39 protein-coding genes and 1 riboswitch (1 of these 40 cut by a window edge) are annotated in these 48,512 nt (G+C 68.8%); of the genes, 18 read left to right on the top strand and 21 right to left on the bottom strand.

The genetic code is table 11. From position 1 onward, the window contains the following. On the bottom strand, positions 1-618 hold a 618-nt coding region (locus CURTO8I2_RS01690), incomplete at its 3' end, for a hypothetical protein (RefSeq protein WP_159678142.1). A 77-nt stretch (positions 619-695) separates the two neighbouring features. Here CURTO8I2_RS01690 and CURTO8I2_RS01685 point away from each other — a divergent pair. Continuing rightward, complete coding sequence (locus CURTO8I2_RS01685; protein ID WP_159678140.1) at positions 696-950, top strand: WGR domain-containing protein; 255 nt, start codon at positions 696-698, stop codon at positions 948-950. 40 nt (positions 951-990) lie between these two features. Then, a complete protein-coding gene (gene hemE, locus CURTO8I2_RS01680) occupies positions 991-2,064 on the top strand; it encodes a uroporphyrinogen decarboxylase (RefSeq protein ID WP_159678139.1) in 1,074 nt (357 codons plus the stop codon). Positions 2,065-2,157: 93 nt separating this feature from the next. Here hemE and CURTO8I2_RS01675 read toward each other — a convergent pair whose 3' ends face one another. From CURTO8I2_RS01675 to CURTO8I2_RS01645, 7 genes are all read right to left on the bottom strand, one after another. After that, the gene (locus CURTO8I2_RS01675) at positions 2,158-2,763 is read right to left on the bottom strand and encodes a 3'-5' exonuclease (protein WP_159678137.1); all 606 of its coding nucleotides are present in this window, start codon (positions 2,761-2,763) and stop codon (positions 2,158-2,160) included. 4 nt (positions 2,764-2,767) lie between these two features. After that, positions 2,768-4,591, bottom strand: a complete 1,824-nt coding sequence (locus tag CURTO8I2_RS01670) for a DUF294 nucleotidyltransferase-like domain-containing protein (RefSeq protein ID WP_159678136.1) — start codon at positions 4,589-4,591, stop codon at positions 2,768-2,770. Positions 4,592-4,639: 48 nt separating this feature from the next. Further along, a complete protein-coding gene (gene pdeM / locus CURTO8I2_RS01665) occupies positions 4,640-5,320 on the bottom strand; it encodes a ligase-associated DNA damage response endonuclease PdeM (RefSeq protein ID WP_236550967.1) in 681 nt (226 codons plus the stop codon). Continuing rightward, positions 5,313-7,766, bottom strand: a complete 2,454-nt coding sequence (locus tag CURTO8I2_RS01660; protein WP_159681499.1) for a ligase-associated DNA damage response DEXH box helicase — start codon at positions 7,764-7,766, stop codon at positions 5,313-5,315. The genes pdeM and CURTO8I2_RS01660 overlap by 8 nt, the downstream gene beginning before the upstream one ends. 101 nt (positions 7,767-7,867) lie before the next feature. Continuing rightward, positions 7,868-9,574, bottom strand: coding sequence for a cisplatin damage response ATP-dependent DNA ligase (locus CURTO8I2_RS01655; RefSeq protein WP_159678134.1), 1,707 nt, complete (start codon positions 9,572-9,574; stop codon positions 7,868-7,870). Positions 9,575-9,614: 40 nt separating this feature from the next. After that, positions 9,615-10,616, bottom strand: coding sequence for a ligase-associated DNA damage response exonuclease (locus tag CURTO8I2_RS01650; RefSeq protein WP_159678133.1), 1,002 nt, complete (start codon positions 10,614-10,616; stop codon positions 9,615-9,617). A 131-nt stretch (positions 10,617-10,747) separates the two neighbouring features. Continuing rightward, the gene (locus CURTO8I2_RS01645; protein ID WP_236550966.1) at positions 10,748-14,326 is read right to left on the bottom strand and encodes a hybrid sensor histidine kinase/response regulator; all 3,579 of its coding nucleotides are present in this window, start codon (positions 14,324-14,326) and stop codon (positions 10,748-10,750) included. 149 nt (positions 14,327-14,475) lie between these two features. Between CURTO8I2_RS01645 and CURTO8I2_RS01640 the strand changes: the two genes are divergently transcribed. From CURTO8I2_RS01640 to CURTO8I2_RS01630, 3 genes are read left to right on the top strand one after another with little or no spacing between them, the layout of a single operon-like run. Next, positions 14,476-15,180 carry a YceI family protein gene (locus CURTO8I2_RS01640; protein WP_159678131.1) on the top strand — a complete coding sequence of 235 codons (705 nt, stop codon included), beginning with the start codon at positions 14,476-14,478 and terminating at the stop codon, positions 15,178-15,180. Beyond that, the gene (locus CURTO8I2_RS01635) at positions 15,177-15,761 is read left to right on the top strand and encodes a cytochrome b (protein WP_159678130.1); all 585 of its coding nucleotides are present in this window, start codon (positions 15,177-15,179) and stop codon (positions 15,759-15,761) included. Before CURTO8I2_RS01640 ends, CURTO8I2_RS01635 begins: the two co-directional genes overlap by 4 nt. A 4-nt stretch (positions 15,762-15,765) precedes the next feature. After that, a complete protein-coding gene (locus CURTO8I2_RS01630; protein WP_159678129.1) occupies positions 15,766-16,323 on the top strand; it encodes a YceI family protein in 558 nt (185 codons plus the stop codon). A gap of 15 nt (positions 16,324-16,338) precedes the next feature. Here CURTO8I2_RS01630 and CURTO8I2_RS01625 read toward each other — a convergent pair whose 3' ends face one another. Further along, complete coding sequence (locus CURTO8I2_RS01625) at positions 16,339-16,575, bottom strand: glutaredoxin family protein (protein WP_159678127.1); 237 nt, start codon at positions 16,573-16,575, stop codon at positions 16,339-16,341. A 49-nt stretch (positions 16,576-16,624) separates the two neighbouring features. Here CURTO8I2_RS01625 and CURTO8I2_RS01620 point away from each other — a divergent pair, with 49 nt between their 5' ends. After that, positions 16,625-18,007: an L-serine ammonia-lyase gene (locus tag CURTO8I2_RS01620; RefSeq protein ID WP_159678125.1), complete on the top strand. Its 1,383-nt coding sequence runs from the start codon at positions 16,625-16,627 to the stop codon at positions 18,005-18,007. 122 nt (positions 18,008-18,129) lie between these two features. Here the strand turns inward: CURTO8I2_RS01620 and CURTO8I2_RS01615 are convergent, their stop codons facing one another. The 4 genes from CURTO8I2_RS01615 to CURTO8I2_RS01600 form a co-directional block, all read right to left on the bottom strand. Further along, entirely contained in the window at positions 18,130-18,885 is a 756-nt protein-coding gene (locus tag CURTO8I2_RS01615) for a DUF1521 domain-containing protein (RefSeq protein WP_159678123.1), read from the bottom strand. Between the two features lie 122 nt (positions 18,886-19,007). After that, positions 19,008-20,096 (bottom strand): homoserine dehydrogenase, encoded by a 1,089-nt coding sequence (locus CURTO8I2_RS01610; protein WP_159678121.1) that lies wholly within the window; start codon positions 20,094-20,096, stop codon positions 19,008-19,010. Then, positions 20,093-21,334 carry an O-succinylhomoserine (thiol)-lyase gene (locus CURTO8I2_RS01605; protein ID WP_159678119.1) on the bottom strand — a complete coding sequence of 414 codons (1,242 nt, stop codon included), beginning with the start codon at positions 21,332-21,334 and terminating at the stop codon, positions 20,093-20,095. Before CURTO8I2_RS01605 ends, CURTO8I2_RS01610 begins: the two co-directional genes overlap by 4 nt. Next, the gene (locus CURTO8I2_RS01600; protein WP_159678117.1) at positions 21,331-22,383 is read right to left on the bottom strand and encodes a homoserine O-succinyltransferase; all 1,053 of its coding nucleotides are present in this window, start codon (positions 22,381-22,383) and stop codon (positions 21,331-21,333) included. The genes CURTO8I2_RS01605 and CURTO8I2_RS01600 overlap by 4 nt, the downstream gene beginning before the upstream one ends. A 100-nt stretch (positions 22,384-22,483) precedes the next feature. Further along, positions 22,484-22,612: riboswitch (SAM riboswitch) on the bottom strand. A 190-nt stretch (positions 22,613-22,802) separates the two neighbouring features. On the opposite strand from CURTO8I2_RS01600, the gene CURTO8I2_RS01595 reads away from it, so the two are divergent. The 6 genes from CURTO8I2_RS01595 (at position 22,803) to CURTO8I2_RS01570 (ending at position 29,653) form a co-directional block, all read left to right on the top strand. Beyond that, entirely contained in the window at positions 22,803-23,828 is a 1,026-nt protein-coding gene (locus CURTO8I2_RS01595; RefSeq protein WP_236550965.1) for a phytase, read from the top strand. An 8-nt stretch (positions 23,829-23,836) separates the two neighbouring features. Beyond that, the gene (locus CURTO8I2_RS01590) at positions 23,837-24,751 is read left to right on the top strand and encodes a M23 family metallopeptidase (protein ID WP_159681497.1); all 915 of its coding nucleotides are present in this window, start codon (positions 23,837-23,839) and stop codon (positions 24,749-24,751) included. 72 nt (positions 24,752-24,823) lie between these two features. After that, entirely contained in the window at positions 24,824-26,428 is a 1,605-nt protein-coding gene (locus CURTO8I2_RS01585) for a peptide chain release factor 3 (protein ID WP_159678113.1), read from the top strand. A gap of 74 nt (positions 26,429-26,502) precedes the next feature. After that, a complete protein-coding gene (locus tag CURTO8I2_RS01580) occupies positions 26,503-27,159 on the top strand; it encodes a hemolysin III family protein (protein WP_159678111.1) in 657 nt (218 codons plus the stop codon). A 56-nt stretch (positions 27,160-27,215) separates the two neighbouring features. Further along, entirely contained in the window at positions 27,216-27,608 is a 393-nt protein-coding gene (locus tag CURTO8I2_RS01575; RefSeq protein WP_159678109.1) for a hypothetical protein, read from the top strand. Positions 27,609-27,682: 74 nt separating this feature from the next. After that, positions 27,683-29,653 carry an AsmA family protein gene (locus CURTO8I2_RS01570; RefSeq protein ID WP_159678107.1) on the top strand — a complete coding sequence of 657 codons (1,971 nt, stop codon included), beginning with the start codon at positions 27,683-27,685 and terminating at the stop codon, positions 29,651-29,653. 4 nt (positions 29,654-29,657) lie between these two features. Here the strand turns inward: CURTO8I2_RS01570 and CURTO8I2_RS01565 are convergent, their stop codons facing one another. Together CURTO8I2_RS01565 and mtgA are read right to left on the bottom strand one after the other, a co-directional pair. Next, a complete protein-coding gene (locus tag CURTO8I2_RS01565; RefSeq protein ID WP_236550964.1) occupies positions 29,658-30,638 on the bottom strand; it encodes a glycosyltransferase family 2 protein in 981 nt (326 codons plus the stop codon). Beyond that, positions 30,635-31,393 (bottom strand): monofunctional biosynthetic peptidoglycan transglycosylase, encoded by a 759-nt coding sequence (mtgA, locus tag CURTO8I2_RS01560; RefSeq protein ID WP_159678103.1) that lies wholly within the window; start codon positions 31,391-31,393, stop codon positions 30,635-30,637. Before mtgA ends, CURTO8I2_RS01565 begins: the two co-directional genes overlap by 4 nt. Positions 31,394-31,452: 59 nt before the next feature. Here mtgA and CURTO8I2_RS01555 point away from each other — a divergent pair, with 59 nt between their 5' ends. From CURTO8I2_RS01555 to CURTO8I2_RS01545, 3 genes are all read left to right on the top strand, one after another. Then, positions 31,453-32,355 carry an Hsp33 family molecular chaperone HslO gene (locus tag CURTO8I2_RS01555; RefSeq protein WP_159678101.1) on the top strand — a complete coding sequence of 301 codons (903 nt, stop codon included), beginning with the start codon at positions 31,453-31,455 and terminating at the stop codon, positions 32,353-32,355. 103 nt (positions 32,356-32,458) lie between these two features. Beyond that, the gene (locus tag CURTO8I2_RS01550) at positions 32,459-33,307 is read left to right on the top strand and encodes a hypothetical protein (protein WP_159678099.1); all 849 of its coding nucleotides are present in this window, start codon (positions 32,459-32,461) and stop codon (positions 33,305-33,307) included. Between the two features lie 441 nt (positions 33,308-33,748). Continuing rightward, positions 33,749-36,616 (top strand): TonB-dependent receptor, encoded by a 2,868-nt coding sequence (locus CURTO8I2_RS01545; RefSeq protein WP_159678097.1) that lies wholly within the window; start codon positions 33,749-33,751, stop codon positions 36,614-36,616. A gap of 403 nt (positions 36,617-37,019) precedes the next feature. Here CURTO8I2_RS01545 and CURTO8I2_RS01540 read toward each other — a convergent pair whose 3' ends face one another. Next, on the bottom strand, positions 37,020-37,640 hold the full coding sequence (locus CURTO8I2_RS01540; RefSeq protein WP_159678095.1) for a TetR/AcrR family transcriptional regulator: 621 nt from the start codon (positions 37,638-37,640) through the stop codon (positions 37,020-37,022). Between the two features lie 187 nt (positions 37,641-37,827). Between CURTO8I2_RS01540 and CURTO8I2_RS01535 the strand changes: the two genes are divergently transcribed. Then, positions 37,828-40,305 (top strand): acyl-CoA dehydrogenase, encoded by a 2,478-nt coding sequence (locus CURTO8I2_RS01535; RefSeq protein ID WP_159678093.1) that lies wholly within the window; start codon positions 37,828-37,830, stop codon positions 40,303-40,305. A 93-nt stretch (positions 40,306-40,398) separates the two neighbouring features. Further along, entirely contained in the window at positions 40,399-40,878 is a 480-nt protein-coding gene (locus CURTO8I2_RS01530; RefSeq protein ID WP_159678091.1) for a hotdog fold domain-containing protein, read from the top strand. A 190-nt stretch (positions 40,879-41,068) separates the two neighbouring features. On the opposite strand, the gene CURTO8I2_RS01525 is transcribed toward CURTO8I2_RS01530, so the two are convergent. Beyond that, positions 41,069-42,205: an NAD-dependent epimerase/dehydratase family protein gene (locus CURTO8I2_RS01525; protein ID WP_159678089.1), complete on the bottom strand. Its 1,137-nt coding sequence runs from the start codon at positions 42,203-42,205 to the stop codon at positions 41,069-41,071. Continuing rightward, entirely contained in the window at positions 42,189-43,556 is a 1,368-nt protein-coding gene (locus tag CURTO8I2_RS01520; RefSeq protein ID WP_159678087.1) for an MFS transporter, read from the bottom strand. The genes CURTO8I2_RS01525 and CURTO8I2_RS01520 overlap by 17 nt, the downstream gene beginning before the upstream one ends. Positions 43,557-43,673: 117 nt before the next feature. Here CURTO8I2_RS01520 and CURTO8I2_RS01515 point away from each other — a divergent pair, with 117 nt between their 5' ends. Next, positions 43,674-45,278 carry a choline dehydrogenase gene (locus CURTO8I2_RS01515; protein ID WP_159678085.1) on the top strand — a complete coding sequence of 535 codons (1,605 nt, stop codon included), beginning with the start codon at positions 43,674-43,676 and terminating at the stop codon, positions 45,276-45,278. Here the strand turns inward: CURTO8I2_RS01515 and CURTO8I2_RS01510 are convergent. The 3 genes from CURTO8I2_RS01510 to CURTO8I2_RS01500 all read right to left on the bottom strand — a co-directional run. Next, a complete protein-coding gene (locus CURTO8I2_RS01510) occupies positions 45,275-46,162 on the bottom strand; it encodes a DMT family transporter (RefSeq protein ID WP_159678083.1) in 888 nt (295 codons plus the stop codon). The genes CURTO8I2_RS01515 and CURTO8I2_RS01510 overlap by 4 nt on opposite strands. A gap of 77 nt (positions 46,163-46,239) precedes the next feature. Next, positions 46,240-48,132 carry a M48 family metallopeptidase gene (locus CURTO8I2_RS01505; RefSeq protein ID WP_159678081.1) on the bottom strand — a complete coding sequence of 631 codons (1,893 nt, stop codon included), beginning with the start codon at positions 48,130-48,132 and terminating at the stop codon, positions 46,240-46,242. Between the two features lie 34 nt (positions 48,133-48,166). After that, positions 48,167-48,512, bottom strand: partial view of a LemA family protein gene (locus CURTO8I2_RS01500; RefSeq protein WP_159678079.1) — the 3' portion only. It continues 260 nt past the right edge of the window; only the last 346 of its 606 coding nucleotides appear in the window; its start codon lies beyond the right edge, outside the window; it ends in the stop codon at positions 48,167-48,169.

The following is a 48,512-nucleotide window of genomic DNA, read 5'->3' as shown; positions in this document are numbered from 1 at the left end:
CCCCACGCCGCCGCCTCCGCCGCCACGTCCGCCCTGCGCGCCGGCTTTCTTCGCGCCCGCATCGCCGCGTACTGGCCCCTGTTCGGGCACGGCGAGATCGGGCGGCACCGGATCGAGGTCCAGCGCCTGGCGGATGAAGCTGCGCAGCGACACCACCAGCGCCGATACGCGGACCGGGCGGCCGGCGACCATGTCACCGGCCGCCTGCGCTGCCAGCCGTACCTGCGCCTCGGTCCCGAGCAGGATCACGTCCGACAACGCCGCCTCGACCGCATCGCGTACGCGCCGTCGCCGGATCGCGACATCGGACTCGAACTCCGTGTCCAGCCCTGCGCTGTACGGCGCGTCCGTCGCGCGCGATACCGCCGCCAGGCGACGCAACTCGCGCAGATGCCGGGGGTCCACATCGAGCTCGCCGGTGAACGATCCGCCCAGCGTCTTGTAGGCGGCGATCAGGGTCTTGAGCCGCTCGTTGATCTGCCGGTTCTCGCGCTCGCGCCTGCGCTGCAGGGTCTGCATGAAGACCAGGCGGATCCCCACCGCGACGAGGGTGAACAGCACCAGGCCCAGCAGCGTCGACGCGGTGGCGTTCCACGAACTGAAGTCGAGCATGCGCATCGTGCAGCCGATTGCCGGAGGTCGATCGCGATCATACGTGCGCCACCATGACGGGGCCGGTCGTACAATCGCGCGTCATGCGCCTCTTCCTGCAGCAACACCCCGATGGACATGAAGCGCCGCGCTTCGTGCAGCTGACCCTGCAGCCCGATCTGCTCGGTGGCTGGGTGCTGCTGCGCGAGACCGGCCAGGTCGGTGGCCGCAGTACGCTGCGGCGCGACCAGTTCCTCGACCAGCCCAGCGCGCTCAAGGCGCTCGAAGCCGCGCGCGATGCGCAGCTCAAGCGCGGCTTCCAGCTCATGTTCGCCCGCGGCAGCGACGCGCCGGCCTGACCGCGCGCGCTTCCGCCTTCACCAGGAACCCCAAGTCCCGATGTCCGCCGCCCTGAAGAACGACCGCTTCCTCCGCGCCCTCCGCCGCGAACCCGTCGACCGCACACCCGTCTGGCTGATGCGCCAGGCAGGGCGCTATCTCCCGGAGTACCGCGCATCGCGCAAGGCCGCCGGCAGCTTCCTGGCGATGGCGAAGAATCCCGAACTCGCCTGCGAAGTCACGCTGCAGCCGCTGGCGCGCTTCGACCTGGATGCCGCGATCCTGTTCTCCGACATCCTGACCATTCCCGATGCGATGGGCCTGGACCTGTACTTCGTCGAAGGCGAAGGTCCGAAGTTCCGCCATCCGGTGCGCGACGCGGCCAGCATCGCCAGGCTCGGCGTGCCGGACATGGAAACCGAGCTGCGCTACGTCATGGACGCGGTGCGCGTGATCCGGCGCGAGCTCGACGGCCGCGTGCCGCTGATCGGCTTCTCCGGCAGCCCGTGGACGCTGGCCTGCTACATGGTCGAAGGCGGCGGCAGCAAGGACTTCGCCCGCATCAAGGCGATGGCGCTCAACGATCCCAAGGCGCTGCATGCGCTGCTGTCGGTCAACACCGAGGCGGTGATCGCCTATCTCGCCGCGCAGCGCGCGGCCGGCGCGCAGGCGCTGCAGGTGTTCGACACCTGGGGCGGCGTATTGAGCCCGGCGATGTACCGCGAATTTTCGCTGCCGTACCTGACCCGCATCGCGCAGGAACTGCAGCGCGGCGACGGCGCGGACCGCACGCCCCTGATCCTGTTCGGCAAGGGCAATGCCGCGTACCTCGACGACCTCTCGCGCTCCGGCGCCGAAGGTGTCGGCGTCGACTGGCTGATCGAACTCGGCGACGCCGCGCGCCGTACCGAAGGCCGTGTCGCCCTGCAGGGCAATCTCGACCCGACCACGCTCTACGGATCACCCGACGCGATCCGCGCACAGGTCCGCCACGCGCTCGACAGCTACCGCGACGGCAACGGCGGTTCGCGCGACGGCCACATCTTCAACCTCGGCCACGGCATGTCGCCGGACATGAATCCCGACCACGTCGGCGTGCTGGTCGAGGAAGTGCACAGCTACAGCGCGCGCTGACCTGCGCTCGCTGATCGGCCTTCGCGATCGCGATCGAGGTCTGAAGCGGCAGCCCGTCAGCGCTGCGCCTCACGTCACCGGTGGCGCGTCGGCTCAGCCGCCTTCGCCGCGCAACGCGAGCCAGCACAGCGCCACCGTGGTGGCGTCGCCGAGTGCGCTGTGGCGGCCGAGCACGGGCACGCCGAGAGCCTGGGCGATACGGGCGAAATCGAGATCGGGCGGCACGTCCGGGCGTGCGCGGCGGGCGCGCGTGGCGTAGGCGTCGGCCAGGTCGACGCGGGGATTGGGCAGCGCGAAACCGGTCAGTCCATGGACGTGCGGCGCGAGCATCGCGAGATCGAAACGCAGGTTGTAGCCCAGCAGCGCGCGGCTGCCGAGCCACTGCAGGAAGGCCGCCACGACCGGAGTGATCGATGCGCCATCGGCGGCTTCCTCCGGCGTGATGCGATGGTGGCGGATGGAAGCGATGTCGAATGCGCGGTCGGGGCGCACGCGCCGCTCGAAGCGCTCCGACAGCAGCACGCGGCCCTTGCGCACCGGCACCGCAGCGAGGCTCAGGATGTGGTCGCGCCGCGGATCGAGTCCGGTCGTTTCCAGATCGAGGCTGACCCACTCGTCGGGGGGCGGGCGCTGCAGCAGGCCGCGCCAGGCACCCGCGCCATGCCGGCGTCGCAACCACCAGCGCTGCATGGCCGTCATGCGCTCAACCCGGCACGTGGAAGACGCGCTGCACGTGTTCGCGGAACGCCTTGACCACATGCAGGGCATCGCGCAGCAGTTCGCGGTCGAGACGACGCAGCCCCGCGGTGTCGACGTGGTTGTCCGCCGCGCGCCCCTCGGCCAGCGCCGCGAGCTGCGCGTCCAGGCGCATGCGCTGGAACACGTTCAGGGCCTGCGGCAGGTCACGCTCCAGGTCGCCCGGCAGTGCATCAAGCGCCGCCAGCGCTTCGCAGCGCTCGAGGCTGCCGGTCGCGGTGATGCCATGGCGCAGCGCGAGACACCGCAAGCCGTGCACGACCGGAAAGATCCCGCCCTTCTTCAGATCGACGCCCTGCGCATCACTGCGCATCCGCCCGAAGAACGTCAGCGGCGCGCCGAACCCCAGCGCACCCGCCGCCAGGTGATGCATCAGGATCTCGTCCTGTCCCAGCGTCATCAGCGCCGCCTTGACCGGCGCGAACAACGCGGCGTTGCCGGCGATCGGCCGCGCGTCGAGCGCGATCGACAGGTCCAGCGCCGCGTCGCCGCCGTAGTGGCCACGCCAGTGCGTGACGCGCGCCTGCCACTGCTGCGTGGTCATGCGCCAGTGCGGGTTGTCGACCATCACCCGGCCCGGACATGGCGGATACCCGATCGTCGCGAGCGCGGCGCTGAAGCGGTCCATCGCGGCGTCGAGTCCGGGCCAGTCGAGATCGTCGGCGAGCACCAGCGCATTGTCCTGGTCGGTCCTGAGCAGTTGCTCGCGGCGGCCTTCGCTGCCCATGACCAGCAGGCAGATGCGGTCGCGGTGTTCCACCGGCACGACCTGCTCGAACACCTGCGCCATGACCCGTTCGTTGAGCGCGCTGACCAGGCCCATCAGATACGGCATGCGCGCGCCATGCGCCGCGAGGCTGCGCACCAGGCCGGTCATGCCGCTGGCGGCGGCGGTGATCTCGTCCAGGTTGCGCGCCCGCGCCAGCCGCAGGCTGACCAGATGCGAGTGGCTGGCGAAGTGCGACAGCACCTCGGCCATGCCCAACGTGCCGGCAATGCCGCCGTCGCGCGTGCGCACCACGACGCGCTCGATGCGACGCTCGGTCATGCCGATCAACGCCTGGAACAGCACGTCGCGCGCGTCCACGCAGACCAGCGGCCGGTTCGCGAGCGGTCCCACCGGAGCGTCCAGCGGCAACCGCTGCAAGGCGATGGCGTCGAGCAGATCGGTGCGGGTCACGATGCCGGGCGCGGACACGTCCGGTGTGTCGACGAGCAGGCAGTCCACGCCCGCCTCGCGCAGGCGCGCGGTGGCGTCGGCGATCGAGTGCGCGCCGGAGATGTGGATCGCCGGCGCCAGCTGCGCTTCCTCGACGCGGGTGATCATCAGTTCCGCGGACTCGCGCCGCGCGTCGCCCGACACCGAGAGCTGGCCCTTGGTGGCCAGCCCCTCGTTGAAGTAAGCGGCGAACCGCGGATTGCCGGCGACCAGCGCGCGGAACACCTCGGCCGGAATCAGGAAGCACAGGCACTCGCCCGCGGTGCGGTAGCGCAACCGCGCACGGCCGGCCATGACCGCCCAGGCGCCGAAGACGTCACCGGGACCGTAGTCGGCGAAGCGCTGCTCGACGCCTTCGACATCGCGCGCGTAGGCGTGCACGACACCTTTGAGAATCACGTAGACATGCGGCGACGCGCGGCCCGCTTCGATGAGCGTGGTGTCGGCCGGATGGAAGCCGATGTCCACGCTGGCCTGCAGCCGCGCGCGACCGGGCGCGTCGAGCAGGTCGAAGGGCGGCTGGTCGAGATCGAGGCCGGGCACGGGATCCATGGCGGGCATTGTGGCGTGATTTTCCGCCCGCCCGCCCGCGCGGCCGGATCAGCCTGAGGAAAGATCCACCACCACATCCGGCGCACACGCGAACAGCCGGGTGCCCGGCATGGGATCGACGCGCCAGCCGCCGGCGAACGCGGTGAATGCCGGCAGCACACCCGAGGTCGCATCGAAGCGGAATGCAGGCAGCCGCGGCACGCCCGGCAGTCGCACCACCGGATGCAGATGGCCACCGAGCCGGTAGCCCGCGTCCGCATCGCCGACATCGGCCGGGTCGTGCACGAACACGAAGGGATCGAACGCGAGCGCCGCACCGTGGACATGGATGCCCAACCCGTCCGCCAGCCCTGGGCGCGCGCGCAAGGCCCGGTCGTGGTTGCCGCTGACGAGTTCGACCGACAGCGCGGCGCGTCCGCTGCGCCAGTGCGTCCACGCGTCGCGCCAGGGCGCATCGTGGACCGCCGCATGCAGCAGATCGCCCAGCACCAGCAGGCGCGCGGCGCGGGTCGATGCCAGCAGGCCGTCGAGCTGCTGCAGATCGTGTGCGGTGCCGCCGCTGGGCAGCGCGATGCCGGCGCGGCGGAAATGATCACCCTTGCCCAGGTGCAGGTCCGCGATCGCCAGCAGTGATCTGCGCGGCCACCACAGCGCGCGCCCCGGCAGCAGCACCAGCGCTTCGCCGGCCACCTCGATCACGAGACTGCCGGGTACCGACGCCTCAACCACGATTGCGTTTCTCGAGTTGCGCGGCCGCACGCTGCACGCGCGTGCGCCAGTCCTCGGTACTGAGCTGGCCGCGCAGCGACTCCGCCCACAGCGGGAAGGACATCGGCGTAAAGGTCTTCAGCGCGTGCAATGCGAGTGTGCGACCGCTGCAGTCCTCCAGCGTCTCGCGCAGGCGCACGACTTCGAGCTGGGCAGCGAATACCTCGCGCTCGGCCAGCGCCAGCAGCATGTGGTCGGGGTCGTGGCGGCGCAGCACGTCGAACAGCAGCCCGCTGGACGCCTGCAACTGCCGCATCGAACGTGGCGCACGTCCGGGCAGCGACGGTGGCAGCAGCCCGGCGACGCGGGCGATGTCGCGGAACTGCCGACGCGCGAGTTCGGCGAGGTTGAGGCTTTCGCGCAGATCCTCGAGCAGGGCGTCCGGCGTCAGCAACGCGGCGATGTCGTCCCCGTCGAGCTCGACTTCCTGCGCCGGCGACAGCACCAGGCCGTAGTCGTTGGCCGCGAACGTGAAACTGTTCGGATGGCGGCGCCCCCAGCGCAGCGACCACAGCGCGGCAAGGCCTTCGTGGACCTGTCGACCTGCGAAGGGATACAGGAACAGATGCCGGCCGCCGCGCACATGGATCCACTCCACCAGCAGGCGGCCCGGCGCGGGCAAAGCGGAGAGCCGCTGCTGCAGATCGAGCAGGCGCCCGATCGACCGCAGTTCCGGCACGTCGCGCGGCGCTTCGAACAGGCGCTCCACTTCGTGCGCCAGCGTGCCCGACAACGCCATGCGGCCGCCCGACCACTTGGGCACGGTACCGCTGCCGGATTTCGCCACGCGCACGTAGGCGGTCATGTCTTCCAGCCGCACCAGTTCCAGCGTGCGCCCGGCGAACTGGAACCTGTCGCGCGGCCGCAACCGGCCGATGAAACTCTCTTCCACCGAGCCCAGGCCGCCGCCGCGCATCAGCTTCACCCGCACCGAGCCGTCGCTGGCGATGGTGCCGATCGACAGGCGGTGTCGCAGCGCGATGCGCCGGTCCTCCACGCGATAGACGCCGTCCTCGCCACGCACCACACGGCGGAAATCCGGGTAGTGCGCCAGCGCGGTACCGCCCTGCACCACGAAGTCGATCACCGCACGCCAGGCGGCAGCGTCGAGCGTGCGGAAGGCATGGGTGTCGCGGACTTCGTCCAGCAGTGCCTCGGCCTCGAACCCGCCGCCCAGTGCCAGCGTCACGCAGTGCTGGGCCAGCACGTCGAGGCTGAGCACCGGTGGCGGCCGCGATTCGATGGTGCCGGCCGCGACTGCCGCGCGCGCAGCGGCGTATTCCACGAGTTCCAGCGCATGCGTCGGCACGCAGACCACATGCCCGGCCTCGCCGGGACGATGCCGCGCGCGGCCGGCACGCTGCAGCAGACGCGACACGCCCTTGGGGCTGCCGATCTGCAGCACCTGGTCGACGGCGGGGAAATCCACGCCCAGATCGAGACTGGACGTCGCGACCACGCAGCGGATGCTGCCGTCGCGCAAACCGTCCTCGGCCGCGGCGCGCAGTTTCGGATCCAGCGAGCCGTGGTGCAGCGCCAGGGTCTCCGGCGCTTCCGGCCAGACCGCGCTGAGCGCGCGATGCCACAACTCGGCCTGCGAGCGGGTGTTGGCGAACAGCAGGCTTGTGCGCTCGGCCATCAGCCGTTCGAGGACACGCGGCAATTGCGCCAGGCCGAGATGGCCGCCCCACGGAAAGCGCTCGTCCTCGCCCGGCAGCAGGGTGTCGAGCGTGAAGCGCTTGGGCGCGACGCCTGCGACCAGGGGTGCGTCGGGCAGGTGCGGCAGCAGCGCATCGCGCGCCTCATCCAGATTGCCGAGCGTCGCCGAGACGCCCCAGATCCGCAGCGCGGGATTGAGACGACGCAGCCGCGCGAGCGCGAGCTGCAGCAGCACGCCCCGCTTGTTGCCGAGCAGTTCGTGCCATTCGTCGACGACGACGCATTGCAGCTGCGCCAGTTGCGGCGCCGTGTCGGCATACGAGAGCAGCAGCGACAGCGATTCGGGCGTGGTGACCAGCACGTCGGCCTGCCCGCTGCGCGCCAAGCGCCGGTCGCGGGCGCTGGCATCGCCGGTGCGCATCGCGACCACCCAGTCCAGACCGAGCGCTTCGATCGGCGCACGCAAGGCGCGGGTCGTGTCGACGGCCAACGCGCGCAGCGGCGTGATCCACAGCACCTTGAGACTGCCGGGCGGACGCGGCGCCGGCCGCTTGCGCGGCGTCGCGGGCACTGCGGCGCGCGGCGTGGAGGCCAGCGCTTCGAGCAGCGGACCGCCGATCGCGGCCAGCGTCTTGCCGCTGCCGGTCGGCGTCTGCAGCAGACCGGACTCGCCCGCCAGATAGCGTTTCCACACCTCGCGCTGGAACGGCGCCGCGGTCCAGCCCTGCGCCTCGAACCAGGCGCGCATCGGCGCGTCCGGGCCGCGCAGGCGCTTGCCCGTCGGCGTCGCGACGTGCTGCTGCGACGCCGCTGCGGGTCCGGAGGCACGCGTGCGCGTGGCGCGTGGCGTCATCGCGCCAGCGCCTTCAACGTGTCCAGACGGTCGGCCTCCGCCATCGGCTTGTCCTGGCGCCAGCGCAGGATGCGCGGGAACCGCACCGCGATACCGGACTTGTGCCGCTTCGACACGTTCACTGCCTCGAAGCCCAGTTCGAACACGTGGTGCGCCTTCACCGAGCGCACCGGGCCGAAACGTTCCAGCGTGTGGCTGCGGATCCACTTGTCGAGCGCGAGGATCTCGCTGTCGTCGAGACCCGAGTAGGCCTTGGCGACGGGCACCAGGCTGTCGCCGTCCCAGAGCCCGAACGTGTAGTCGGTGTAGAGCGTGCTGCGACGGCCGTGGCCAGCCTGCGCGTAGAGCAGCACCGCATCGATGGTCAACGGATCGATCTTCCACTTCCACCAGTCACCCCGGCGGCGACCGGCCTGGTACGCCGCATCGGCGCGCTTGAGCATCAGACCTTCGACGCCGCGGTCGCGTGCCTGCCCGCGCAACTGCGCCGCCGCCGCCCAGTCCGCGACGTCGACACGGGGCGACACCACGATGCGCGGATCGCCGTGCGCCGCGACCAGCGTCTCCAGCGCGGCGCGGCGCTCGTGCTGCGGCCGCGTGCGCCAGTCTTCGCCGTCGCGTTCGAGCAGGTCGTAGACCTGCAGCCGCACCGGCGTGTCGGCCAGCGTCTTCGGACCCGGCTTGAGACGCTGGATGCGCGTCTGCAGTGCGGTGAAGGGCAGCGGCGCCGCCTCGTCCTCGCGCCACGCGAGCAGTTCGCCGTCGAGCACGACGCCGTCGGGCAGCGACAGTGCGGCCGCTTCGATTTCGGGGAAACGTCCATCCAGCCGTTCCTCGCCGCGCGACCACAGCGCGACCTCGCCATCGCGACGCAACAGCTGCAGGCGGATCCCGTCCCACTTCCATTCCAGCAGCCAGTCGTCGATCGGCCCGAGCGCACGCGCCACCGCATCGGGGTCGTTGGCGAGCGCGACGATGTCGGGTGCGATCTGCGCTTCGCCGTCTTCGGCGGGCGCGGCTTCGGGCAGGCCCGCCTCGGCGCGCAGGGCCGACTCCAGCGGCGAGGCGAGAAAAAACGGATACGGCTGCTGACGATCACCGGGCAGCTCTTCGACGGTCAGCAGATCGCGCAGGAACTCGGGCGTCGGCGCCCAGTTGCCGAGCATGCGCTGGGCGAGCCGCGCGATATCGATGCCGGTCAGTTCGGCCAGCGCCTGCTGCACCAGCCGCTGCGACACGCCCACGCGCAGCGCGCCGGTCAGCAGCTTGTTGAACAGCAGCCGCTCGTCGAAGCGCAAGGTCCGCCAGGCCTCGACGATGACTGCGCGCCGCCGTTCGACGTCCTGGTTGGCGATCGGCAACAGCCGGGTTTCGATCCAGTCAGCCAGCGCCATGTCGGGCGCGGCCTCGGCGGGATCGTCGAGCAGCAACGCCAGTGTCTCGCCCAGATCGCCAACCTGGTCGTAACTGTCGTCGACCAGCCAGTCCGGCGTGCCGGACTCGACCGCGATCCATTCGCGCAACTCGCGTGTGTTGGCGATTTTCTTGCGCGCACTGGCGACCTTGCCGCCCGACAGCAGATACAGCGCCCACGCCGCATCGCGCGGCGGCGCCTCGCGGAAATAGCGGATCAGCGCGGCGCGCTTGTCGAGGGTGGCGGTGCTCTGGTCGAGTTCGCGGTAGAGCTGGGCGAAGCGCTTCATGCCGATCGTGCCGACGCGGCGGGGGCCCTGCGAAGCGGTTTCACTCCTCACCCCCGAAATCCGTCCGGAACGCTTCGGCCGCGATGCCATCCTCGTTGAGTGCGCGGATGATCGCGTCGGTGTTGCCGTGCGTGGCGATCACCCGCGACGCGCCGGTCTCGCGCACGGTGCGCATCAGGTCCGGCCAGTCGGCGTGGTCGGACACCACGAAGCCGCGGTCGTAGTTGCGCCGGCGCCGGTTGCCGCGGATCTGCATCCAGCCCGACGCGAAGCCCTGCTGCGCCCGGCGGAAGCGGCGGATCCAGGAACTGCCCGCGGCCGACGGCGGTGCCAGCACCAGCTTGCCGGCGAACTCGGCAGCCTTGTCGGACTCCGACACCGGCACGGTGTCGATCATCGGCACGCCGGCGCGGCGGTACACCTCCACGCCATTGGCCACCGCGCCATGCAGCAGGACCGGTTCATCGGTATGCACCGCGAGCTCCGCCAGCACCCGCTGCGCCTTGCCGAGCGCATAGCAGTAGAGAATCGCCGCTTCGCCGCGTTCGGCGCAGCGGTCACGCCAGGCGACGATGTCGCGCGCGACTTCGGACGTGTCCGGCCAGCGGTAGACGGGCAGGCCGAACGTCGCCTCGGTGATGAAGGTGTCGCAGCGCACGACCTCGAAGGGATCGCAGGTGGGATCGTGCTGGCGCTTGTAATCGCCCGATGCCACCCAGACCTCGCCGTCGACCTCCACCCGCACCTGCGCCGAACCCAACACGTGTCCGGCCGGATGCAGCGACACGGTGGCACGGCCCATCTGGAACGGCGCGCCGTATTCGTGCGCGGCGTAGATCTGCTCGCCGAGCCGCCATTCGAGGATCGGCAGCCCGATCCGGGTCGTGTGATACGCGCCCATGCCGGTCCGGGCGTGGTCGCCGTGGCCGTGGGTGATCACTGCGCGCGGCACCGGTCGCCACGGGTCGATATGGAAATCGCCGGCCGGGCAATACAGCCCTTCCGGGCGCAGCTGGATCAGATCTTCGGATGCGGCGGCCATGGGGCGCAGTCTGGTGGCGGGCTTGTGCACGAGGCGCCAAGCCTGCTGCCAGGCCGTCGCGATGGCTGAGACGCCCGTGCGGCACCGCGCGCGCCGTTCAGCGCCGGGTGCACGTGCGCAGGCGCGCGCCCTCAGAGCCCGGCTTCGGGCTCGTCGTCGTCGCGCGTGGGGCGCCAGCTCCAAGCGAGGATGTCGGAGAGCATTTCGCCGGTCAGCGGCTTGCGCAGGAAGCCGTCGAACCCGGCCGCACGCGCGGCGGCCTCGGCCTGCGCATCGGCGCGGGCGGTGACCGCCACCATCGGCTGGACGAACCCGTGCGCGCGCATCATGCCGGCCAGCGTCAAACCGTCGACGCCGGGCAGATCAAGGTCCAGCAGCGCGAGATCGAAGGTGCGGGTGGCGATCTCCGACAACGCAGCGAGCCCGTGCATGACGTGCACGACCTCGTGCCCCTGCAGCGCCAGCAGTCCCGAGATGACCTCCGCGACCGTCTGGTCGTCTTCCACCAGCAGGATTTCCAGCCCCACCGCCGACGTGATCTGGCCGACATGCATGTCCGCACGCGGGCCGGGCGGATCATTCACCGCGGGCAGCGGCAACACGACACGGAACTCGGTGCCGATGCCCAGCGTGCTGTCGACATCGATGTGCCCGCCCATGGCCGCCGACAGTTCCTGGCTGATCGCCAGGCCCAGGCCACTGCCGCCGTAGCGCGACGCGGTGCGCACGCCCTCGGCCTGCTCGAAGCGTCGGAACAGGCGCTCGCGCTGCTCCGGGCTCAGCCCGGGACCGGTGTCGCGCACCACGCATACCAGCGCGCCGGCTGCATCCGTCGTCACCTGCAGCGTCACGTGGCCGCGTTCGGTGAACTTGACCGCGTTGCCGAGCAGGTTCAGCAGGATCTGCCGGACACGTCCGGGATCTCCATGCAACCACTCGGGCACGCCGGCATCAATCACCGTATCGAACGCCAGCGACTTCTGGCGCGCCATCGGTGCGCACAACGCCACCACGTCCTGCACCAGGCGCGCCACCTCGAACGGCTGCGCGTCGAGCTCCAGCCGGCCCGCTTCGATGCGCGCCAGGTCGAGCGCATCGTTGACCAGCCGCATCAGGTGGTCGCCGGCGCGGCGGATGGATTCGGCATAGCCGCGCTGCCGCGCATCCAGCGGTGTGTCGAGCAGCAATTCGCTCATGCCGAGCACGCCGGTCATCGGCGTGCGCACCTCGTGGCCCAGTGTGGCCAGGAACCGGGTCTTGGCCTGCGATGCCTGCTCGGCCATCTCGCGCTTGTCCTCGGCGAGCTGCCAGGCGTGCCGGCGCTTCAGGCGTTTGCGATAGACGTGGGCAATGCGCCAGACACTCAGCACGGCGATCACGAGCGCGGCGAGCATCGTCCAGGGCGTGCGCCACCAGGGCGGTGCCTGCTGGATCACCAGGGGCCTGAGCGCGGTCCACTCGCCGTCTTCCGTGCGTGCCTCGACGAGCAGGGTGTAGCGGCCCGGCTCCAGCCGCGGGAACACCCGCGCGGCTTGCGCATCCGCGTTGACCCAGTCCGACTCGTAACCGACGAGGCGGAACCGGTAGTGATGGGTGTGCGCATCGGTGAACGACAACAGCCGCGCCACCACGCGCAGGTCGCGGTCCCCGTGGCGCAGCCGGATCGCGCCCCGGGTCGGCAGGTCGAACCCGTCGTCTCCACGACGCACGTCGATCGATTCGATCACCAGCGGCGGCGTCTCCTCCCGCCGGTGCACGTGTGCAGGATGGAAGAGCAGCAGCCCTTCACCGGTTCCTGCTGCGAAGTGCCCGTCACGGGAGACGCCGATCTGCTGTTCGCCGAACTCCTGGCTGGGCAGCCCGTCGCGCACGCCGTAGATGCGGGCGCGCGCGGTATCGGGGTCGAAACGGACGAGCCCGCGCGGGGTCGTGATCCACAGGACACCCTTGGCATCCACACCGATGCCGCCGGGCATCACCTGCGGCAGCCCGTCGTCATGATCGAACGCGCGCAGCAGCGCGAGCTGCGCGCCGTCCCAGTGGTAGGCCTCCAGCCGTTCCGGGCCGGCCAGCCACACGGTATCCGCGCCTTGCCAGACCAGCGCACCGGTGGTCCGTTGCGGACCGCCGGGCACGGGCGCGAACCGGCGCTCCCCGGCAGACCACAGGTAGACACCGCGCGTGGTGGCGAGCCACAGCCCTCCGTCAGGCGATGCCGCGATGGTCATCGGCCTGACGCGTTCCGGGATGCCACGACCATCGCCCGCCTGGATGGATTCGATGACGCGGCCATCGGGCGTGCGCGCCTGGATATCGAGATCGCTGGCGAACCAGACGGTGCCGTCGCGCTGCTCGACGATGCTGTCGACGTGCTGGCCTTCGGGCGACGGATCCACCAGACCCCGCTTGTGCCAGCGTCGTATCTGTCCGGAAGACGGATCGAACCGCACGAGTTGCCGGAAACAGCCGATCCAGACGATGCCGGCACGGGTCTCGTGCACGCTGCGGTTCGCTTCGCTGCCGCACACCTGGGTCAGGCGGTGCTGGATGACCCCCGTAACCGGATCGAGATGGTCGAGCACGCCGCCGTTGCCGACCAGCCAGAAACCGCCGTCTGCCGCGCGCGCGACGCCGTGCACGAAGGCGTTGGCCGGTGTTCCCGGATCGGAGACGCGCCGCTGCAGCACCGTGAAGTTGCGCCAGTTCGCCGGCAGGTACCACAGACCGGCGTCCGTGCTCGCGAACCACAGGCCGCCTTCGCGATCCTGGAACGCCGACGACCAGGCGGGGCGCACCGGTCCACGGCTCGCGAAACTGTAGAGCGGCACATCCTCGATGCGGCCGTTGATTTCACGCGCGAGCCCGCTGCGCGTATCGAACCACTGCGCGCCCTGGCGATCCTCGACCAGCATGTGCAGCACCGGCGCCTGCAGGACCGGATCGACCTCCCGCATCATCTCCACGTCGCCGTTCGCGCGACGTACCGCGCCGCTCCCCTGCAGACCGATCCACAGGTCGCCGTCCGGATCAGACACCAGACCGTTGACGAATCTCGATGCACGCGCCGGCATCCGCACCGGCTCGAAATCGCGACCGGTCCAGCGCGCGACGCCGTTCTTGGTGCCGACCCACAACAGACCGTCGATCGTCGGCACGATGTGGCCGACACCATTGGACGGCAGGCTGCGCGGATCGTCCGGATCCGATTCGAAGCGCTGCAGGCGGTTGTCGGGCGCAAGCCGGTAGAGCCCCGACTCGGACGTCCCGAACCAGATCGTGCCGTCCGACGTCGACGTCACGGCCCAGACATCGTCGACACCGATTTCGGGATGGGTGTCGTGGTTGAAGTGGGTGAAGGTGGTGCGGCCGGCGTCGAGCATCGTCAGGCCCCCGCGCCGTGTGCCGACCCAGACGCGATCCTGCGCATCGACGTGCACCGTCCACACGTAGTTGTCGCCGAGCCCGTCCTCGACGCGCCAGACGCGGAATCCCACGCCGTCATACCGCGCCAGCCCATCGCGCGTGGCGATCCACAGATAGCCCTGCTGGTCCTCGGCGATGGCGTTCACGCGATTGGACGGCAGCCCATCGAGCACACCGATCTGCCGCGGCTGCGGAATGCTGGCGGTCTCCGCCACGCCCTGCGCCCACACGGCGCCGGCCCACAGGCTGCACAGCCACCCCACCAGCATCATCCCTGCAAGCCGCATCCCGCTCCCCGAACCCACTGCCGCGCGGTGGCCGCGCGTTCCGACCGGCATCCTCGCAACGCTGCGTTGTCACCGCAAGTTGCGCCGGACCGGCGCCCCGCGCCTAGAATCGGGACGAACGACCGCCCCGCGGCCTTCCGGACACGCCGATGCGACTGCCGCGCCAGTTCCTGCTCCCCGCCTTCCTGCTGCTCGGCACGGCGCCCGCGCTTGCCGCGCCGGCGCAATACGCGCTCGACCCGGTCCACACCCGCGTCCAGTTCGCGATCGACCACGCCGGTTTCTCGAAGGCGATCGGAACGGTCTCGGGCAGTACCGGCACGATCGTGTTCGATCCAGACGACTGGCGCGCCGCGCGCGTGGACGTCTCGATCCCGATGACCCGCGTCGACCTCGGCGATGCGAAGTGGAACGAGGCGACGCTCGCGCGCAATCTGCTCGACGCCGAACGGCACCCGATCGCGACCTTCGTCTCCACCCGGGTCGAACCGGTCGACGCCCAGCGCGCGACCGTGTACGGCGATCTGACCCTGCGCGGCGAAACCCGCGAGGTCGCATTGCAGGTCGTGCTCAACGGACTCAAGCGCTATCCGCTGCCGCCGTTCCGTCGCACCGTGGGCTTCTCGGCCACCGCGACGCTGTCCCGCGCCGAGTTCGGCATCGATGCGTGGAAGTCGGTGATCGGCGACAGCGTCGAACTGCGACTCGAAGTGGAAGCCTCGCGCAGTCGCGGCGCTGCGGATGCAGATGACGATGCGGATGCCGGGGACGACGCGCCCGATGCCGAGGTGCCGGCGTCCGACGCGCCTGCCGACGAGACACCGGCAGCCCCGCCGACAGAGCCGACGCCATGACGCTGCGCAATCCGCCCGACCGCTGGGGTGGGGTCAGCCAGGGACTGCACTGGCTGGTCGTGGCGCTGATCCTGACCACCGGCACCCTCGGGCTGGTCATGGAGGGCATGCGCAACAGTCCGACCAAGATCGAGATCTACGCGCTGCACAAGTCGCTGGGCCTGACGATCCTGGCGTTCGCCACGCTGCGCGTGCTGTGGCGCCTGTACGCCGGCGCCCCGCGCCCGGTGCCCGGCACGCCGCGGTGGCAGGACCGGATCGCCTCGCTCACGCACTGGCTGCTCTACGGCCTGCTGTTCGCGATGCCGCTCAGCGGCTGGACCTTCAATTCCGCCGCCGGCTACCCGTTGCAGTGGTTCAAGCTGTTCAATCTGCCGCCACTGGTGACGCGCGATGCGGATTTGCGCGCGCTGGCCGGGAATGCGCACGAACTGCTGTTCTGGACGCTGGTCGGGCTGGCCCTGCTGCACGCCGCCGCGGCTTTGTATCACCACCTCATCCAGCGTGACGACACGCTGGCGCGCATGCTGCCGCGTGGCTGGCTGCGCCGCCGTACCCCGACCTCTCCGCTGCAGGACTGACGACATGCGCCTCTCCCGTACCCTCGCCTTCGGCGCGCTGGCCGCCGCGCTCGCCCTGCCCGCCCTCGCCGCCGACTACGTGCAGGCGCCCGGTTCCTCGCTGGCGTTCGCCGGCAAGTACCAGGGCGAGACGTTCTCCGGCACCTTTCCCGGCTTCCGCACGACGGTCAGCTTCGACCCGGCCAACCTGGGCGCCGGCACGTTGGCGGTGACCATCCCGATCGCCACCGCGACCACGCAGAACGCGGACTACGACTCCGAGATGCGCGGCGACGCGTTCTTCGACGCGTCCAAGTTCGCCCAGGCCACCTATACCGCGACCGGCTTCCGCGATCTCGGCAACGGCGAGTACGCCGCCGACGGCACGCTGGAACTGCGCGGCGTGCGCAAGCCGGTGACCCTGACCTTCACCTGGACCGACGGCGCACGTCCGCTGCTGTCGGGCCGCGCCACGGTGCGCCGTCTCGACTTCGGCGTCGGCGGCGGCGACTGGGCCGATACCGGCACGATTCCCAACGAAATCGCGGTCAGCACCCGGGTGTATCTGCAGCCGGCCAGGTGAATCCGCGCGACGCGGTCAGCGGTGCAGCCAGCGCCGCGCCGCGTCGGCATCGAAGGGCCAGTCGAGTTCGCGTCCATCACGATCGTCGCGCAGCACCGGCACGCGCATGCCGTAGCGGTCCTCGAGCGCCGGATCCTCGTCGATGAAGACGCTGTCGAACGCCGGCACGCCGGCGTTGGCGAGCACATCCAGGGCCAGATCGCACAGGTGGCAGTCGTCGCGCTGGTACAGGATGAGGGTCGGTGCGGTCATGTCGCGTCGCGGCAGGCCTGGATGCAGGCGCGGGCCGTAGAATAGCCACATGGCAGTCAGCACGTTCGACCTCTACAAGATCGGCATCGGGCCGAGTTCCTCGCACACCGTCGGGCCGATGCGCGCGGGCGCGCGCTTCGTGCGCCGCTGGCTCGAAGGCCCCGGACGGCTGGGCGATGTCGTCCGCGTGCGCGCCGAAGTGTTCGGTTCGCTGGCCCTGACCGGCCGCGGCCACGGCACTGACAAGGCGGTGATGATGGGGCTCGAAGGCCACATGCCGAACCGGATCGATCCGGACATCATTCCCGACGCGCTGACGCGCATCCGCGGCGACAAGCGCATCCGTCTGGGCGGCACGCACGAGATCGCGTTCGACGAAAAATCCGATCTGGTGATGAACAAGCGCCAGAAGCTGCCCTTCCACACCAACGGCATGCGCTTCACCGCGTATGACGCCGACGGCGCGGTCATCGCGACCCGCGACTACTACTCGGTGGGCGGCGGCTTCGTGGTCAACGAGGACGAGGCGGCCGAAGACCGCATCGTCGCCGACACCACCGACGTGCCCTATCCGTTTTCGAGCGGCGACGAGCTGATCGCGCAGGCGAACACGCACGGCCTGAGCATCGCAAAGCTGATGCTGGAGAACGAGAAGGTCTGGCGCAGCGAGGACGAGATCCGCGACGGCCTGCGCGAACTGTGGGCGGCGATGCAGTCCTGCGTCGCGCGCGGCATTCGCCAGACCGGCACCCTGCCCGGGGGCCTGCACGTCACCCGGCGCGCGCCGGCGCTCCACGCCGAACTCTCATCCAAGCCCGAAGCCGGCATGCGCGATCCGCTGACCGTGCTCGACTGGGTGAACCTCTACGCGCTCGCCGTCAACGAGGAGAACGCCGCCGGCGGCCGCGTCGTCACCGCGCCGACCAATGGCGCGGCCGGCATCCTGCCCGCGGTGCTGCACTACTACGACCGCTTCTGCCCCAACTCCACCGAGCAGGGCATCTTCGATTTCCTGCTCACCGCGTCCGCCGTCGGCATCCTCTACAAGGAGAACGCCAGCATCTCGGGCGCGGAAGTCGGCTGTCAGGGCGAGGTGGGCGTGGCCTGCTCGATGGCCGCCGCCGGCCTGACCGCCGCGCTCGGCGGTACGCCGAGCCAGATCGAGAACGCGGCCGAGATCGGCATGGAACACAACCTCGGCCTGACCTGCGACCCCATCGGCGGGCTGGTGCAGATTCCCTGTATCGAACGCAATGCGATGGGCGCCGTCAAGGCGATCAACGCCTCGCGCATGGCCTTCCGCGGCGACGGCAAGCACAAGGTCAGCCTCGACAAGGTGATCCGCACGATGCGCGACACCGGCCGCGACATGCGCGACAAGTACAAGGAAACCTCGCGCGGCGGTCTGGCGGTCAACGTCATCGAGTGCTGAGCGACCGGCAGGCGTGCGCGGCGCAGATGGCGTGGCGCGACATCCGACGCCTGCCCTTCAATTGATTCCAACGACAACGGCGTACCGCAACCGCGGCACGCCGGTCGTGACGATGCGAGGGCTCAGGCGCTGATCGACAGCGTCAGGCTGAACTGCCACGGCACCGCCGGCTGGGCGGTCGGCTCGGGATCGCGATGGGCGTTGTCGTTGCCGAGCGCGAGGCCGCCGTTGAAGCTGATCGCCATCAGACCGGTGAAGAACGAGAAGATTTCGGCAAAGTGGGCGAGGAAATCCGGCCCGCCGTTCTTCAGTTCGTCGGTCGCCAGGATGAAGGCCTGGTCGACGTTCTGGAGGTTGCCATTCCGGTCGACCGCGATGAAGCCGCTGCCATTCTCGTTCTCCAGCAGCACATTGCCGTCGCGCACCGCGGCGTCGAGGACGCGGCCACCGCCGGCGAATTCCTGGAACGACAGATCGCCATGGGTGTTGCTGTCCACGCCACTGATCTGCACGCCGTAGTCGCCATCGGTAATCGTCACGACGGACGCGACCGTCGCGCCGTTGCCGCCCTGCGCCCACGGCGTGGTCTCGATGGTGACCTTGGTGCCGTCGTCGAGCTGGAACGTCGTCTGGCCCCAGAAATCGAAGGCGTGCTTGCCGTCGATCTCGACGTGCGGGTCGCCCCAGATCCGGTAATTCTCGCCGGTGCCCTTGTTGAAGACGATGACTTCGTCGTTGTCGCCGGCGGTGATGCGGTAGTTCTCGTTTTCGAACTGCACGCGGCCGTCGGCGGTGCGCTGCGTGCTGGCGGCGCTCTGCACGGCCGGCAGCTGGCCGCTGACGCTGAGCGAGACGGAGATGCTGAGGGTGTCGGTCATGGTGGGCCCCGGCTGGATGGAATCTGGATGACGCCATTCCAGCCCGTGCGCAGCGCCTTCGACATCGGGGCGCACCCGATCTAGGGTTCGCCCCAGTCCGTGAGCCCCGACGCGACCTTCCGTCAGCTCACTTGCGCGTGGCTGATCGCCAGCACATCGTCGAGCAACGCTGCCGCCGTGACTTCCGCACCGGCGCCCGGCCCCTGGATCACCAGCGGCTGCGCACTGTAGCGATCGCTGTGGATCGCGACGCGGTTGTCGGTGCCGTTGCCCGCGCACAGCGGATGGCCGACCGGCAACGCGCGCAGTCCCACGCGTGCGCCCTCGGCGTCGAAACGCCCGACGAAACACAGACGCTCACCCTTTGCGGCGGCCTCCGCACGACGTGCTTCGAGTGTGTCGTCGATTGCGGCCAGCGCCTGATCGACGTCCGCATCCGCGGCGCGCGTGAGCACGTCGGGCACCAGCGATTCGACAACGACTTCATGCGCGGGCAATGCGATGCCGGCGGCGCGCGCGAGGATCAGCAACTTGCGGCGCACATCCTCGCCTGACAGATCGACGCGCGGATCCGGCTCGGTATAACCCGCCGCACTCGCCTGGCGCACCAGCGCGGAGAACGGCTGGCTGCCGTCGTGATGCGAGAACAGCCAGGCCAGCGAGCCCGACAGCACACCTTCGATCGCGTGGATGCGGTCGCCGCCGTCGATCAGCGCGCGCAGGCTGCGCAACAGCGGCAAGCCGGCGCCCACTGTTGCACTGTCGCCGTAGCGGCCGCCGATCGCGCGCGCATCACCGATCGACAAGGCGCGGCCTAGATCACCGCCGGTGCCGAGCTTGTTCGCGGTGACCACGTGCACGCCGCGGGTCAGCCATTCGGGATGCCAGTCGGCAACGGTTTCGCTCGCGGTCGCGTCGACGATGATGTCGCCCGGCTTCGGGCTTTCGCCTTCGGCCCACGGCGGGAATCCATCGCGCCGCCGCGCCGCCGCACGGGCCTGCGCAAGCGCTGCATGCAGGTCTTCGCCACCGACCACCTGGGTGCGCGAATTGCACAGCCATGCCACCTCGGGCAGCGCCACGTCCTGCGCGGCGAGTCGTGTATAGCGTTCGACGAACGCCGAGCCGACCGTACCGGTGCCCAGCAAGGCAAGACGCGCAGGACGCGGTTGCGTGCGGCGCCCCTGCCGCAATTGCACGACGCTGCTCATGCTTCGACGCCTGCGCGCGACGGGCGCGTCGCCGCGTCCAGCACGGCCGCGACGCGGGCCAAGCCGGCCTCGATGTCGATCAGCAGATCGTCCAGCGCTTCGATGCCGACCGACAGGCGCAGCAGACCGTCGGAGATACCGGCCGCAGCGCGCGCCGCCGGCGTCATCGCCGCGTGCGTCATCGTCGCAGGATGCGCGATCAGACTCTCCACACCGCCCAGCGACTCGGCCAGCGTGAACTCCTGGAGGCCGGCGACGAATGCGCGCACCACATCTTCCTGCGCCACACCGGGCGCCCCAGCGAGTTCGAAGGACAGCATCGCGCCGAAGCCCGTCTGCTGGCGCGCAGCGATCGCATGGCCCGGATGATCGACCAGCCCCGGATAGTGGACGCGTGCGACCGCCGGATGGGCGTCGAGCAGCGCGACCACGCCGGCCGTGTTTTCCTGATGCACGCGCAGGCGCGCATCCAGCGTGCGCAGGCCGCGCAGGGTCAGGAAGCTGTCGAAGGGCGAGCCGGTGATGCCCAGCGCGTTCGCCCACCAGGCGAGCTGCGCATGCAGCTCGGCGTCGCGTGCGATCACCGCGCCACCGACCACGTCGCTGTGGCCGTTGATGTATTTCGTCGTCGAATGCAGCACCACATCGGCGCCGAATTCGATCGGGCGCTGCAGCGCCGGGGACAGGAAGGTGTTGTCGACCACCGCCATCGCGCCGGCGCGGTGCGCGGCCTCGATGACGAAACGCAGATCGGTGATGCGCAGCAGCGGGTTCGATGGCGTCTCCACAAGCACCAGCTTGGGCTGCGTGGCCAGTGCGTCGGCGAGGCTGCGCGGATCGGTCAGATCGGCGGTGACGAGTTCGAAGTGGCCCTTGCGTGCCAGCGCATCGAACAGGCGCCAGCTGCCGCCGTAGGCATCGTGCGGCACGACCAGACGATCGCCCGGCGAGAGCAGCGCATGGAGCACCAGCGTGATCGCGGCCATGCCGGTCGATGTGATCACGCCGCCCGCGCCGCCTTCGAGTCCGGCCAGCGCGTCGCCCAGCAGATCACGCGTGGGGTTGCCGCTGCGGGTGTAGTCGTACTGCCGCTTCTCGCCGAAACCGGCGAAGCTGAAGTTGCTCGACAGCACGATCGGCGGGGTCACTGCGCCGTAGGCCGGATCGCGGTCGATGCCGGCGCGCACGGCGCGGGTCGCAGGCTGGCAGGGGGTGTCGGTCGGGGCGTGGAGGCTCATGCGGGTTCTCCGGAAGTGGGGCCGCGCAGCCCGGTCGCGAGCAGTGCGTCGATGCGGTCGGTTTCCTTGAGGAAGGCGTCGTGGCCATACTGCGAGCGCAGCACGCGCAGCTGGCCGCTGCGCCCCAGGCCTTCGAGCAGCGTCACCGCATCGGCCAGCGGCACGAGCCGGTCGCCTTCGACGGCGACGACGGTCGTCGGCACGCGGATGTCGCGCGGATCGACACGGTGCAGATCGATGGATTCCGACAGGCGCAGCCACGCGGTAACCGGCGTGCGCGAGACGTAACGCGCGCCGGCAGCGTCGAGATAGTCCTCGGCGGCGACGCGCACGCGGCCGTTGACGACTTCCGGCGCGGCGTCGAAACGCTCGGCGAATTCTTCCGGCGTGCGGTAGCTGAGCATCGCGAACTGGCGCGCCAGCGACAGGCCCTGCGCATCGGCGCATTGCAACTGGCCCAGCGCGACCGCCTGCCGCTGCAGCGCGCGCCATGCAGCGGCATAGGGATGCGCGCGATGCGCACCGCTGACCGCGACCAGCCGCTGCACGCGGTCCGCATAGCGCGCCGCGAACTGCAGCCCGACCAGCGCGCCGTAGGAGTAGCCGACGAAGGCGTGCAGGCGGGCGATGCCCAGCGCGTCGAGCAGCACAGCGATCGCATCGGCCTGGTCGGTCGTATCGATCGGCGCATCGAGCGCGCCATCGGCGCCGACGAAGTCGAAGGCCAGCAGGCGCAGCTGCGCCGGATCGAGCGTGCGGCCCGGGGCGACCAGTTCTTCCAGCCAGCCGGCTTCGGCATGCGCGGCGTTCGACGCCAGATGCCGGTGCGCGGAGATCCCACCGGCGACGAACACCACTGGCGCCGATACCGGGCCCTGCAGCTGATACCGCAGCGTGACCGGACGCATGCCGGCGTGCCGGGTGACGAGCTGCACGTCGAGGCTGCCCCGCATGACGTCGCAGGCGATCGGCGCATCGGCAGCAAGCGCGGGCACGTACGCCGTGTCGGGCGCGGGTTCTGGGCGGTAGGCGGTGTCGACGAGACTCATGGCACGGGATTCCGGATGGACGGGGCCATCGCGTCGCGCGGGAATCACCGGAAGTCGCCTGTCGGCGGAACACGACACCGGCGCATACGCCGGTACCGCATCACCATCTTCCGGTGGACACACAGGTCCCCGCAGGACTTGGCACCGCGATGGACGCCGCGCGACGCGCGGATCCCATCAGGTTGCCCCGGCATCAAAGGGCCTGCCCCTCCGCCGGTCTCGATGGATGCACGCAGGTTGCCAGCTTCATTTCCGTAAGTCAATCGCTTCATGCGGATATAGCGATGGATGATTTCAGGCGCAACCGGTGCCGCAGTCGAAGCGGCGCTCGGCATAATCCGGCGATGCGCATCGCCCTCTGCCTCGCAGCCGCCCTGCTGGCCGGCTGCACCACCGCCCCCACCCGCCCCGTCGTTCCCATGACCGCGCCTGCCGCGGCGGCCGATGCGACCGGTCGCCCGGTGGTTGCCGAGGCCTGGCACTCGTCCGCGCACGTGGACGACGAACTGGATTCGCTGGCCACCTGGCCCACGCCCGACGGCGGTACCTGGTTGATCGCGACGGCCAAGCGCACGCACCAGCTACGCGTGTTCGACGCCGACACCGGCGCGGTGCTGCGCACCGTCGGCGCCCGCGGTGACATGCCCGGCCAGTTCGACCGGCCCAACGGCATCGCGGTGCACGGTGACCTGGTCTTCGTGGCCGAGCGCGACAACCATCGCGTGCAGGTGTTCTCGCTCCCCGAGTTCGCCCCGATCGCCGCATTCGGCGCCGACGCCCTGCAGAGTCCTTACGGCCTCTGGCTCCACGAAACCGCGCCGGACACGCTCGAGGTCTACGTCACCGACAGCTTCATGGACGGCGCCGATCACACCCGGGTGCCGGACTTCTCGCGCCTCGACCGCCGCGTGCACCGCTATCGCTTCGAATCGCACGACGATGGTGCACCCCGGGTCACCGCGCTCGGCAGCTTCGGCGCCACCGATGCGCGGACCGCATTGCGCATCGTCGAGTCGATCGCGGGTGATCCGGCCCATGCGCAGCTGCTGATCGCCGACGAGGACACGCGCCACCACGCGACCATCCACCTGTACGCGTTCGACGGCCGGGACACCGGGCGCACGCTGCCCGCCGGCACGTTCGAGGCGGAGCCCGAAGGGATCGCGCTGTGGTCGTGCAGCGTCGATGGCGGGTACTGGATCGTGGCCGACCAGCTGCGGCCACGGACCGTATTCCGCCTCTTCGATCGCGCGCAACTCACGCTCGCCGGCAGTTTCACCGGTGCACGGGTCGCCGCCACCGACGGCATCGCGCTGCATCCGGCGCCCACCGCGCGCTTCCCGTCTGGCGCCCTGTTCGCGGTTGACGACGATGCTTCCGTCGTCGCATTCGATCTGCGCGCGGTCGCGACCGCGCTGCACCTCGATCCCGACTGCAGCCGTTGAGCCTGCAGATGCCGACGCGTCGATGGCGGTCAGCGCTTGCGCTGCTGGCGATGTGCATACCGGGTTTCGCACTCGCGCAGACGCCGTCGAGCGGCGGCTGGCCCGGCGCGACCACGCCGCCGCCGTCGGCCCCGTACGAAACCGCTGCGTTGCCGCACCGTCCTCCCAGCGTCGCGCTCGAACTGCGCCCGCGCTTCGGCGGCACCGAAGCGACCGCGATCAACCCGCTCGCCGGACCGGTGGAGGTCGCGCTGTTGGCCGAGGGTCCGCCGCCGGTCGCCCGCCCGGCGCTGCCCGTGCGCGTCATCGTGCCGGGCGGCAGCCGGCTCGTCGTGGCGCAGCTGCAGGACGCTGCCGCGGGCACGCGTCTTCGGCTCATGGCGGTCCCCGGCCTCCCGACCGCGCGCGCGCGCAACGTCGAATACCTCTATCCGCTGCGCGACGCGCCCTTGCAGGTGGCCCAGGGCTTCGGCGGCGGCTTCAGTCACGCCGACGCCGAAAACCGGCACGCGGTCGACTTCGCGGTCACGCCGGGCACGCCGGTGGTCGCGGCGCGCGACGGCCGGGTGATGCAGGTCGAGTCCGAGGCGACCGCGCGCCTCGACCCGCGGTTCGCGTTCGACCCGGCCGACGACCGCGTGCGCGGCAACTTCGTCCGCATTCTCCATGACGACGGCACGATGGCGCTCTACGCGCATCTGCAGCAGGCGGGCGTGGTCGTTGCGCCCGGCACGCGCGTGCTGCGCGGCACGATCATCGGCTTTTCCGGCAATACCGGCCTGAGCACGGCGCCGCATCTGCATTTCGTCGTCCAGGCCAACCGTGGCATGCGGCTCGAATCGCTGCCGTTCCGGATGGCGGGGCCGGCGGGCCCGCTGCGTTTCGGACTGGCGCAGCCCGACCCGTCCGCGGCCGCGCCCTGAGTCCGCGACCCCGGCGGCGTATAATCGCCGGCTTCCCGATTCCAGACTGCGCGCACCCGCGCGGCCGCCCGCATGCCCGACGTCGCCTCCGAAAGTTCCCGCCGCCGCACGTTCGCGATCATTTCGCATCCCGATGCCGGCAAGACCACGCTGACCGAAAAGCTGTTGCTGTTCGGCGGTGCGATCCAGATGGCCGGCTCGGTCAAGGGTCGCAAGGCCGCACGCCATGCGACATCCGACTGGATGGCGCTGGAGAAGGAGCGCGGCATCTCGGTGACGAGTTCGGTGATGCAGTTCCCCTACGAGGGCCGCGTCGTCAATCTGCTCGACACGCCCGGCCACGCCGACTTCGGCGAGGACACCTATCGCGTGCTGACCGCGGTCGACTCGGCGCTGATGGTGATCGACGTTGCCAAGGGCGTCGAGGAACGCACGATCAAGCTGATGGAAGTCTGCCGGCTGCGCGACACGCCGATCATGACGTTCATCAACAAGCTCGACCGCGAGGGCAAGGACCCGATCGACCTGCTCGATGAAGTCGAAACCGTGCTTGGCATCCAGTGCGCGCCGGTGACCTGGCCGATCGGCATGGGCCAGCGCCTCAAGGGCGTGGTGCATCTGGTCAGCGGCGAAGTGCATCTCTACGAGCCGGGACGCAACTTCACCCGACAGGATTCGACCATCTTCCCGTCGATCGACGCGCCGGGCCTGAGCGACAAGATCGGGGAGCAGATGCTCGCGAACCTGCGCGACGAACTGGAACTGGTGCAGGGCGCCAGCCATCCCTTCGATCTCGACGCCTACCGCGCCGGCAAGCAGACCCCGGTGTTCTTCGGCTCGGGCGTCAACAACTTCGGCGTGCAGCCGCTGCTGGACTTCTTCGTCGACCACGCGCCGCCGCCGCAGGTGCGTGAAACGACGACGCGCGAAGTGGCGCCGCAGGAAGACAAGCTCACCGGCTTCGTGTTCAAGATCCAGGCGAACATGGACCCGATGCACCGCGACCGCGTGGCGTTCATGCGCGTGTGTTCGGGTCGCTTCGAAGCGGGCATGAAGGCGTTCCATCCACGCACCGGCAAGCCGCTCAAGCTCGCCAACGCGCTGACCTTCATGGCCAGTGACCGCGAGATCGCCGCCGAGGCGTATCCGGGCGACGTGATCGGCATCCACAACCACGGCACGATCTCGATCGGCGACACCTTCACCGAGGGCGAGAACATCGCCTTCACCGGCATCCCGAACTTCGCCCCGGAACTGTTCCGCCGCGCGCGCCTGCGCGACCCGCTGAAGCTCAAGCAGCTGCAGAAGGGTCTGGCGCAGCTGTCGGAAGAAGGCGCGACGCAGTTTTTCAAACCGCTGATGAGCAACGACCTGATCCTCGGTGCGGTCGGCGTGCTGCAGTTCGACGTGGTCGCCTATCGACTGAAGGACGAATACGGCGTCGACGCGAGCTTCGAAGCCGTGCAGGTCAACACCGCCCGCTGGATCCGCTGCAAGGACGCAAAAACGCTCGAAGCGTTCCGCGACAAGCACGCGATGAACCTGGCTTACGACGCCGCCGATCAGCTGGTGTACCTGGCCCCGACGCGGGTGAACCTGCAGTTGGCCCAGGAGCGCGCGGAGGGCGTCGAGTTCCTTGCCACGCGCGAACATGCGCATGCGGTGTCGGTCGACTGACACACTGCGTCCTCTGACAGAACACGGGGGCGCGGTCATACTTCACGGCAGTCCAACCCCCCGCCCGGACGTCGATGACCACCGCCCCGCCCCGTTCGCTCCGCGCGAAACGTGAAGAGTTCGCCAGTGCCCTGACCCATGGTCTGGGCGCGACCGCCGCGCTGGCGGGTGGCGCCGTGCTGATCACGCTGGCTGCGCTGTACGGCAACGGCTGGCAGCTGGGCGCGTCGATCGTGTTCGGCGTGTCGCTGCTGCTGCTGTATCTGGCGTCCACGCTGTACCACGCGGTCGAGCACCCGTTGGCCAAGGGCCGCCTGAAGGTCTTCGACCACTGCGCGATCTACCTGCTGATTGCCGGGACCTACACACCGTTCACGCTGATCGGCCTGCGCGGCACGCTCGGCTGGTGGCTGTTCGGCATCATCTGGACGCTGGCGCTGGCCGGCGTGGTGTTCAAGCTCTTCTATACCGGCCGCTTCCGCGGACTGTCGACGGCGATCTATGTGGCGATGGGCTGGCTGGTGGTCATCGCGATCGGTCCCGTCGCCGCCGCGCTCGATACCTGGACGCTGGGCTGGATCATCGCCGGCGGCGTGTTCTACACGGCTGGCACCTTCTTCTACATGCGCGATTCAATTCCCTACGCGCACGCGATCTGGCACCTGTTCTGCATCGGCGGCAGCGTCTGCCATTACGTGGCCGTGCTGGCCCAGGTCGTGCCGGCGCGTTGATCGCCAGCGCGCGCGTCGCGACAATCGAGCGATCGTCGTCCACGCCGGAGTTCCGCATGCGATCCGTTCCGATGTTGTCCGCCCTCGCCGTCGTCATGCTGGCGGCCTGCTCCGCCGAACCGCCGGCGCCGCCTGCACACGCGGCCGCGCCTGCACCGCCGCCCGCGACGCCTGCGCCCGCGCCGGAAACCGTCATCGCGGCCTACGACTGCCCGACGGCCGCCGTCGTCGAGATCATCCGCGAAGGTCGCTTCGCCCGGCTGCGCATGACCGATGGCCGCATCGTCAATCTCGGCGTGATCCGTGGCAGCCAGCCGCCGGTGTGGTCGGAAGTCGGGCTGCGTTTCGTCACCACCGATGACGGCGCCGAACTGTCACAGGACAACGGCCGCACCGTGCGCTGCACCGGAACCGCGTTGCCGGCGTCCGCGCCCGCGGACGCGTCGTGATACCGATGCGCAACGGAACATTCACCCGTACTTGACCGCAGCGCGTCGATGGTGGGGCTGAACAAGGCCCCCCCATGACGACCACGCCCCCACCTTCCGTAACGCCCCGTCCGCGCTTCCGTCGATTCGCATCGTCGCGACCGCTGCGCATCATCGTGCTCGTGCTTCTGGTGGCGATCGTGCTTCTCGTTCTCCTGTGGGACTGGAACTGGTTCAAGGGGCCGGTCGAACGCATCGTCGAAGCCCGCACCGGCCGTACACTGGTGATCGGCGGCGATCTCGATGTCGATCTGGGCCGCACGACCACCGTCCGCGCCGATGCTTTGCGGTTCGCGAATGCGGACTGGTCCGAGTCGCAGACGATGGCCTCGGTCGAGCGGCTGGAGATCCAGGTCGAGGTCTTCCCGCTGTTGTTCAAGCGCGAAGTGCGGCTGCCCGAAATCCGTCTGGTCAAACCGATCCTGCGCCTGGAAACCAATCCCGAGGGCGGCACCGGTAACTGGGACATCGCGTTCGGTGATGGTGGCGACGGCCCGCCGCCGCAGATCCGTCGCCTCTGGGTTGAAGACGGCCGTCTGCGCTATCTGGATGTGCCCGGCAAGACCGACATCGACGTGCGTCTGGCCAGCCGCGAATCGCGCGGCGGCGAAGCTGCCGCGCCGGCGATCGGCATCGAAGGTGGCGGCAGCTGGACGAACAACAGGTTCACGCTGGAAGGCGTTGCCGAGTCACCACTCGCGTTGCAGGACACCGACAAGCCCTATCGCATCGATCTGCGTGCCCGCGCCGGCGCGACGCGCGCCCATGTGCGCGGTTCGCTGGTCGCACCGTTCCAGCTGCGCGACTTCGATCTGCAGTTCGCACTGTCGGGCCGCAACCTCGCCGATCTGTTTCCGCTCGTCGGCGTCGCGCTGCCCGACACCCCGCCCTACGCGCTCGACGGACGTCTGACCCGCGATGCCACCACGTGGCACTACGACGGCTTCACCGGCAAGGTCGGCCAGAGCGATCTCGGCGGTTCGGCCGCGATCACGCTCGGCCGCGAACGCCCGTTCCTGAAGGCCGATCTGGTCTCCAAGCGCCTCGACTTCGATGATCTCGCCGGTTTCCTCGGCGGTACCCCGGATGCCGAAGGGGATGCGCTCGATCCCGAACTGGTCGAACGCGAACGCGCGCTTGCAGCGAAGGGTCGTGTGCTGCCCGACACCCCTTACGACCTCGCGAAGTTGCGATCCATGGACGCAGACGTGCGCCTGCGCGCGCAGCGCATCAACGCGCCGAAGCTGCCGATCGACGACATGGACGCGCATCTCAAGCTCGATGCGGGTCTGTTGCAGCTCGAGCCGCTGAACTTCGGTATTGCCGGCGGCAACATCCGGTCCAGCATCCGGCTCGACGCGCGCCAAGACACGATCCAGACCCGGCTGCAGGCCTCGGTGCGTCGCATCAGCCTGGGCGGTCTGTTCCCGCCGGACACGCTCGCCGGCGACGCCGTGGGCCACATCGGCGGCGACTTCAACCTTGTCGGCACCGGCAATTCGGTCGCCGCGATGCTCGGCAGCGCCAACGGCGATGTCGCCGTGGGCATGGGCGCCGGACGCGTCAGCAATCTGCTGGTCGAACTGGCCGGTATCGATGTCTACGAAGCCCTGAAATACCTGATTGGCCAGGACAAGCAGATTCCGGTGCGCTGCGCGTTCGCCGATTTCGGCGTGCAGCGGGGCGTGATGGAGAGTCGAGCATTCGCGTTCGACACCACGGACACGATCATCCTCGGCGAAGGCACGATCAGCCTGCGCGACGAACAGCTCGATCTGCTGCTGCGGCCGCGACCGAAGGACCGCAGCATCCTCGCCCTGCGGACACCGCTGACGATCGGCGGCACGTTCGCCGCCCCGAGCTTCCGACCCGATCTCGCGCGCCTGGGCCTGCGCGGCGCCATCGCACTCTCGCTCGGTTCGATCGCACCTCCGGCCGCGCTCCTGGCGACGCTCGAACTGGGCGGCGGCGAAGACAGCGGCTGCGGCGGACCCTACGCCCGATGACCGGTCACGCGTCCGCGGACAGCGGCATTGCGCCCGGTCCCGGCGCAGGCTGCCAGGCGCTCACCAGATAGAGCGGGCGCTGTTTGGACTCTTCGTACAGCCGCCCCAGGTATTCGCCGATCACGCCCAGCGCAACGAGTTGGACGCCGCCCAGGAACAGGATCACCGCCATCATCGTCGGCCAACCGGCCACGCGATCGCCGTACATCCAGGCCTTGCCGATCACGTAGAGCGCGAACGCGAAGGCGCCGCAGGCGGTGAACACGCCCACGTACGTGGCCAGCCGCAGCGGCGCGGTCGAGAAGCTCGTCACGCCGTCGAGCGCGAAATTCCAAAGCCGCCAGAAGCCGAACTTGGTGCTGCCGGCGATGCGTCGCTCACGTGCATAGGGCACGGCAATGCGGTTGAACCCGATCCAGCCGAACAGTCCCTTCATGAAACGATGCCGCTCGCGCAACTGGCGCAGGGCGTCGAGCGCACGCGGCGACAGCAGCCGGTAGTCGCCGGTATCCGCGGGCACCGGCGTCTTCGCCAGGCGCTGGATGACGCGATAGAACAGATGCGCGGTCGAGCGCTTGAGCCAGCTCTCGCCATCCCGGCTCAGCCGGGTGCCGTGCACGTCGTCGTAGCCGTTGCGCCAGTGCGCCACGAACTGCGGAATCAGTTCCGGCGGGTCCTGGCCGTCGGCATCGAGGATCATCGCCGCGCCTTCGGTCACCATGTCGAGCCCTGCGGTCAACGCGACTTCCTTGCCGAAGTTGCGCGACAGCCGCAGCAGCGCGACCCGCGCATCACCCGCCGCGATGCCCTGCAGGACCTGCCACGTCGCATCACCGCTGCCGTCGTCGACGTACAGCACGCGTGCATCGATACCGTCCGCGGCGAGCATCTCCAGCACCGCGGCGATGCGCGGGTGCAGGACCGGCAACGCGTTGGCTTCGTCGAAAGCGGCGACGACGATGGTCAAGCGATCTTGGGCGCTCACTCGAGCGCCTCCAGATACGACGCGCCGCCGATCTGGCGCGCGTTGCGCTGGATCCACTGCGCGCGTCGCTGCACGTAGGGGCCAGGCCGCGAAGCGCTGTAGCGCTTCGGATTCGGGAGCACGGCGGCCAGCCGCGCGCTTTCGCCGCCGCTCAACTGCGCTGCGTCCTTGCCGAAATGCCGTTTCGCCGCCGCCTGGGCGCCGTAGATGCCGTCGCCGAACTCCGCCACGTTGACGTAGACCTCGAGGATCCGGGTCTTCGGCCAAAGCGTTTCCATCAGCAACGTGTAGTACGCCTCCAGGCCCTTGCGCACCCAGCTGCGCCCACCCCACAGGAACAGGTTCTTCGCGGTCTGCTGGCTGATCGTGCTGGCCCCGCGCGTGGTGCCGCCGCTGGCGTTGTGGGCGCGCGCCTGCTCGATCGCCTCGAGGTCGAAGCCGCGGTGGCGGGCGAAATTCTGGTCCTCGGCGGCGATCACCGAGACCGGCAGCGACAACGCGATACGGTCCAGATCGCGCCACTGGTAATAGAGTTCGAAATCACGCTCGCCGCCTGTCCATGCTTCGACCTGCCGGATGGCCATGAAGCTCGAGAACGGTGGATCCACGACCCGCAGCACCAGCACCTGCAGGACCGGCAGGACGACGAGCAGAACGCACAGCCAGATCAGCCGGCGCCCCCAGCGTCGTGCGAAGGAGGGGCGTGCTTGCGGGACGGCAGTGCCGTCCCCATCTCGGAGAGCCGGTTGTTCCATGGCGGCCACTCTATCGGTCACCCTCGACGCCGCCAATCGAAATCCCTCTGCGAGCCGACATGACCGACATCGACCAGCCCGACAGCGACCGCCTGTCCCGCTTCCTGCTGCAGACCGCCGGCGTGCGCGGCGTCCGTGTCCATCTGCGCGACGCCTGGCAGGCCGTGCGCGCGAATGGCCCCTACCCGCCGGCGATCGAAGAGATGCTGGGCGAAGCCTGCGTGGCGTCGGCGCTCTTCACCGGCCACGCGAAGGTCGACGGTCGCCTGTCGGTGCAACTGCGCGCGCCGGGCCCGATGCGCACGCTGTTCGCCGAATGCACCGCCGCCGGCACGATCCGCGGCATCGCCCGCTTCGACGGCGATGGCGCTGACGTTTCGCGCGACCTGCGCGCGCTCGGTGACGACGCGCTGCTGGCGATCACAATCGAGAACCCCTCGCCGCATCGCGAGCCCAACCGCTATCAGGGCCTGGTCGCACTGACGGCCGAGTCGCTGTCCGGCGCGTTCGAAGATTATTTCCGCCAGTCCGAACAGCTCCCGACGCGGGTCCTGCTCGCGGTCGACGGTGACGAGGCGGCCGGCCTGATGTTGCAGAAGCTCCCGGGCGACGAAGGCGACGAAGACGGCTGGAATCGTGCGAGCCTGCTGTTTGACACGCTCTCGACGGCAGAACTGCTTCGATGGCCCACCGAAACCCTGCTTTCGCGCCTGTTTCCCGAAGATGCGCCCGAGGTCCTGGGTGCCCGTGACCTGTCGTTCGGCTGCTCATGCTCCAAGGCCCGGGTGGAGGAAATGCTGGTATCGCTGGGTGCGGAAGAGGCCCGTGCAGCAGTCGTCGATGGACAGGCCCAGGTGATCTGCGAGTTCTGTGGCCGGCATTACGCGTTCAGTGCCGCCGAGATCGACCAGTTGCTCGAGACGCCGGAAACCGATGTGGAAGTGTCGAACCGGTTGCACTAACCGCATCTGGGGCATCGGCTGGATTGTTAAATAAATATAAATGTTCTAGAGTTCTGAACTGAACGATAGGGGAACTTCCGGGCCGGGCCCGGGTCATACGGCCATGCGATTGCCTGTCACGCGCCTCGTGTTTGCCCTCGGTCTCGCCCTCGCGGCGGCCTCGGGCGCGTCCGCGCAGGAAAAACGCAACCAGACCGTGCTGCCCGTGCTCGACACCTCCGGAAAGGTCGAGGCGTTCCTGGTCCTCGAACCCGCCACCGCCCAGCAATCGAGCCGCCGCTGGCGGTTCGGCGAAAGCCAGTTCGACGCCGCCTTCGGCCTCGAATCTGGCAGTTCTCTGGCACTGCTGTGCAGCCCTGGCAGCAGCTTTAACGGCGCCGTGAGCAGTCTGGCGCGCAACTGCCAGCTGGCCTCCGTCGGTGACGCCGCCGGTTCCCGGCGCGCCAGCGCGACCGCAAGCCTGAGCCGTCCTGGCGGCGGCGTGGGTGTGACATTCGGCGAAGGTCGCGACACCCTGCCGGGCTTCCTCAGCCCGTCCCGGGTCGGCTCGGCGGGACAGGTCGATCTGCACGATCTGACCGTCTTCGCCAAGAAAGATATCGGCGACGATGCCTACGTCTCGCTCGCGGGCACCTTGGCCAAGGCCACGCTGATCCCGTCCTCGGCCGCCCCCGCCACCCTCAGTGATCACTGGACCAGCCGCAGCCTGAGCGTCGGCGGCGGCATCGGTCGCTTCAGTGCGAACATCGTTGGCCAGGTGGTCGACACACCCGGCCTCCCGAAATGGGAAGGCGTGGGTCTCGGCGTCAGTTGGCGTACCCCGTGGAGCGGTCAGCTCACCGTCGGGGCCGACAACGTGATCACCCGCGGCAAGAATCCGTTCTCGAAAATGACCGAGACCGCGGACGACGAGGGCGCGGTGCCGTACATCCGGTACCAGCAGGATCTCTGAGCTGACCGCGCGGCGAGCGTCGCCCCTTGACTCAGAACGCCAGCCATTGAATGTGAATGCGGGTCTGCCGTGTCGGCCCGGGCCCCGCTGCGCCCTTTAAAACCGCTTGACGCATGCCAGAAAGTGTCGCAGGCGGTGCTTGCCGGCGGGCCGGTGTCGGTTCGTTGCATCACGCAACTCCACTCGCCTGCGCGAACATGCTTCCGGAAGCGCCTGACGCGAGGAGCACCATGTTTCCCGGCCGAGGACACCGATCCTCCGTACGCGGATGCCTTCCGAACTGTTCGCTTGCAGCCGCAGAAACCGAAGACCTTAACGACACTTTAATTTCTTTCTCGATCGGTCTAGTATCGGCCCGACCTTGCCGAATTTGGCGATCAATTTGATCCAGTCGGCCGGTTCTTATGGGGTAATCCCGAGACTCACTTGGAGAGAGAGACGATGAAGTTCAAGACCACCCAGCTGCGCGACGCGATTACCTTCGCGCTCGTCGCAGGTGCCGTCAGTGCTACGGGCACCGGCGCCGCGTTCGCGCAGAGCGAGCAGGAAGCGACCACCCTCGATCGCATCGAGGTGACCGGCTCGCGTATTCGTTCTGTCGACGCCGAATCTTCCCAGCCCGTGCTCGTGCTGGATCGTGCTGCGATCGAAAAGCAGGGCCTGACCTCGGTGGCGGAAGTGCTGCAGCGCATCTCTGCCAACGGCGCGAACATCAACCGTACGTTCAACAACGGCGGCGACGGTTCGTCGACGGTTTCGCTGCGCAACCTCGGCGCATCGCGCACCCTGGTGCTGGTCGATGGCCGCCGCTGGGTCCAGGGCCTGGGCGGCTCCGTCGATCTCAACACCATTCCTTCGGCGATGATCGAGCGCATCGAAGTCCTGAAGGACGGCGCTTCCTCGATCTACGGTTCCGATGCCATCGCCGGCGTCGTGAACATCATCACGCGTCGCGATTACGAGGGCGCTGAAGCGCGCGTCTATTACGGCCAGTTCAGCGAAGGTGACGGTGAGCGCGCCGCGGTCGAAGCCACGCTCGGCGCAGGTAACGATCGCAGCAATGTCGTGATCAGCCTGTCGCGCGTCGAAGAGAAGGAAGTGAGCGCCGGTGACCGTGAGATCTCGCGCGTTCCGTCGTTCCGTCGTGATCCGGTGGGTTTCAGCGGCTTCAGCAGCAATGGTCGCATCTGGAACAACGGCGTGGATCCGGACAACGTCGGCGGCCCGGGCAGCAATTCGATCGTCATCCGTCCAGGCGCGACGGGTACGGGACCGGCCAACGATCCCCGCTATGCACTCGGCCAGTTCCAGCCGTTCGCTGCGGGCCAGGACGCTTATAACTTCGCGGCAGACAATTATCTGCTGACGCCCCAGACGCGTACTTCGCTGTACATGAAGGGTCGCCACGAGATCACGGACAACCTGAGCTTCGTGGCCGACGCGCTGTACAACGAACGGCGCTCGGAGCAGCAGCTCGCAGGCTTCCCGCTCAATGGCGGCGTCAGCAACAACGACTTCATGAGCGGCGACAGCTACTACAACCCGTACAACACGCTGTACGGCGGTGACGGTCGCGCTGTGGCATGGAGCCACCGCCTGACCGAGCAGGAACGCGTCTACCAGCAGAACGTGAAGACCTTCCACGTCTATGCAGGCCTCGAAGGCAACTTCGAGTTTGCAGACCGGTTCTTCAACTGGGATGTGGGCTACAACTTCAACCGGTCCGACCAGGAAGACGCGCAGATCGGCGATGTGAACGTTCTGAACGTCCGTGCCGGCGTGGGTCCGTCCGAACTCCGCGACGGCCGCGTCGTCTGCGTCGACGCCCCGGGCGGCAACATCATCGACGGCTGCGTCCCGTTCAACCCGCTCTCGCCTGCCGGCGGCGTGACACAGGAAATGCTGGATTTCCTGCTGTTCACTGCACAGGATGCTTTCCAGGGTCGCAGCGAGTCGTTCACCGCCAATATCAGCGGCGAAATCGTCGAGCTGCCGGGCGGCATGATGGGCTTCGCTGCCGGTGTCGAGTCGCGCAAGGAAAGCGGCTTCGATCGTCCCGACGCATTCGTCGCCGCTGGTTTCACATCGGGTAATTCGCGCCAGCCGACGTCGGGCGCCTACGATCTCGACGAAATCTATGCCGAAGTGCTGATCCCGGTGCTCGCCGATGTGACGGGCGCTGATCTCCTCGAGTTCAGCCTCGCCTCGCGCTACTCCGATTACAGCAACTTCGGTGATACCACCAACAGCAAGGCTGGTTTCAAGTGGAAGCCGGTGGAATCGCTGCTGGTTCGTGGTAACTGGGCCGAGGGCTTCCGCGCACCCCCGATCTCGACGCTCTTCGGTGGACAGAGCGATTCCTTCATCAGCTTTGGCGATATCTGTTCGGAAGACTTCTCCGGGCGCACGGCAACCATCGCCGCCAACTGTGCCGCCGCAGGTGCCCCCGTCGGATTCATCCAGCAGACCAACGCTGGCTTCGGGTACGACGGCCAGACCCTGTATCCGTTCCAGGTGGGTGGAAATCCCAACGTCGGCCCCGAGGAGTCGATCAGCAAGACGCTGGGACTGGTCTTCAGCCCCTCGTTCGTTGAAAACCTGAACCTCTCGCTGGACTGGTGGAGCATCGAGATCGAAAATGCGATCACCACGCTCCCGACCGCCTTCATCGTCGAACAGTGCTATGCGGCTGGCGATCAGGCGCTGTGTGATCTCATCACGCGTCGCAGTGAAGACTTCCAGATCGGCAACATCGCCTTGACCCCGCAGAACCTCAGCGTGGTCAACGTCGAGGGCTACGATTTCAACGTGAGCTATCGCATGCCGGAAACGGAGTACGGCAGCTTCGGCATCACCCTGGATACGTCCTATGTCTCCAAGTACGAACAGCAGACCACCGCTGCGTCGGAAGTGGAGCAGTTCACGGGCCGCTATCTCGATCGTGATCCGTACTGGCGTCTCCGTGGCAACGTCTCGCTCGACTGGCAGATGGGTGATTTCGGCGCGACGTTCAGCAGCCGCTACTTCTCCAGCCTCGTCGAGCCCTGCGCATTCGGCCCGTCCGTCTGCTCGGATCCCGATCGCAGGATCGCGACGGGTCCCGCGCCGCGCAACAAGCTCGGGGCGACGACTTATCACGACGCGCAGGTGCGCTACAACCTGCCTTGGGACGGCACGATCAAGGCGGGCGTGACCAACCTGTTCGACAAGGAGCCGCCGGTCAGCTACACGACCTTCGCCAACTCCTTCGACCCGCAGTACGACGTCCCGGGTCGCTTCATGTACATGGAGTACATCCAGCGTTTCTGATGACTGAGCAAGCGTGACAACCTCTACGGCCCCGCAAGGGGCCGTAGTTGTTTGGGAGGTTCCCAACACCGTCAGGCGAGCCGGCCCAGCCTGCACAGACGTGTTGGGAGAGGACATCAAAACGTCCGGAATGCCCGCCGGCCAACCGTCGCAAATCCAGCGCATGGCCGACGATCTTCACTGCGCACAGCTATAAGACAGGGCCGAGAAGCATCTGCCTAGCGAAAAACACGTCACAAGCGACGCATGCACTGACTTGCAGGCATTCGGAAAGATATCGATCGAATGCTCCGCAGACTCGCAAGCTCATGCGAGGCTTCAGAACGATGCGCTCAGCCGCTGGAGGCCGTCCACTCCACCGAGACTCCGGATTGAGAACGCCGAGACGAATTCGCGGTCTGGATCAGGCGGGGACGAGCGTCAGCGCCAGGTGCTCCACGTAGGCGTCGAACTCGTCCTGCTGCATGCGGGCCTGGTGCAATTGCAGATTGAGTTGCAGGAACCCCACGTACGCGGCATAGGTCAGGCGTGCACGGTGTTGTGCATCTTCGCGCACGAGGCCCGCTTGCCGGAACGACGCGGTGAGGTAGTCGAGACGACGCTTGGAGACACGTTCGATCACCGGCTGCACCGTCGGGTGGTCCTGCGCCTTGAGCAATGCGCTGTAGATCACATGCGACTTGTATTCGCGGGCCACCATGTGGAACAGCGCGCGCAGACGTTCTCGCGCGTCCGGCACTTTTTCCAAGGCGCCAAACAGCGCCTCCTGCTCGACGTTCTCCCAGCGCTCCAGCGCGGCCTGCAGCAGCGCATCGCGCGACGGAAAGTGCCAGTAGAAACTGCCCTTGGTCACACCGAGCCGACGCGCGAGCGGTTCCACCGCCACCGCCTGCACGCCGGTTTCGGCGATCAGATCCAGCGCGGCCTGTGCCCAGTCGTCGGCACTCAGACGGCTCGGGCGTTCGGTGGGCGAGGCGTCGCCGGACTGGGCCGTCACCGCGGATTTCGGGGCAGGTCTGCTCATCGCGACAGTCTATCCATACGCATCCATCCGCAACAGTATCGACGCGCCCGACACAGGGCGGCTGGCAGCATTGACAGCGCCGGAGACGGTTACCATACTCGTCCGTACGGTCAGCATCGGGATCCCGCCCGTGCAGCCGGCCCCGTGCCGGTCCCGTTTTCCGTAATGCCGATTGCCGGAGTTGATGATGAGCGTCGCGATCCCGTTTCTCGCCTTCCTGCTGGTGGGTGCCTTCGCTGCCTACCACCGTCTTCGCCTGGTCTACTGGGCCGCGATCACGTTCACCGTGCTGCTCGCCTGTTGGCTGCTGGGCGCGAACGGAGTCGCGACCCTGATCGCCGCCATTCTGGTCGCGGCCATCGCGATTCCGCTGCTGATCCCGGCGGTGCGCAAGTCGCTGATCACCACGCCGTTGCTGAAGTTCTTCCGCAAGGTGCTGCCGCCGCTGTCGCAGACCGAACGCATCGCACTCGAGACCGGCTCGGTCGGGTTCGAAGGCGAACTGTTCACGGGCGATCCCAACTGGCAGACGCTGCTCGACTACCCCAAGCCGCAGCTCACTGCCGAAGAGCAGGCGTTCCTCGACGGACCGGTCGAAGAGCTCTGCAGCATGATCAACGACTGGGAAATCACCCACGTCCACGCCGATCTGCCGCCCGAGCTGTGGGACTACATCAAGCGCAACAAATTCTTCGGGATGATCATCCCGAAGGAATACGGTGGCCTCGGCTTCTCGGCGCTGGCGCATCACAAGGTGATCCAGAAGCTGTCGTCGATGTCGAGCGTGGTCAGCTCGACGGTCGGCGTGCCCAACTCGCTCGGACCGGGCGAACTGCTCAACCATTACGGCACCCAGGAGCAGAAGGACCACTATCTGCCGCGTCTGGCGATCGGCCAGGAAGTGCCGTGCTTCGGCCTCACCGGTCCGTTCGCCGGTTCCGATGCCACCTCGATTCCCGATTACGGCATCGTCTGCAAGGGCGAGTGGAACGGCGCGAACGTGCTGGGCGTGCGTCTGACCTTCGACAAGCGCTACATCACGCTGGCGCCCGTGGCCACGCTGGTCGGCCTCGCATTCCGCATGTACGACCCCGACGGTCTGATCGGTGACACCCAGGACATCGGCATCACGCTGGCGCTGCTGCCGCGGGAGACACCGGGCGTGGAAATCGGCCGCCGTCATTTCCCGCTCAACTCCCCGTTCCAGAACGGCCCGATCCATGGCAAGGATGTCTTCATTCCGCTGAGCCAGCTCATCGGCGGCGCGGAAATGGCCGGCAAGGGCTGGAACATGCTCAACGAGTGCCTCGCCGTCGGTCGCTCGATCACCCTGCCCTCCACCGCCTCGGGCGGCGCGAAGGCCGGCGCGGTCGTCACCGGTGCGTACGCGCGCATCCGCAAGCAGTTCGGCCTGTCGGTCGGCCGTTTCGAGGGTGTGGAGGAAGCACTCGCCCGCATCGGCGGCAAGGCCTACATGATCAGTGCGCTGTCGCAGGCCACGGCGGCAGCGGTCGACCGCGGCGACGTGCCCTCGGTGCCGTCGGCGATCGCGAAGTACCACTGCACCTCGATGAGCCGCGAGGTCATCAGCGATGTCATGGATGTCATCGGCGGCAAGGGCATCATTCTCGGCCCGAAGAACTTCGCCGGCCGCAGCTGGCAGGCAGCGCCGATCGCCATCACCGTCGAGGGCGCGAACATCATGACGCGCAGCCTGCTGATCTTCGGACAGGGCGCGATCCTGTGCCACCCGTGGGTCATGAAGGAGATGAAGGCGGCGCAGGACCCGGACGCGCAGCGTGGGCTCGAGGAATTCGACCGCAACCTGTTCGGCCACATCGGCTTCGCGATCTCCAACGCCGTGCGCTCGTTCTGGTTCGGCCTGACCGGCGCCAAGATCGGCGCGGCACCCGGTGACGCCTACACGCGCCGCTACTTCCGGAAGCTGGACCGCTATTCCGCGAATCTCGCGCTGATGGCCGACGTGTCGATGCTGACGCTCGGCGGCAAGCTCAAGTTCAAGGAATCGCTGTCAGGCCGCCTCGGCGACGTGCTGAGCCACGTCTACATGACCAGTGCGATGCTCAAGCGCTATCACGACGAGGGTGCGCCGCAGGCCGACCAGCCGCTGCTGGCGTGGGCCTTCCACGACAGCGTGCACAAGATCGAACTCGCACTGTCGGCGGCGCTGCGCAACTTTCCGATCCGTCCGGTCGGCTGGCTGATGTGGCTGCTGATCTTCCCGTGGGGCCGTCGTGCCGAGGCGCCGGGCGATCGCCTGTCGCGCCGCGTGGCCGCGCTGCTGATGGCGCCGAACGAGGCCCGTTCGCGTCTCGCCGACGGCGTGTTCATGACGCCCTGCGAGAACAACCCGGGCGGCCGCATCGACAGCTACCTGGCCAAGGCGATCGCGGCCGAGCCGGTGGAGCGCAAGTTCCTCAAGGCGATGAAGAGCAAGGGCATCGAAGCCCTGGATTACGACGCGCAGCTGGACGAAGCCGTGCGCGAAGGCCACATCACCGCAGAGGAGCGCACGCTGCTGGTCGAGCTGCGCGAGCTCACGCTGGACACGATCACCGTCGACGATTTCGACACCGAGGAACTCCGCTCGGCGGGGTACCGGGCGCCGACGCAGGCGTCGAGCGAGTCGCGCGAAGCGGCCTGAGCGGTACCTGTGATGTGAGATTGACAACGGCGGGCCAGTCCCGCCGTTGTCGTATCCGGCTTTCCGGTTTTCCTCCCAGACTCGGAGCGCGCGATGACCGCCCCACTGCTGACGTTGCGCGATCGACTCATCCGCTGGCCCGGCGGTGCCTGGCTGTTCGGATTTCTCGTGTGCCGCAAGGCGCCCTACTTCGCCAGCATCGCGCCGCGCATCACCACGCTGCGCGCCGGTCACGGCGAGGCGACGATGCGTCACCGTCGCGCGGTCACCAACCACCTCGGCACGGTGCATGCGATCGCGCTGTGCAATCTCGCCGAACTGATCGGCGGCCTGACCACCGACGTCAGCATTCCCGCCTCGATGCGCTGGATCCCCAGGGGCATGACCGTCGAGTATCTGAAGAAAGCCGTCGGCACGATGCACGCCACGGCGATGCCGGCAAGGCCGCCGGTCGTGTCCGACGCGGGCTACGCCCTGCCGGTCCACGTGGTGATCCGCGACCCCGCCGGCGATGTCGTGTTCCGCGCGCAGATCGCCATGTGGGTATCGCCGCGCGGCGCGCGGAACGGTTGAACGCAGAGACCTGCAGCCGGGTGTCGACCGGCTGACTGTCGGCTGCGGCCTGCACCGCGCGGCTCGCGCGCGGCTCCGGCTCGGGAAATGGCGACAGTCCGACTGGCCACGCATGCGGCAGACGACGACACGATCGACCCAGGCACTCATGCAGATCGCGAACGCGGAGCGCGCACCTGCCCTCCCAGCCTCAGTCGCTGCGCGCATGCCACGTGGCCAGCATCTCGGCCTCGCGTTGCGGCGTCAGTCCCGACTTGAGGGCGGCGCGGCGTTCGGCCGGCTGCGCGCGCCACCACGCCAGCGTGTCGCGCACGGTGTCGTCGATGGGGCGATGCGTGAGTCCGGCCGTAATCGCACGATCGACACGTGTCCGGCCGAAGCCGGCGTACTCGCCCACCGGCGCGATCCACACCGGCATGTCCGACCACGCCTTGACGGCCTGCGCGTCGAGGAAATCCGCGGGCAGCCAGGTCAGCCCTGCCTCCGGCGCACCGCCTGCCGCGCTCGCCTGGCGCAGGCAGCTGTCGAGCAGACGCCCCATATCGAGCGCGCCCGGCGCCGCGTCCGCGTTGAATACACCGGTCGTGTCCTGCTCGATCAGCTGCAGCAGGAACGCGGCCAGATCGCGGACGTCGATGCACTGGGTGGGATTGCCGGGTGCGCCGGGGGCAGCGATCTCGCCGCCGCGATCAGCGCGCGCCGGCCAGTAGGTGAAGCGGTCGGTCGGATCGCCCGGACCGACGATCAGCCCCGGGCGCACCACCGATGTGCGGTCTGGCGCTGCCGCCTGCGCAGCGCGCTCGCAGGCGGCCTTCAGGCCACCGTAGGTCTCCCCGGTGATCGTGCGCGTGGCGGGATCGTCGAGTGTCGCCAGCGGGCTGTCCTCGTCGTTGGCGATATCGTTGCGCGCGTAGACCGAGATCGAGGAGATGATCTGGTAGTGGCCTACGCGGTCGGCCAGCAGGGCCGCGCTGCGCGCGACGTCGTCGGGGAAATAGGCCGAGGTGTCGAGCACCGCATCCCAGCGGCGGTTGCCTTCGAGCGCGGTGAGATCGTCCTTGCGGTCGCCGCGCAGCTGCTCGATGCCGGCCAGCGGCGTGCCATCGAAGCGTGTCGGGTTGCTGCGCCCGCGGTTGAACAGGGTCAGCGTGTGCCCGCGCGCATGGGCGCGTTCGACGAAGTGCGGACCGAGAAACCCGGTGCCGCCCAGGATCAGCAGATTCAACGGGCGCGCGGCGCGCGCCTGCGATGCGAAGACGGCACCCGGCCATGCGGCGATCGCCGCGGCGGTCAGGCTGTGGGCGAGGAACTCACGACGGCTGGCCATGGACGTGCTCCGGCGGCCGGGCGGCTGCCGGCTGTTCCGGCAGCCTGCGCTCGGCGCGGATCACCCGCCATGCGCCGAAGGTCATGCCCAGCGCGATGCCGATGCCGGCCACGAACACGAGCTGGGAGCCCAGCGCCGACAGCGCCTTGTGCACCCAGACGAAGGTCACGTCGCCGCCGCGGTACACCGCGGTGTCGATGACCGCTTTCGCCTTGTAGCGCGATTCGCGGCTCACCCGGGTGTAGAGGGTCTCACGGGCCGGCTTGGCCAGCGAGAACTCGCTGGCCCGGGTCATCACCTGCACCGTCGCGATCAGCAGCGGCAGCGGCGATGCCGACAGCAGCGCGAAGCCGATCAGGATGGCCACCGCCGGCAACAGCAGCAACGGCGCCACGCCGTAGCGGCGCAACAGCCAGCGCGTCAGCAGCAGTTGGACCAGGATCGTCAGGCTGGCGACCGCCCAGTCGATGATCGAGTAGTAGCGCGTCGCGGCCTCGGCCGTGGGGTAGTACTGGCGCACGATCGCCGCCTGTTCGTTGTAGAGCAGCGTGCCCACGCCGACGCCGAAGAACATCAGCATCGCCAGGCCGCGCAGCAGCGGATCGGCGGCGATGAGTTTCAGGCCCGCCCAGATCGACCCGCCGATCGCCTGCTCGCCCTGCTCGGCACGCCTCGCCTCGTTGCGCCGCGCCCAGCCGCGCAGCTTGAGGATGCACAGCAGGCACACGCACAGGAACCCGACCGATACCAGCGTCAGGTTCGCCACGCCGATCCGGCCGACCAGCACCGTCGTGATGAAAGGCCCGACGAATGCGCCGATGGTGCCGCCGGCGCCGATGTAGCCGTAGTAGCGCTTGGCGTGTTCGTTGTCGAACACATCGGCCATGAAACTCCAGAACACGGTCACCGCGAACAGGTTGAAGACCGCAATCCAGACGAAGAACAGGGCGCCGCGACCCGACAGGTCGGTGTCGAACGCCCAGCGGAAGCCCAGCAGGCAGACGATGAAGACCAGATACACCACGGGCAGGAACACCCGGCGCGGAAAGCGCGACACCAGCGCGCCGTACAGCGGCTGCAGCAGCAGCATCACCACGAACGTGGCGCTGAAGAGCGCCTGCAGCGTGAAATCGCCGAGCGCGATGCCGCGCGCCGAGGCCCAGTCCAGAAGGAAGACCGGAAACACGGCGGAGGCGTCCGAGGATGCACCCATCGCATCGCGCACCGGGCGCAGCACGTAGTAACCGCAGAGCAGGCAGAAGAAATACAGCAGTGCCCACCACAGCGGCGGCGACTCCGCCAGCGCGGCGCGCAGCCGCGGGCGTGGCGGCGTCATGACGGGGGGGCGCATGGCGGGCTCCTGGCGGACGCGGCACGTTAACGCAACACCATGACGGCGACCAGCACATCGCCAGCACGACCGGATGCGCGGAGCATATGCTCTAGCCCCCTTGCCTACCGTGCCGCGATGCCTCCCCGCCCTGCTCCCGTCTACGACTACATCATCGTCGGCGCCGGTTCCGCCGGCTGCGTGCTCGCCCACCGGCTCAGCGCCGATCCCGACGTGCGCGTGCTGCTGCTCGAAGCGGGCCCGAACGACACGCACCCCTTCATCCACATGCCGGCCGGCCTGGCGAAGCTGGTCAACCGCAAGGGCGTGAACTGGGACTACGACACCGCGCCCGAGCCGCAGCTCGACAACCGGGCACTGTGGTGGCCGCGCGGCAGGGTGCTCGGCGGATCGAGTTCGATCAACGCCATGTGCTACATCCGCGGCGTGCCTGCGGATTACGACGACTGGGCGGCGCAGGGCGCGCAGGGCTGGGCCTGGGACGACGTGCTGCCGTGGTTCCGCAGCAGCGAAGGCAACACGCGCGGTGCCAATGCACTGCATGGCGACGACGGTCCGCTGACGGTGTCCGACCTGCGTTACGTCAACCCGGTCTCGCGGATGTTCATCGAGGCCGCGCAACAGGCGGGGCTACCCGCGAACGACGACTTCAACGGCCCGCGACAACAGGGCGTCGGCCTGTACCAGGTGACCCAGCGCGATGGTGCGCGATGTTCGGCGGCCACCGCGTATCTCGATCGCGACACCCGGGCGCGCCCGAACCTGACCATCCAGACCGGCGCGGTCGCCAGCCGCGTGACGTTCGAGCACGGGCGTGCGACCGGCGTGGTGTATTCGACCGCGCGCGGCGCGTTCCACCAGCCGGCGACGCGCGAGGTGCTGCTGTGCGGCGGTGCGATCAACACGCCGCAGCTGCTGATGCTCTCGGGCATCGGCCCGGCGGACGATCTTCGCCGGCAGGGCCTGAAGGTCGTGCACGATGCGCCCGGCGTCGGCGGCAATCTGCAGGACCATCTCGATATCTGCACCCTGTTCCATTCGACGCAACGCATCACCTATGACCGCGCCAGCGACGTCGCGATCGCGTGGGATTACTTCGTGCGCGGCCGTCGCGGCCCCGGCACCAGCAACATCGCCGAAGCCGGCGGCTTCTACCGCTCCCCGCTGGCGCCCGACGACCGCGCCGACATCCAGTTCCATTTCGTGCCGGCGATGCTCGACGACCACGGCCGCAATCGCCTGGCCGGCGACGGCTACACCCTGCACGCCTGCTTCCTGCGCCCGCGCAGCCGCGGCCGCGTCACCCTGGTCAGCAACCGCGTCAGCGACAAGGCGCGCATCGAGGCGAACTACCTGTCCGATGCGGATGGATTCGATCTGAAGATGATGGTCGAGTGCGCGCGGATCTCGCGCACGATCCTGTCGCAGGCCGCGTTCGACGGCATCCGCGGCGCGCCGATCTTCCCGGCACGCAACGACCTCACCGATGCCGAACTCGGCGCATTTGTCCGCGCCAAGGCCGAGTCGGTCTACCACCCGGTCGGCACCTGCCGCATGGGCACCGACGACGCGGCGGTGGTCGACCCGCAGCTGCGCGTGCGCGGCGTCGAAGGTCTGCGCGTCATCGATGCGTCGGTGATGCCGACCCTGCCCGGCGGCAATACCAATGCACCGGTGATCATGATCGCGGAGCGGGCCGCCGCGGGCATCCTGGCGGGCTAACGCAGCGCGGACGCAGCCGGTCGCGTCACCAGCCACACCCCGATCGCCGCGAGCGCGAAACCGCCGAGCTTGAGCGCGGTGAGATGCTCGCCGAGCACCCAGCTGCCGAACACCGCTGTCACCGGCGGCATCAGGAAGAACAGTGCGGCGACGCGCGTCGCCGCGCCACGCCGGATCAGCACGAACAGCAACGCGAACCCGCCCAGCGAATTGACGACGACGGTCCACAGCATCGGCAGGTAGAAGTCCGGCGCATGCGCGAAGCGGAACCCTTCCAGCCACAGCGCACCGGGCAGCAGCACCGCCGTCGCGGCGAGATTCTGCACCGCCAGCCCGGCACGCAGGTCGCCCTGCGACGCGAAGCGCTTCTGGTAGACGGTGCCGAGGCTGATGCCGGCCAGCCCGGCGAACAGCGCAAGCCAGGCGACCCAGCCCGTGGCGCCGTCGATGCGATCGGCGACCACCAGGACCACGCCCATCAGACCGAGCAGCAGACCGCCCCACTGCGCCGGCGCCAGACGTTCGTCACCTCCGGCGACCGCCAGCACCGCGACCACCATCGGCATCGTGCCGATGACCAGTGCGGCCACGCCGGCGCTCGCCTCCCACGACAGCGCCAGATACACGCCGCCGAACTGCAGCGCGAGCATCAGCACGCCGGTCACCGCACTGTGCAGGACCGATCGCGCATCGCCCCATGGCACGCGCGCGGCGAGCGCGAGCGCGGCGAACACCAGTCCCGCCAGGCCGAAACGCCAGACGAGTGCGGTCAGCGGCACTGCGTGCTCCACCATCAGCTTGCCGGCGATGTAGCCGGTGCACCACAGCAGCACGAAGGCCGTCCCGAGCGTGGTGTGCGACGCGCCTGGACGCGGGTCGGTCATTGCGGATTCCGGTCAGGCGGTGCCGCCATCCTCGGTCGCGGCGCCATCGGCGTCACTGCGACCTTCGGCGAAGCGGCTCAGCGCGTCAGCTGCTCCAGTGTCGGCGGCAGCGGGCAATGCAGCACGCCGCAGATCGTGCGCAGCAGTTCGGATTCCGCCACGCTGACCTGGCCGTCGTGACTGACGGCCGCGGTGATCGCCTCGACCATCACCTCCTTGGCCAGCGGGTCGAGCGCGTCGAGCGGCGCCCACACCGCGTCCAGCGCCTGCACGCCGCCGGCCGGCGGCGCGTAGGGCATGTGATCGCGCGGCAGCACGCGCTGCATGCCGGCGAGATAGGCGCGCTGCGCAGCGGCCCTGTCGCCGGGATTGCCGGCCTGCGCGACCACGGCCAGCAGCGTCGCGAATTCCTGCTTCACGTTACCCGGCTTGCGCCGGCCGAAACGGATGTGACGGCCGGGATCGAGGGCTTCGCGCAGCTGGACTTCCAGCAATCGCCCCAGGCAGTACTCGAACAGCGAGACATTCTCGTCGGCATGGACCACCGCATGCACGGTGTCGAGGAATGTCGCCAGTTCGGGGCGCGGACGGCGGCGCAGCACCGGGAATGTGATCGACGCCAGCGGCAGGCGCAGCATCGGGTGCAGCGCCAGCAGGTGGGTCTCGCGCAGATGCGCTGCTTCCATCGCGACCGACGCACCCATGCGCGCGACGATCTCGGTGTGCTGCCGACCGCGCACGTGCTCGCCGTCGTCGAACAACAGCGCGAGCACCAGCGGCATCGCCGCTTCGCGATGGGTCGCGACGTCGTGCAGCGCGTCGCTGATCGCCATCACCAGCGCATGCGCGCGCGCGTAGTCGTCGTCGTGGGGATGCGCGACCTGCGCCGCGACCATCGGCGGCGTGACCGCCAGCGCGCGCTCACGCTGCGGCAACGCCTCGCCGGGCACGACCAGCCCCAGCGCCACGTCTTCCTGCAGGCCGTCCGGGGGCAGTGCCATCCACTGCTGCTGCAGGCGCGCCAGCTGCTCGGGACGGAAGCCCGGCTCCAACGCCTGGATGCGCTGGATCAGCGGCGGGTGCGTGGCGAACAGACCACTCAGGCCCACGCCATCGCCGAACAGCATGTGGCTGACTTCTTCGGCGTCCTCGCGGTGCGCCAGACGCGACCCGCTGTCGAGACCGCCGATCTTCTTCAACGCACCGGCGATACCGGCCGTCTGCCGCGTGAACTGCACCGCCGAGGCATCGGCCAGCACTTCGCGCGAGCGGCTGACGCCCGCCTTGATCATGCGGCCGAAGAACATGCCGAGCGCACCGACGACGATCGCCGCCAGCGCGCCGCCGATCACCACGATCGTCGCGCTGTTCCGGAACCCGCGGCCATGGATCAGGATCTTGCGCCCGATGATGCCGATCATCAGGATGCCGAACAGCACGCCAATCAGGCGGATGTTGAGCCGCATGTCACCGTTGAGGATGTGGCTGTATTCGTGCGCGACCACGCCCTGCAGTTCATCGCGGTTGAGCCGGTCAAGTGCGCCGCGGGTCACCGCGACCACGGCATCGGACGTCGAATAGCCGGCCGCGAACGCATTGATGCCCGCCTCCTGCTCGAGCACGTAGATCTTGGGCACCGGCACGCCGGACGCGATCGACATTTCCTCGACCACGTTGCGCAGCCGCCGCATCTGCGGATCGCGCGTGTCCTCCGACACCGGCACGCCGCCGAGCTGCTGGGCCACCGTGTCGCCGCCGCTGCGCAACGACGAAATGCGGAACAGCGACCCCAGGCCGATCACCGCGAGCGTCAGGACCGTCGCCACCAGCAGCGCACCCGGCCGCGGGCCGGCCACCAGCACGACCATCAAATCGACCACGATCACGATGCCGATCACCGCGCACGCGAACAGCGCGATCAGGCGCGTGCCGTTGCGCCGCGCCCGGGCCTGGCGTTCGAAGAAATTCATCGCGGTGAGCCGGCCGACGGCGCGGCAGTCGACCTCAGAACGTCACCTTCGGCACGTCGCGCACTTCCGCGCGATCGGCCGGAATGTCGAGCAGCGCCGCTTCCTTGAAGTTGAACATGCCGGCGAGAACGCTCGAGGGAAACACCTCGCGCTTGTTGTTGTAGGCCATCACCGAGTCGTTGTAGGCCTGGCGCGCGAACGCCACCTTGTTCTCGGTGCTGGTCAGCTCTTCGGTGAGCTGCAGCATGTTCTGGCTGGCCTTGAGGTCGGGATAGGCTTCCGACACCGCGAGCAGTCGGCCCAGCGCGCCGTTGAGCACACCCTGCGACTGCGCCAGCTGCGCCATTGCAGCGGGATCGCCGGGATCGGCCTTGGCCGCG

The sequence above is a fragment of the Luteimonas sp. 9C genome (genome assembly GCF_902506295.1).
In the GTDB taxonomy this organism is placed as follows: domain Bacteria; phylum Pseudomonadota; class Gammaproteobacteria; order Xanthomonadales; family Xanthomonadaceae; genus Luteimonas.
This window is presented reverse-complemented; position numbering and strand designations above follow the sequence as displayed.

What these genes read in the sequence shown, in the direction of transcription:
- CURTO8I2_RS01685 (WP_159678140.1), top strand. Translation starts at nt 696, where the DNA reads ATGCGCCTCTTCCTGCAGCAACACCCCGATGGACATGAAGCGCCGCGC.
- hemE (WP_159678139.1), top strand. Translation starts at nt 991, where the DNA reads ATGTCCGCCGCCCTGAAGAACGACCGCTTCCTCCGCGCCCTCCGCCGC.
- CURTO8I2_RS01675 (WP_159678137.1), bottom strand. Translation starts at nt 2,763, where the DNA reads ATGACGGCCATGCAGCGCTGGTGGTTGCGACGCCGGCATGGCGCGGGT.
- CURTO8I2_RS01670 (WP_159678136.1), bottom strand. Translation starts at nt 4,591, where the DNA reads ATGGATCCCGTGCCCGGCCTCGATCTCGACCAGCCGCCCTTCGACCTG.
- CURTO8I2_RS01660 (WP_159681499.1), bottom strand. Translation starts at nt 7,766, where the DNA reads ATGCGCGCCTGGTTCGAGGCGCAGGGCTGGACCGCGGCGCCGTTCCAG.
- CURTO8I2_RS01655 (WP_159678134.1), bottom strand. Translation starts at nt 9,574, where the DNA reads ATGAAGCGCTTCGCCCAGCTCTACCGCGAACTCGACCAGAGCACCGCC.
- CURTO8I2_RS01650 (WP_159678133.1), bottom strand. Translation starts at nt 10,616, where the DNA reads ATGGCCGCCGCATCCGAAGATCTGATCCAGCTGCGCCCGGAAGGGCTG.
- CURTO8I2_RS01645 (WP_236550966.1), bottom strand. Translation starts at nt 14,326, where the DNA reads ATGCGGCTTGCAGGGATGATGCTGGTGGGGTGGCTGTGCAGCCTGTGG.
- CURTO8I2_RS01640 (WP_159678131.1), top strand. Translation starts at nt 14,476, where the DNA reads ATGCGACTGCCGCGCCAGTTCCTGCTCCCCGCCTTCCTGCTGCTCGGC.
- CURTO8I2_RS01635 (WP_159678130.1), top strand. Translation starts at nt 15,177, where the DNA reads ATGACGCTGCGCAATCCGCCCGACCGCTGGGGTGGGGTCAGCCAGGGA.
- CURTO8I2_RS01630 (WP_159678129.1), top strand. Translation starts at nt 15,766, where the DNA reads ATGCGCCTCTCCCGTACCCTCGCCTTCGGCGCGCTGGCCGCCGCGCTC.
- CURTO8I2_RS01625 (WP_159678127.1), bottom strand. Translation starts at nt 16,575, where the DNA reads ATGACCGCACCGACCCTCATCCTGTACCAGCGCGACGACTGCCACCTG.
- CURTO8I2_RS01620 (WP_159678125.1), top strand. Translation starts at nt 16,625, where the DNA reads ATGGCAGTCAGCACGTTCGACCTCTACAAGATCGGCATCGGGCCGAGT.
- CURTO8I2_RS01615 (WP_159678123.1), bottom strand. Translation starts at nt 18,885, where the DNA reads ATGACCGACACCCTCAGCATCTCCGTCTCGCTCAGCGTCAGCGGCCAG.
- CURTO8I2_RS01610 (WP_159678121.1), bottom strand. Translation starts at nt 20,096, where the DNA reads ATGAGCAGCGTCGTGCAATTGCGGCAGGGGCGCCGCACGCAACCGCGT.
- CURTO8I2_RS01605 (WP_159678119.1), bottom strand. Translation starts at nt 21,334, where the DNA reads ATGAGCCTCCACGCCCCGACCGACACCCCCTGCCAGCCTGCGACCCGC.
- CURTO8I2_RS01600 (WP_159678117.1), bottom strand. Translation starts at nt 22,383, where the DNA reads ATGAGTCTCGTCGACACCGCCTACCGCCCAGAACCCGCGCCCGACACG.
- CURTO8I2_RS01595 (WP_236550965.1), top strand. Translation starts at nt 22,803, where the DNA reads ATGACCGCGCCTGCCGCGGCGGCCGATGCGACCGGTCGCCCGGTGGTT.
- CURTO8I2_RS01590 (WP_159681497.1), top strand. Translation starts at nt 23,837, where the DNA reads ATGCCGACGCGTCGATGGCGGTCAGCGCTTGCGCTGCTGGCGATGTGC.
- CURTO8I2_RS01585 (WP_159678113.1), top strand. Translation starts at nt 24,824, where the DNA reads ATGCCCGACGTCGCCTCCGAAAGTTCCCGCCGCCGCACGTTCGCGATC.
- CURTO8I2_RS01580 (WP_159678111.1), top strand. Translation starts at nt 26,503, where the DNA reads ATGACCACCGCCCCGCCCCGTTCGCTCCGCGCGAAACGTGAAGAGTTC.
- CURTO8I2_RS01575 (WP_159678109.1), top strand. Translation starts at nt 27,216, where the DNA reads ATGCGATCCGTTCCGATGTTGTCCGCCCTCGCCGTCGTCATGCTGGCG.
- CURTO8I2_RS01570 (WP_159678107.1), top strand. Translation starts at nt 27,683, where the DNA reads ATGACGACCACGCCCCCACCTTCCGTAACGCCCCGTCCGCGCTTCCGT.
- mtgA (WP_159678103.1), bottom strand. Translation starts at nt 31,393, where the DNA reads ATGGAACAACCGGCTCTCCGAGATGGGGACGGCACTGCCGTCCCGCAA.
- CURTO8I2_RS01555 (WP_159678101.1), top strand. Translation starts at nt 31,453, where the DNA reads ATGACCGACATCGACCAGCCCGACAGCGACCGCCTGTCCCGCTTCCTG.
- CURTO8I2_RS01550 (WP_159678099.1), top strand. Translation starts at nt 32,459, where the DNA reads ATGCGATTGCCTGTCACGCGCCTCGTGTTTGCCCTCGGTCTCGCCCTC.
- CURTO8I2_RS01545 (WP_159678097.1), top strand. Translation starts at nt 33,749, where the DNA reads ATGAAGTTCAAGACCACCCAGCTGCGCGACGCGATTACCTTCGCGCTC.
- CURTO8I2_RS01540 (WP_159678095.1), bottom strand. Translation starts at nt 37,640, where the DNA reads ATGAGCAGACCTGCCCCGAAATCCGCGGTGACGGCCCAGTCCGGCGAC.
- CURTO8I2_RS01535 (WP_159678093.1), top strand. Translation starts at nt 37,828, where the DNA reads ATGAGCGTCGCGATCCCGTTTCTCGCCTTCCTGCTGGTGGGTGCCTTC.
- CURTO8I2_RS01530 (WP_159678091.1), top strand. Translation starts at nt 40,399, where the DNA reads ATGACCGCCCCACTGCTGACGTTGCGCGATCGACTCATCCGCTGGCCC.
- CURTO8I2_RS01525 (WP_159678089.1), bottom strand. Translation starts at nt 42,205, where the DNA reads ATGGCCAGCCGTCGTGAGTTCCTCGCCCACAGCCTGACCGCCGCGGCG.
- CURTO8I2_RS01520 (WP_159678087.1), bottom strand. Translation starts at nt 43,556, where the DNA reads ATGCGCCCCCCCGTCATGACGCCGCCACGCCCGCGGCTGCGCGCCGCG.
- CURTO8I2_RS01515 (WP_159678085.1), top strand. Translation starts at nt 43,674, where the DNA reads ATGCCTCCCCGCCCTGCTCCCGTCTACGACTACATCATCGTCGGCGCC.
- CURTO8I2_RS01510 (WP_159678083.1), bottom strand. Translation starts at nt 46,162, where the DNA reads ATGACCGACCCGCGTCCAGGCGCGTCGCACACCACGCTCGGGACGGCC.
- CURTO8I2_RS01505 (WP_159678081.1), bottom strand. Translation starts at nt 48,132, where the DNA reads ATGAATTTCTTCGAACGCCAGGCCCGGGCGCGGCGCAACGGCACGCGC.